The organism is Paraburkholderia sp. Ac-20340, from assembly GCF_017104965.1.
In the GTDB taxonomy this organism is placed as follows: Bacteria; Pseudomonadota; Gammaproteobacteria; order Burkholderiales; family Burkholderiaceae; genus Paraburkholderia.
In genome coordinates this window covers 1-57,671 of record NZ_JAAGPR010000004.1, presented here as the reverse complement: position 1 = coordinate 57,671, position 57,671 = coordinate 1, and the positions used below count along the sequence as shown (strand labels likewise).

Below are 57,671 nucleotides of genomic sequence, written 5' to 3'. Positions count from 1 at the left end.
GATGCCGCCTTGTTTTCGTGGGTGAGGACTTCTGCGGCACTCTCGCCGCCCAACCGGGCCTTGAATTCGGACAGATTCGCGCTTTGCCACCACGCGAGCTCACGTTCGCTCTTGAAGCGGCGTGCGCCGAGCCTGGTGCGGAGGCCCGTCGGGTAAAGCTTTGCCCAGTCGATGACGAACTGCTTCCTGTCAGGGATCGTCCGTTTGCCTTTTCGCATGGCCACGAGCCTGCGCGCGATAAGGTCGTCGACCGCGAGATTGACGGTGTTCAATGCGACCGCGGAAACTTCAGCGATCGTGCGGTAGGGCTTCTCCACGAGATCGGGCTGCGAAGCAAGCGCAAAGGACACCTGGAGGCCTTTCGGCGTGGTTGAGCGCGATGTCGTGTCCGTGTGCCTGATTTTGGGCCGATCCCGACCCGTGATCAGGATCGTCGCCTCGGGCTCGTTGAGGAAGACGTTTCCAGCGGTATCGAGGAAGGGGATATCGGCCTGGATGAGTCTTTCGGCAAGGGCCCGATTAATGTGGTGTTTGACCAGGATGACGGGCCGCCCGTCGGGAGCGGGCCGCCGATGAAGGTGGGGGTAACCGCTTGATTCCGTTCCCCGGGAAATGACGGCGGGCATGTCGAACTGTTTGTCGCGCACGGAGAAGCGAATCACTGGGTCGGCTGACTCCGCCTTCGTTTCAGTGTCCGGCAACGGCTCGGCACTGAAACGCTGCGTGACCTCCGAAAAGGCTTCGCACGCGAGGTTGAGCGCCGCCATATCGGACGCGGACAGGCGGTCGGAAGTTGCCATGAGGGAGTCCTTCTGTACGTTTTAAGACTAGTGTATGTTAAAAACGTACATGATTCAATGGGCGTACAGAAATCGCGATAGGAAGCTTCTGGAAAGGGATGTGTAGAAGTTTTCGAGTGTTTTGTACGCTGTATAGATAATGTACGTTTTAGGCGAACATGTACTTTGTAGCGTACATGGGTGGGCTGGTGACGTTCATGAATTGCTGCGGCGCGCCCAGTCTTCGTCATCGAGGACGGGGCGGTAGAGGCTGTCTACGCCTGTGTCGGCGAGTTGTGTCTCAAGCACAACGGTGTGGAGCAGAGCGAGCACGTCGTGCTGCACGGCCGCGTCATTGCGGCCGAGTCGTTGTGCGATCTCACGGATGGACAATGGACCTGCGCCAGTCATCGTCCTGATGAGGCGTGCTGCGGATTGTCCCTCACAGTCGCCAGTTCCGCGGCGTGTGATCTGCCTCGATCGTCTTCGAGGCCAGCAGGGAAGAAGTGCCGCATCTCCATTCGCGGGCACAAGCGTGGCTGATGCGTGTACGCGCTGTGTCGGGAGGCTCCAATGCGCTGCGGTTCCGGACCCCGGCGCAACTGTTGCATCGACACGCCGCGAGTGTCTACAGGAATGGAGATTCGCAGCGTAATGGCGAAATTCGTATCTCGAACATCTTGTGACGCATCTGCCCAGATCCGCGCGGGTCCTGTCGACCCCGGTCGGTCGCTCGGCGTTCTACAAAGCGGGCAATGGTTGGTTACGGCCCATTGCTACTGAAGTTCAGCAAGACGATCCCGGATATCGCGGTAACTAATCCGATCACCTTAACTGCGTTAAACGATTCGTCAAACCACACGATAGCTAAAGTAGGCGAGCGGCGATGCAATCATATGCCAAATCAGTCTTTCGCCAAGTTCGACGCTGATACGGTTCGTGGTGTGTGCGAACACGTAACCAGAATATCTGACGCGGACGATGCTTTGCTTTTTCGCTGACCGAACGCGTCCAGCAGGCTATCGATTGATATCAATTAGGATAGAGTGGGATACTCAATATGCCTTTTTGAAGCCAGATCGTGACATCGGTTAGCGTGACCTTTGCCAGCCCCTGATTCGACCGCAAAGTCAGTTGGCAATAGTTCTTGTTACCTGCAGCAGCAATATGCGCGGCGAACCCCTTCTTGGTGCCCGTAGGAGGAATGTCTGAAACGGTGAGGATGTCGGAGATGGTTACCCAGATATTCGCGCGGGTATCGGCGTACACCTTAATGCCTTTGGCATTGTAGTCGGAGCAAATCATCATGGCTAAGGTTTTTCCCCATACCGTGATGGTAGGGCACTTTACTCCCGGAACGAATTGCACCGTGTCATCTTGGTAAATTTCATGAAAATCGTGTTGCTTGCTGTATTTAAGAATTAATTTTCCATCGAAAAATACATAGCACGTATTTTTTGCTATATGTCTGAGTAAGTCGGATTTAATTGCTTTCTGTTTTGCATAAACCGTTTGCCGATCAGAATATCCAGCGATACTGTCCAGTTCTTCTGTAAGTGGATCGAGAAAGGTTCTGGATTTGTTGATTGGCGTGCGGGGATGCTGCCAGTCAAAAACCCGTTTGCTATATTTATTTTGACGTCGCGCTATTTCTTCTTGCTCCAAAGCTTTAGTGTCTTTGACGATCGAAGAAGCGACCATTGCAGGGGAATTCACGTTAGAACTGCTTGCTTCGGGAGATAACATCGAAGGCGACAGCTTGTTCATCTCCTTATGCCAGACTATCGTGCCCCCAAAGATCAAGATCTCGGGATACTTGGCGCTGAGCTCCGCTAAGCCTTGAATGATTTGATTTTTCTCATGCTCTGGATACGAAACGGCCTTGAGGCGATACTCTGAGTCGTGCTCATACAATCTGAAAAGGTATTCAGGGGCGACGAGTACCGCAGTAGGGTGAATGCCGCCCAGAGGGACACCGTTGTAGGGCGTGAGATTCGTACAAGCCTTTCTGGCATATTTGAGTTGCTCTTCAAGCTGATCCAGGTGCTTTTTCCAGCCAAGGTTGTAGCCGCGTTGAAAGCCAAAATTTTCGTGCCAATAGAATACAGGGATATCCAGCGTGGGCATGTCGCAATTCCGTCAAGGTAATTGAAAAAGGGAAAGTACGTGAAACGGCGGAACGATTTTTTTCGATTCGTACATTTGTATCTAGAATAACGACCTGTTCAAGTCGGCTTGACATCGCTTCGAGCTACGGAATGAGCACGGAAAACTGGCCCGCCTGAACAATTTTGATCAGTCCAGCCCAAGAACACATCAGCGTCGCCATTGCATCGAGGGCCGGCATCGAGCCGATCAGCACCGTAGGCGCTCCGCCGGGAATCCATGGCCCGGCTGGGACGGGCACGCATGGCATCGGCGTAAGCACACCAAGCGCTGCGGCAGTCGCCGCGATCACCGCTGGATTCGACGGACTCATGCACATCGCGAAGGGCGCGATGTTCAGAATCGGCGCATTGTCCATGATCGTGGCTGCCGGCATGCCACCTGCCATCACGCGATTCACAGGCAGCACATTGAGCACGCCAGGCGCCGCACCGAACGAGCATTGGAGCATCGCGCCCGAACAAACCTGCGGACAACTCATGAATTTCTCCCGTTGAATTGCGCCTGCATCAAGCAGTCCGATTCGATGGCTGGCCAGTGCCCGTAGCCTGGCCGTCCCACCATTGCTTCCAGCGCGACACCGGTTTGCCGTTTGCGCCAATAACGCGGCCATCGTCGCTATATCGCTCCGCGTGTTCGAGTGGTTTTCCGCTCGCATACGGCTGCCTCAGCGCAAGCTGTCCATTCGGATGAAAGCGTTGCAACAGACCCTGTAATTTGCCGTGCCGATAGTGAGCCTCTTCAAGCAGGGTGCCGTCCATGAGCCACGTCCGGCACGTGCCGTGCAACTGACCTTGTGCGTAATGCGCCTCGCGTTGCAGACGTCCATCGGGAAAGTAAAAACGTGCCTTGCCTTCCAGCTTGCCTGCTTGATGATGAACTTCCGCCGATGGCGTGCCTTCCGCATTGAAGTACGTCGCTGCGCCGTTCAGCACGCCGCGCTCGTAACGCAGGATCGCCGTGATGCGGCCTTCTGTCTCCACGCGCACGGTGCCATGCAATGCGCCGCCAAGCGTCGTGCCCGCCACGCGTGCATCGTCGCGTTCAATGGTAATCGGCTGGAGTTTTTCCATCGCGTGTCCTCAATTGAGCTTGACGATGCCGCCCTTGACGGTGAGCATCGCGCCACCGTCCACGGTCTGCTCAACGCTGCCTTTGTTCGTCAGGCTTTGTGCCTCGTTCGACAGCGTGCCGCTCGACTTGTTGGTCAGTGCAGTACCGGCCTCGTTAGTCAGTGAAGTCGCGGCCTGGTGCGTCATCGACGCATCGCTTTTCGCCGCATATGAACCGGTGCTTTGAATGGACAACGAGCCGCCCACCTTGATGGTGAGATTGCCGTCGATCGTCAGCGTCATATCGCCCGTCACGGTTTGCTTGAGCGCGCCGCCTACCGTGCGTGTTTCATCGCCGCCAGCTTTGACCGTGCGCGTGCCTTTTACGTCGATGGTTTCGCCGCCGGTCTGCACCGTCATGCTGCGATTTCCCTTTTCGATCGTGAGCGTGTCGTCGCTTTCCTGGATCGTATGGCTGCGCGCATTTTTCACGGTGCGGGTTTCGTCGTGTCCAATCGTTGCGCTCGCATCGTTTAGTACATTGACGTTGAGATTTTTTTGCGCTTGCAGGAAGACTTCTTCGCTATCTTTCTTGTCCTCGAAACGCAATTCATTGAAACCTGCGCCGCCCGGCGAGCTACTGCTTTTCAGGCCAGATTGCGTCTGATTGTCAGGCAGCGCGTAGGGCGGCAGATTCGCACCGTTATAGACGCTGCTGGTGATCAGCGGCCGGTCGGCGTCGCCGTCGATAAAGCTCACAACCACTTCGTCGCCGATGCGCGGCATGAACTGCATGCCGAATCCCTTGCTCGCCCACGGTTGCGCAACGCGAATCCAGCATGAACTCTGCTCGTCGAGCTTGCCTTCGCGATCCCAATGGAACTGAACTTTTACGCGTCCGTACTGGTCGGTCCACAATTCCTCGCCGCTTTTGCCGACGACAATGGCAGTCTGTGACGGCATGAACGGGCGGCGCGTGGTGCGTGGCGCGCGGTAATTGACCGAAGCTGGAAAGGCTTCAAAGCGGTTGCGATAGCTCGTGTGGTCGGCTTCATGCACGACGCTGGCCACAACCCATTCGATATTCGCGTCCGACGATTCATGGCCCGACAACGTAAATCGATAGCCCGGCGTGAGCGCGCGGCAGTCGCTTTCGCCGGTGAGCAGGCGCGTGCTCGCACGCAAGGCGTCCACGCGTTGTTTGGCGAGCGTCGAGGCATCGTCGCTGGTTGCGAAGCGGCCCGGATATTCGTACACGGCAAGGTCGTTCTGCACGGACTGCGCCTGCGAATACAGTTGCGCGGAAGGCGTTTGCCATGCGTAATCGCCGTGAGAAAAAGTTCCGGATGCGGTTTGCTCGACGATTTCGCAATAGAGAATCTGGCCGCTTTCGCGCCAGTTGCCAGCGTGACCCGCGAGCGGCGCGCAACTCAGTGTGGCTGCGCCAGGCAGCGTCGCAAAAGCGTCGTTGTTATCGGCAATCACGAGCGTGTGCACGCCGTCCTGATGGCGAAAAAAGTAGAACCAGCCTTCTTCTTCGCACAGGCGACTCACAAACGCGAAGTCGCTTTCACCGTATTGCACGCACCATTCGCGCGCGACGGGCGTGCCGGTGAGCGACAACGTGTAGTCCGTCATGCTGTGGCCTGCGAACACCGCCTCGATGATCTGCGAGGCTGTCTTGTTCTGGAACACGCGGTTGTTCTGCGCCAGTGTGAGCAGCCAGAGCCACGAGCGCAGCGTTAATGCAAAATGGCTCGCGTCCACGGTGGAGGGCAGTTGCGCGGCGCGCGTGCAGACTGCATCGACAAGACGCGCGTTCTCGCCCCACGCAAACTTCAACGTCGCGTGCTGACCGGGCATGCCGCCAGGCGCGGGCGGCGGCATCGCGCCCAGCGCACGTACGCTTATTTCGGCGGGCGCGCCGATGCGCTCGTCCACCGTGACCTGTGCGGCGAACAGGCCGGTGAAGGCACTGCCGCCCAGTTCGATGCGCGTATCGGTGTCGGTCAGGGTCGGTCGGTCCATGAGCAGGAAAGAGAGCGTGTTGAGGAAATCGGCGAGTGTGCGTAGGTCATTCCAGCGCCCATTGGGCCAGCGTGCCGACAAGCTCGTTCATCAGCACATTGTCGATTTCGCGTGCGCCCGAGCCACGGCAACGCGCGAGCACGGCGTCGATGATTCCGGCATCGAATGCAAACTGCTTGCCGGTTGCGTCGCGATAACGCACGCGCAACTGTTCAAGCTTCTTTTCGATGATGATGCGCACGGCCGGATCGTCGAGCGCGACGTAGGGCACGGCGGTCATGCGCGCGAGAAACGCCGGACGAAACGCGTGCAGCAACGTTTCGCGCAACTCGCGGTTGAAACTTTCGCTGGCGAGCGCGCTGGCGGGCGTCTTCAGCATCAATTCGGCGCCGACGTTGCTGGTCGCCAGAATCACGGTATTGCGGAAATCGACCACGAGACCCGTGCCATCTTCCATCACGCCTTTGTCGAATACGTTGTAGAACGCTTCGAGCACGTCGGCGTGGGCTTTTTCGATTTCGTCGAGCAGCACGACGCTGTACGGGCGGCGCCGCACGGCTTCGGTCAGGATGCCGCCTGCCGCGTGGCCCACGTAGCCGGGCGGTGCGCCGCGCAACTGCGAAACCGTGTGCGCTTCCTGATAGGCCGCGAGATCGATCACGATGAGATTGCGCTCGCCGCCATAGAGCGCGTCGGCGAGCGCATAGGCCGTTTCGGTTTTGCCCACGCCAGTCGGGCCGACCAGCAGGAACACGCCAACCGGGCGCTGCGGGTCGGCCAGGCCCGCGCGCCACGCGCGTATGCGTCGCGCGATGCGCTCGAGCGCCGCGTCCTGTCCGACGATGCGCTGCGCGAGCCGCGTTTCCAGCGTGCGAACGGCGTGCATTTCATCGGCGAGCATTTTGCCTACCGGGATGCCGGTCCAGCCGGCGATGACCGCAGCCACGGTCTTCGAATCGACGCACACCGGCACCATGGGATCGTCGTCGCGGATCGCGTCGAGGCCGCTTTCGAGGCGTGCGAGTTCGGCGGCGAGATCTTCGAGCGCATCGGCGGCAGTTTCGTCTGCGCACGCCTGCGGCGAAGCACCTTGCGCATCATGCGCGGCCAGCCGCGCGCGCACCGCGAGAATCTCGCGCACCGCAGCCGCTTCGTCATGCCAGCGGGTTTCCAGCTCGCGCACCCGCGCCGCGTTGCGCGTGTGTTCCGCTTCGAGCGCGGCGACACGCTGCGTGTGGTGCGCGCCCAGCACCATTTCGGCCCGCAGACGCAATAGCTCGTCGCGCAATGCGCGCTCGCGCTGGCGCGCGCTTTCGAGTTGCACCGGGACGTCGTGCTGCGCGAGCGCGACGCGTGCACAAGCTGTGTCGAGCACGGCGATCGCCTTGTCAGGTAGTTTGCGGTCCGAAATATATCGATGCGAGAGCTTCACCGCATCGACGATCGCAGCGTCGAGCAGCGTCACGCCGTGATGGGCCTCGAAGCGCGGCGCCAGCGCACGCAGCATGCCGATGGCAGTGGCTTCGTCGGGCGCTTCGATCTGCACGAGCTGGAACCGCCGTGCGAGTGCCGGATCGCGTTCGAAATACTTCTTGTATTCGAGCCATGTAGTCGCGGCGATCGTGCGCAATTCGCCGCGTGCGAGCGCGGGTTTGAGCAGGTTTGCCGCGTCGCTGCCGCCTTCCGCACCACCGGCGCCGATCATTGTGTGCGCTTCGTCGATAAAGAGAATCACCGGCGCGGGCGCGCGTCGTACTTCGTCGATCACGGCGCGCAGGCGGTGCTCGAACTCGCCCTTGACGCTCGCACCAGCCTGCAGCAGCGCGAGATCGAGCACGCGCAGCGTGACGCCCGCGAGCGGTGGCGGCACGTCGCCCGCCGCGATGCGCAGCGCTAGACCCTCGACGATCGCCGTCTTGCCCACGCCGGGCGCGCCCACCAGCAGCGGATTGTTCTGTCGCCGCCGCAGCAGGATATCGACGGCCAGGCGGATTTCAGCGGTGCGTCCGACAATCGGGTCGATGCGTCCCGCGCGTGCTTCGCCGGTCAGGTCGATGGTGTACTGATCGAGCACGGAGCGGGCGGGCGACGCCTGCGCGCGCGGAGTTCCGGCTGTGGACGTGTCCGGCAACGGAGCGGCGCTCGCGGGCGAGGCGGGCGTATCGGCAGCATTCGCCGGTATCCATGCGGCGAGATTGCTGCGCAACGATGCGCTGGCCACACGCAATAGCGAAGGCGCGCCTAGCGTCGTGCGTGCGCGCAGGTGATCGTTATCGAGCAGGGCGATCAGCAGCACGGCGGCACTGACATTCGGGCGTTGCAGGACCACATTGGCTTGCACGAGCGCGTCTTGCAGCCACACCAGAAGATCGGGCGAGAGCGTGGGCGTGCCTTGATTGCCGCGCGGCTGGCGGGCGAGTGCGTTGTGCAGTTCGGCAATCGGCGCTGTGCGTTCAAGCCCGAAATGCGGCAGCACGGCGGCCAGTTCGCCATTCGGCGTTTCCAGCAGCGCGGCGAGCCAGTGCTCGATCTCGACGATGAAATGCGTCTCGCGCAGGCAGTGGTGCGTTGCCCGTTCGAGTGCGTCGCGCGGCTCGCGCTCGAGGCGCGCCATCAGCGTCTTGAGATCCATCGTCAGCCCGGCGCTGCATTGGCGGAACGCGCGGCCGCTGCGGGAGCAAGGCGCGTGAGTCGCGCAGGCGCGGTGTCGCCCGCGCCCGCCCAGGCGGTCCAGCCGAGCCGCGGCGGCGCCGCGCGTGACAGGCGGGCGGGCGCGAGTTGCCCCGCCGCGAGTCGCAATTCGACGTGCACGTAAAGTTCCGCGCCGAACCAGGCATCGGCTAGCGCCTGGAATGCGCCGTGCGAGTCGCCGCCTGGCAGGAACGCTTCATACTGCGCGCGCGCAAGCGGCCCGATCGTCACGCGGATGCCGCGATGTTCGTCCCACACGCGCGTGCCCACAATCGCCCCCGCGCCCAGCGTGCGGTTGCGGCCCGCATGGCCGACCCTCGTGCGGCTCGCAGCCGGCAGGGTGCGCCAGCCGCCGACAAACGGCGTCGAGCGCGCATCGATACCGAAGTGATGGCGCAGCATGGCGTCGAAGCCCGCGAGCGAGCGCCGCTGGTTGGCGAACATGCCGGCGCGCGCAAGGACGGCGCGCAGGAGGGTGCCGCGCGCGGAGTGATTGCCAGAGTCACTGTCGTTATCGGCGGATTGAGCCTCGCCTGCTGGCGTTTCGTCGTCGCGATACCAGGCGAGCCCGGTGATCGCGCGCAACACGGGATCGGCGGCGCGCTGCGAGTGAAGCGGATACGGATCGGCGCTGCGGTACTTGCGCTGGGCGCGATAGAGCAGGGCGAGCAGACGGTGCTGGAACAGATCGAGGAAGGCGAGCGCCGAGGTGTCCTTGCGGCGCAGGCGGTCCTGTATCCACTCCTGCCAGGCGCCCGGCAGCGGGCCGTTCGGGCCGCCCAGCGCGAACGCGTTCACCTGGAGTTGCGGCAGGGAATCGGCATCAGGCGAGCAATGAGGCTCGCCAGCATCGTCGTCGAGCGCCAGCGAGCGCGGCGCGCGCGCGCGCAGCGGTCCGATCGCGCTGGCCGGGAACACGGGCGAGAGCGTGCCGCTGAGCATCAGCGCTTCGCGGCGCGGATCGAGCCCGGTGCCGAGCGGCGTCGCATCCGGGCTCAGCAGTTCGAGCAGACGTATGGCCTGTGCGAACTCGAACGCGTGCGGCTGCGCATAAAGCTGCTGCGCTAGAGTACGAGCGGGCTGCCCGTCATCGGCCGCCATAGATGGATCTCCTTGCCGTCGCGCACGAGCGCGGTCTGGACAAAACGGTTGACGCTCGCGTAGAGCGAGAAGAAGTGGGCGAGTACGCCGGAAAACAGCACAGGACTCGCACCGACGAAGCCTTCGCGTCCCAGTTCGAGCCGCACGCCCAGCCCGTTGCGCCAGCCGCGCCAACGGTCCTCGCCGACATGAGCGACCACCGGCTCGCCCGCAAGCGCGTGGATGCCCGCGATCTGCCGCTGCGCCGCCGCGCTCGCGCCGAGGTTGTGCAGCACCAGCATCTCGCGCAGCGTCTGTACGGCGTGCGGGCCTTCGACCAGCGACACATGGTTGAGCATCAACTGCGAGATCAGACGCCAGCGCGAGCTGCCGTCGAGTGTTGCCGTAATCTGCCGCGTGGGCCGATGGGCAATGCGCACGGCGGCCACCGGACCCGGCACTTCGAACGACAGCACCGCGCCCGGCTCTAACGCCTGAGCCAGTTCGCGGTTGGTGCAGAGCAGATCGGCGGTCAGCGTGCGCGCGGGTGCATCGGTAGGATCGAAACGCGTATCGACGAAGGTCAGCATCATGTCGCTGCCCGGGCGGCTTGCATGCAGGCCGCTCACGCGGCGCGCGTGCCAGTAGACGCTCGACGCGTCGCCGTGATGCGCGCCGTACCAGGGCGGCACCTCCGCGACTTCGCGTCCGCTTACGCTGCGCAGCGCGCGCACCGCGTAGATTTCCGTGCTCGCTTCGCGGTGCGCGTCTGGGCTGATGCGATGCTCGCGTTGCGTGGCGTCGGGCCGCACCGGCTCGGAGGTGCGGGCGAACAGATTGATCGCCGGCGCGCAGCCGAGTGCGAAATCTTCCGCCTGCACGGTGAGCCGACCCTCGGGCGCGACCGTGAAGCCGATTAGCAGATCGACCGTGCCGCTCTGGCTGCCCTCCAGCTTTTGCGGGGCGAACGGCAGATCGAAGAAGGCGAACTTCTCGGGAAAGGCGAAGTATTCGACCAGCAGACGGCAGGCCGGATGCGCGCCGTCTTCGCGCGGCAGCAGCGCGTGTTCTTCTTCGAAACCTAGCGGCTGCGGGCGGCCGTGCTGGCGCTGCACGCGGCCGTCGGGGTCCATTAGCCACAGCGCCTCGGTGTGGGCCGCGAGCAGATCGTAGAGCGCGGCGACGTTCACGGGCGAGCCGGCCAGGCGCACGCGCAGGCGCTCGATCGGCAGCGCGCCTGGCGCCACCGCGCCGGTTGAACGCACGCTCAGGCGCAGCGCGGATTGCAGCCGCGCGTCGCCGGTCAGCGCCTGGCTTTCCTCGGCGTCGAGCACTTGTGCATCGGCGATGGCGAGTGGCCACAGCGTGACGTCCATGGCCGTGCGCCAGTGGATCGTGTAACCGTTCGCATCGATATGCGTGAGCGGCGTCGCGCGCGGCACGGCATAACCGCTCGCGAGACTGCCCTGGGTCGCATCCGGTTCGAACTGCACGATCGTCATCGACGGCACGGGACGCGATGCATAGGGGTAAAGCTGTTCGAGCAGCCCGTCGGTGAGCGTCGAGTATTCGTCGTCGAGCGTGCGCTGGATACGCGCGGTCAGGACCGCGAAGCTTTCGATAAGGCGTTCGACGTGCGGATCGGCGCATTCGCCCGGACCGAGTTCGAGCCGGCGCGCGATCTTGGGATAGCGCGCGGCGAAACCTTCGCTCGCGCGCCGCAAATACGTCAATTCGCGCTGGTAGTAATCGAGCAGCAGCGGATCGATGGAGTCATTCATCGACGATTCCGGGCGTGTGGCTGTCGGCGTCGAAACGCACGATAAAGCGGGCGGGTTGCTGCGCGCCGTCATGCCCGCGCAGCAACCCGCCGATGCGCAGACACAGGCGCCAGGGGGCGTCGGCGTCGGGCTCGATGGTCACGCGCGGTGCGGCGAGGCGCGGCTCGAACGCGCGGATGGCCTGCGCCACATCACGTTCGAGCGTGCTGCGGTCGCCCGCGCGCGCCGCGCTCAGCGCGCTCCAGTCGGGCAGGCCGTAGTGCAGGACGTCTACGGCGTCGGGCCTGCTGCGGCCGCGCCGCGTGTTGAGCAGACGCAGCAGTTCGGCGCGCACCGAATCGCGCAGGCCCTGGGCGTCGAGCAGGCGCGCCGCCATCGCGTCCGTGCGCTCGTGCGCGTCGAATGGCGCATCGTCGGCGAGACGCTCGAACAGCGGCATCGGTGCGACAAAAGCGGGCGGGCGCAGTGGCGGCATCGGGCGGCGTGCTTATTGCGCGCGCTTACTTCGCGAGCTTGTTGGCGGCCATGTCCCACGTGGAGGCGGCGGTGCCTTCCTTCGAGCCGTCGTCCTTCTGTGTGGTCATTTCCCACTTGATTTTCGTGAAATTCAGCGAGAGCGTTTCGACCGGCTTGCCGCCCGCGCCGCCCGACACGCTCACGTTGCTGATGATCACGTTGGTCAGCGTGTAGGTGATGAACGGCATGATCTTGCCGTCGCTCTCGGCCGCGTTGCGGCCCACGATGACCGTTGCCGTGGCGATCGCCTTGCCGCCGCAGCAGTATTCGTTGAGCGTGGGCGTGGCCACGTCGATAAACTTCGTCACGGTGAATTCACCGACGTGCGGCTTGCCCGAGGTGCGCTCGGAGTTGCTTACGTCGTTGGTGACCTGCATCGCGACATTGTGGCTGTACGACATCAGCTCGATCTTGTCGGTATAGCCTTCGATCGTGCTTTCGCCTTTGATGTCGCTGCCGAGATCGAGAATGATCGAATCCATGTTTCAGGGCTCCTGAAGCGTGTGTGAGCGCGCGCGCCATATGAGGCGCGCGTCGTCGTCAATGGGGAGTGCGCAAGGCGGCGGATGCGCCGCCCGCGGATTACGCCGCGGCCGGCGGCGGCAGGCTCGCAACGAGCCGGATCGAAGCGGTCAGTTCCTCGAGCTGGAAGTGCGGGCGCAGGAACACCGTCGCGCGATACGCGCCGGGCTTGCCCGGCACTTCCGTCACGTCGATGCGCGCTTCGCGCAGCGGATATTGCGCCTTGATTTCCTGCGGCGCGTTATCGTTCACGAGGACGTAATCGGCGATCCAGGTGTTCAGGTACGCGCGCACGTTGTCGCGCGTCATGAAGCTGCCGACCTTGTCGCGCATGATCACCTTGATGTAGTGCGCGAAACGCGAAGCCGCGAGCACGTACGGCAGCATGGCCGAAATGCGCGCGTTGGCGTTGGCCTCCGCCGTGTTGTAGGTGGTCGGGCGGTTCGCCGTCTGGCCGCCGAAGAACACGGCAAGCCCTTCGTTCTTCTTGTGCACGAGCGCGATGAAACCGAGCGCGTCCAGTTCCTTTTCGCGGCGATCGGTGATCGCCACTTCGGTCGGGCACTTCATGGCCTTGTCGCCCGCGGCGGTCTGGAAGATGTGGTCGGGCAGTTTCTCCACTGCGCCGCCGCCTTCCACGCCGCGAATCGCAGCGCACCAGCTATGCTGCGCGAACGCGTTGGTGACGCGCTGGCCCAGAGCGTAGGCCGCATTGCCCCAGAGGTATCTCGCATGATCGGTGCCGTCCACGTCTTCGACGAAGTCCATGCCTTCGACGGGATTGCTGATCGGATGATAGGGGCGGCGCATCAGGATATGCGGCAGCGTGAGCGCTACATAACGCGAATCCTCGCTCTTGCGGAATTCACGCCAGCGCGCCATGTCGATGGTTTCGAACACCTTCGAGAGATCGCGCGGCACGCCCAGTTCCGTGAAGCTGGCCATGTCGAACAACTGTGCGTGCGCAGCCGAAATGAACGGCGCGTGCGCGGCTGCGGCCACCGCCGCCAGCTTTTCGAGCAGGCTGATGTCAGGCGTCTGGCGCGTGAAATAGTAATCGCCGATCAGCACGCTGAACGGATGACCGCCGAACGTGCCGTATTCCTCCTCGTAGATCTTCTTGAAGAGCGCGCTCGTATCGACATCGACCGCTTTTTCCAGATCGTTCTGCAGGTCTTTTTTCGAGGCATCGAGCAGACGCAGCTTCAAACGCGAGCTGGTTTCCGAATTCTTCACCAGATAATGCAGGCCGCGCCACGACGATTCGAGCGCCTGGAAATCGGGATGATGCAAGACCTTGTTGAGCTGCTTGCTGATCAGCTCGTCGATCAGCTTGATTTGATGGTTGATCGCCGCGACGGTGTCGCGGCTGACCGTCATTTCCTTGTCGAGCACCTGCAGCGCGAACTCGGCCAGAAGTTCGCGGGCGTGCTTCTGCTGTTCTTCGTCGTGGGCCATGCGGCCTTCGTGCACGATCTGGTCGAGCAGGGTGAGCGGTGCCGCCTGCGCCGCAGGGGCGGCAGCCTGGATATCGGACATGATGTTTTCCTTGGGACGGTGGCTCAGGCGGCCGGCTGGTCGCCGGACGGCTCCGGATTGCTCTCGGGATTCGCGCCGGGCGCGGCGTCGGGCTTCGCTTCGGGCGAGGGCAATTGCGCCACAGGTGCTTCTCCCGGATGGGCAGCGCGGATCTCAGCGAGCCCCTGCGTGTTATGCACGACGTCCTGCAGCAGTTTGTCGAGTTCGTCGTTGCCGTCGAGCTTGGTGAGCAGGTCGCGCAGGCGCAAACGGGCGTCGTACAGCTGCTTGAGCGGTGCGATCTGCTGCACGAGGGCGACCGGATCGAAATCGTCGATGTTCTTGAAATTGAGCTCGACGTTCATCTTGCTGCCGTCCGCGGCGAGCGTATTGTCGACCTGCAGCGCAAGACGCGGCGAGATCGATTTCATGACGTCGTTGAAATTGTCGCGATCGATATCGACGAAGCGGCGCTCCGTCATTTTCGGCAAGGTCTTGTTGCCCGAAAGATCGGCCATGACGCCAACCACGAGCGGCAGTTCCTTCTTTTCGATTGCATTGCCGGTTTCGACGTCGTACGTGATCTGCACACGCGGCGGACGATTGCGTTCGAACCAGTGTTGAGTGCTGTCTGACATGGTCACCTCGGCGGCTCTTTCGTTATGGTGCGTAAATGGACGCAATGAATTCGAATCGTTCTGTCATGCTAAATAAATTAAAAAGAGCACATCGCACATGAATCCCGCAACCTGATTGCGTTATTCAGGCCGCATTTTCGTGCTGCGATTCGCCGGGCCGCGCGCAAAGCCTTTCGTCATGCTGACGGATTCGGCGCGATTGAGCGGGACGCGGTAGACAGACGGACAGGAATTTAGGCGAGTAAACAAAAAAACTCAAACAGTATTTACCGCGCATAAATTGAAAGCGTTTCATAATTTTTAAACACGTTTTATTGCAAAGGCACATAAAAAAATCGCTATTGCGCGAGGCGTATTGGCGCTTGTAGACTACGCGCGGCGCACGAACCGAAACGCGTGTCTGTGCGATGCATAACGATTAGAAATACAAACGATTCAAGGATCCCGGCCTGGCCGGGTATAGGGCCGAAAGCATTTTTTCGCTCATCGATGGGGTTCGCCGAGTGAATTTCACGTTTTCCTTGCGCATGGATTCAAGCCGGGTTCGCAGCGCCTTCTGGCCGCTCGTTCTGGCGCTTTGCGCATGGCTGGCGGGATGCGGCAGCGCTTTGCCGAAAGTCGATGTCGATACGCTCGCCATCGCCGTGACGAGCGAAGCCAACATCGATACGCCGATCGCCGTCGATGCCGTACTCGTTCGTACCCCTCAGCTTCTCGATGCCTTGCTCGCCTTGCCGTCGGCCAAATGGTTCGATCAGCGCGAACAATGGCTGCGCGATCATCCAAAAGATCTCAGTGTGATTTCCTATGAAGTCGTGCCGGGGCAGCAGATTGCGCCCGCGCCATTCGCTTTCGGCGGCAAACGCGCCGCCGGCGTCGTGATCTTCGCCGGCTACCAGACGCCGGGCGCGCATCGCGTGCGCCTCGATGCCGGACCGTCGAACGCGCTGCTCGTGCTCGGCGATCAGGACCTGAGCGTCCAGCCCGCGCATTGACGGCCCTGGCCCGCCGACCACCCGCTGCCTATTCTCCACATGCACACTACGTTTCCCGATGCGGTTTGCTGGTCCGACGGCATGCCGCTATTGCCGCAACACTTCCAGATGCAGGCCCTGCACGCGGCGGGTCATGCCGCCTTGCTCGCGAGTGCGGCCCGTCCGTATTACTGGGGCGTGCTGGCGATCGCCCACGAAGCGGCCGGACTCGCGCAAGGCAAGGTGCGCATCAGTGCGCTGGAGGCGATTCTCGCGGACGGGCTCGCGATTCGTCACACGCGCAACGACCCGGTGCTGGAAATCGACGTGCGCGAGGTGTTCAAGGCGCCCGATGAAATCGTCACGATCTATCTGGCCGTGCCGCCGCTGTATCGCGGCGGCAAGCTCGACGCGGGCGCTGCGCGTTTCGCACAGCGCGAGGCGGACGATGTGCCGGATCTGTCGTCGAAGGGCGAGCCTGCATCGATTACGACGTGGTTTCCGCGCCTGCATTTGATGACCGATCTGGGCCGCCACGAAGTCGATCGTCTGCCGCTCATGCGCGTGAAGCAACAGGGCGGCGGCGTCGTGCTCGCCGACTATATGCCGCCGGGGCCGTTCGTCCTCGCGGGCTCGCTGCTCGGGCAGCGTGTGATGCGCATGCTGCGCCGCGCGCGCGACAAGTGCGTGTTCCTTGCAGGCCGTTTGCAGGCCGCGCAACGCGCAGAAGATCACGACGATGTCGCGCAGATCGAGCGGCAACTCGCGGCGATCTGGAGCCGTTTGCCGGAAGTCGAGGCGATGGCCGCGTCGGACATCGCCCATCCGCTCGAACTCTATCGGACGATTGCGGGCATGAGCGGCGCACTCGCTGCATTGCGGCCCGCGCGCGGCGTGCCCGCGTTCGCGCCGTTCGACTATCGGGATCTGCTGGTGACGTTCGACCCGCTGCTCGAATGGATCGACGAGGCGCTGTCGACGATACGCCAGGGTTATCGGGTGCGCGCGTTCAGCGAACAGGGCGGCAGCTTCTGGGCCGATCCGCCGTTCGATGGCGCGGGCACGACGGTACGCGAAGTCGTGATCGGCCTGCGCATGCCGCGCGACGCCACCGAGCACGACGCCAATCTGTGGCTCGATCAGGCGGTCGTGGCGTCGCGTCCGTATGTGCACACGCTCGCGCGCCAGCGCATGCGCGGACTTGCGCGCCGCCGTCTCGCGCGCGAGGAGCGCGCGGCCTACGCGACCGGCGACGATACCGTGCTCTACGCTGTCTCGCTCGACGACGACTGGTTCGATCGCACGCAGCCTTTATGTATTGAATTGCGCGCAGTAGTGGGGCGTGCGCCGTGGGCTGTGCAGTTGTTCATGCGCGTCGAGGAAGCCGCCGACGGCGCCGAAACGGGAGCCGGGATTGTCTGAAGCCGCCGACAGCAATATCCAGCGCTCGCCGCTTTCGCGCGCGTTCGTGGGCGCGTTCATGCAGGCGCAGACCGCTCGCTCGCGCATCGCGGCGCAGTTCGCCGTCGCGAAGCTCGATGTCGACGAAATTGCGGCCTTCGATGCAGCGAATGAAAGCGCAGATGACGCCGAAGCCATGCATGACGATGCGCAGGCCGATATCGCGAATGCGCTGCCCGCCAGCGCGCAGGGCGGCAATATCGCTGATCTGCTGGCCACGCAACTCCAGACTGTGACGCGCAAGCTCGCGCGCGATGCGATGGCATGGACAGGCGCGGCGGGCGAAGCCGACATCGCCGCCGCGCAGTTCGCGTTCGTGGCGCTGCTCGACGAACTCCTGGTGTTCTCCGACTGGCCGGGCGCGAGCGCGTGGGAAGCGCAGCCGCTCGAAGCCCGCATCTTCGGAACGCGTTCCGCGGGCGAGCGCGTGCCCGATGCCATCGAGACGCTGCTCGCCCAACGCGATCCCGGCCGCCGCGATCTCGCGAATGTCTATCTCGCGTGTCTCGAACTCGGCTTCAAGGGCAAGCTGCGCGGCGAGACGGGCGCGATGCGCCTCGATCAGCTTCGTCATGCGCTGTTCGGTTTCGCGATGCAGCGCGATCCCGATCCCGCGCGCATTGCAACGCCGCTTGACGAAGCGGCGCTGCCGCCGCGCGAACCACGCATGCTCACGCAGATGTTTCCCGACCGTGCGCGGTTTGTGCTGCTGGTGCTGGGCGGATGCGCGGCGCTGCTCGGCGCATCTCATGCGATCTGGTGGTATGAGACTGCGCCCGTGCGCGTGGCGCTCGCGCAGTTCGAGGGCGTATCGGTGGCGGAAGCGCAATCGACGGACTCGCGCGCCTCCGGCGCAGTCGCGTCAGGCGTTGCGCCGCCCGCCGGAAACAATGGAAACAGCGGCAATATCGGTCATGGCAGCGGCGCGGCACGAGGCACGGCAACGCCTGTATCGCCGATCTCGCCCGGCGGAAATCCGGCACAGCCGCTCAATACGGTATTCAGCGGCGCCGTGATGCCGTTGCGCGTCTCGGTCGAAACGCCGTTAGACCCGCAAGCGCTTGCCACAGACACGGGAGCGCAACCGTGACCACGACACTGATCGCCGTATTGCTTGCGCTGATCGCGCTGCTGGTTGTCGGCCTCGTGGTGGCGGGGATCCTGCGCTGGCGGCGCACGCGTGACGAGCGCAAGCCGCTACGAACCTTCAGCGCGGCGATGCGGGCCGCACACGCGGCGATGGGCGTGCGCGATATCTATTCGATTCCGCGTGTGCTCGCGACCGGCTCGCCGGCTGCGCTCGATGCGCTGGCACGCGGCTGGCGGCTCTCGGGCTCCGGCGAGCCCGGCTGGTTCGGGCGTATCTGGCACGACGCCGAAGGCATTCTGATTACCGAGCCCGGCAACACACTCGGCGCGGCGGCGCAACGCCAGCGCGGCAACTGGGCGCGTCTTACCCGTGCGCTGCTGCGCTCGCGCGCGGGGCGTCCGCTCGATGCGCTGCTCTGGGCGATTCCCTATGACGCGCTGCTCGACGAAAGCGGCAACCCGCACGCCGACAGCAATGCCGCGCTCGACGCGTCACGCACGCTGGTCGCCCTGCAGCGTCAGTTTGGCCAGTTGCTGCCGGTTTATATCGTCGTGACGGGTTGCGACGCGCTGCCGGGTTTCGAAGCGTTGGGCGAGCGCCTCAAGCGCGCGCGCATCGACGCGGCGCTCGGCTGGGCCTCGCCCTATGGACCGAAGCGCAGCTTCGAACGTAGCTGGATCGACGATGCGTTCGTCGCGATGCGCCGTGCGCTGGCCACAACGATTACGGAACTCGGCACGCTCGATGGCGCGCTCGATCCCGATCAATTCCTCTTGCCGCAGCGGCTCAACGCATTGCGCGAGCCGCTGCGCGAATGGATCGAACCGGCCTTGCGCGGGGCCGCCGACGGCACTGCGCCGTCGCTGCGTGGCATCTGGTGCGTGGGCGCGGTGCCGCAGACGGGCAGTGCGCCGGTTTTCACGCTCGATGTGGCGCAATCCGCGCCCAGCGTCACGCGCGGCGTGCCGGCGTTCGCCGCGTGCCTCTGGCATGACGTGCTGATGCCCGGGCAGGGACTCGTGCAGGCGATTCCGCGCGTGCTGGCGCTGCGCATGCGCCGCCATCGTTTCGCCACCTGGGGCGCGCTCGTGCTGGGCTGCTGCTGGCTTATCGGCGTGGCGGTGGCGGGTTGGCAGGTGCGCGGCGATGCACGTGCGCTGGCCAACGGCTATGACACGCTCACGACCGCCCGCGCAGCGTGGCGGGAATCGGATCACGGCGATGCGGCGGCGTCGCACACGTTAGCGAGTGTCGCCGATACCTTCGTGCGCGTGCCGCACTGGCATCTCTCGACGCCCTTCATGCCGCTCTCGTACTTCACGATGCATCGCCGACTCGAAGATGCCCAGCGTCACGTGTTGCGCGGCCTCGTCTTCACGCCGCTGCGCGAACGGCTCGTGGCGCGGCTCGGTCAGCTTGGCTGCACGACGGCCGCCGATACGGCGGCGGCGGGCGTGCGGCGTCCGCAGGATCTGCCGCTCTACGCCGCCGGCACGCAGCTTGTGACGAACACGGCGCAGATCGAGCGGCTCGTCGCGCGTTACAACACGCTCGTCGATGCGGGCTCCGGCAACGCGATCATGCTCGCGCAACTCGTGCACGAGGCAGTGGGCGTGAAGTTTTCGCCCGAGCATGTGGCCGATCGCGCGGGACTCGACGAAGCCGTGCGCGAGACCGGCGGCGAAGGCGGCGAGCTGCCGTTCGATGCGCCGCTTGCGCTGGCGGCGCGTCAGCGCGCAAGCGTGTGTTTCGAAGACACGTTCGACCGCTGGTTCGATCAGATCTATCTGGATTCGGCGCTGACGACCAACGCCGCGCAGATCCAGACGACGCTCAACGACATGAAGGCGCCGGGCGCGACGCCCACGCCCGAAGTGTTGTCGGGTCTAGCGGCGAACATCGACGTGCTCGCGGCTCAGGTCGATACCGCCGATCACGGTTGGGCCGGCGCACGCGGCCAGGAACTGGTGCCGGGCATGAGCGCCATGTTCGATACGGCGAAGCAGCTGAACCTGATCGGCGCGGCACCGGTTGCGGCGGTGCTCGGCCACGAGCAGCAGGAGCAGAGCGCGTTCGCGGCGCGCTGGCTCGCGAGCGGCAACCTGCCTGGCGTGTTGAGTTCGAATTCGGCGAACGGTCTGCAACTGGCCGCCGATCTGCTGCCGCTGCGCGACGCGCTGCGCACGCTGCTGGGACAGCCTTTTGTGGCGGAGGCAGGCGGCGCGGCGGAAATTCGCAACGTCGATAACGCCGCGCTGCAGCGCTCGCTCGCTGTGCTGCCCGCGTATCGCCAGTATGTTGCCGGGCCGCTCGCGCAGGCGCCCGAAACCTGGCGCGGCGCGCTGCTTTCGGCGGCCGGTAATGCCGCTGTACGCAGCATGGTGATGGCGCTCTCGGCGCAGACGCAATCCGGAGCGCCGCGCGATGTGTCGTTCGCGGTCGGCAACCAGGCGCCGGGCTTCGACGCGCTGCGCAAGAGCGCGCTCGACCTGATCGAAGCCTTCGATTCGCTGGGCCGCCCGGATCTCGCGCAGAGCGTGGCGCTGCGCGTGAGCGACGCCGCAATCGGCGTGCTGAAAAGCGGCGACGCGCAACTGCAGACGCTCGCGCCATTTCGCCCGGTGCGCGGCGACTTCTCCGACTGGAACGGCAACACGGGCGGCGCGACGCGGGCCTATGGCGCGGCTTCGCCCGACGAGTTGCGTGCGTATCTGAACGCGCAATCCGGCGCGATCGCGGATACGGCGGGCAGTGCGGCCGGCGCGCTCGACTGGCTCGAGAGCCAGAACCCGCCGCTCGACGCCGCCGACGCGCGGCTCGTCGCGCGCTGGAAAGCGCTGTACGCCGATCTTGCGCAATACCGCGCGAAAAGCCCGGCGAGCGCGCTGGTGGCGGTGCCCGCCATCGTCGCGAATCAGCTCGACAAGATGGACCTCAACACGTGCGGTGCAATGCTCGCGCATGTGGATGTGCCCGATGGCGCAGACATTGTCTCGGGCGCGGGCGAGCGGCTGGTGGCGTCGGCACGCGAGCGCTGCTTCCATCTGCAGATCGGCACGGGCATGACGGCCTATGACCAGTTGCGCACGTTCTTCGCGCGCAACCTGGCGGGCCGCTTCCCGTTTTCCGCCGATGCCGATGCGCCCGCCGCCGATCTGCGCCAGACGGCGGCATTCGTGGCGATGCTCGACGCCAGTCTCGCCGATGCGCAACGCGGCATGAGCGCGGCCGTCTCCACGGGGCGCGCGCCGATGGACGCGCAGCAGTTCCTCGACACGCTCGCGCACGCGAAACCGTGGCTCGATGCGCTGGTCGCGCGTGGGCCGGATGGGCGTTATACGGGTTTGCAGGTCGCGGTGGACTGGCGTGTGGATCGCGGCGAAGAGTCGGGCGCGGATCAGGTGATCGAATGGTCGCTTGCGAGCGGCGCGCAGACGCTGGGCTATCCGTCGACGGACGCTACGCCGTTGCGCTGGTCGCCTGGCACGCCAGCCGCGCTTACGCTGCGCTGGGCGAAGAATTCTTCCTGGCAGCCGATGCAGGACGGCGCGCAGCCGACCTTGACGACCGACGGGCGCGCGGCAACCTGGAGCGTGGGCGACAGCTGGGCGTTGCTGCGGCTGATGCGCCTGCATGCAGGCGGGGTGTCGAGCGCGGACGGTTCTGCTTCGCGCATGCAGTTGAGCGTACCGGTGCACGACGGCCATGGCGCGAATCAGACGGCGCGCATGTATATGCGCGTGACCTTCCTCGCCAACGGCAAGACGCCGCTCGATTTTCCTGATCTGCCGTATACGGCGCCCGGCATGCAGCCACGCGCGATGACGACAACGCGCACGACGCGCTATCCGGCGCGGCAATTCAATCTCGCTGCGGGGCAGGAATGAGTTTCTCCTTCGATATCGAAATCTTGTTGCAGCCGATTCCGGGTGACGCGCCTTGCGGCGTGTCGTTGCTGCACGACCCGGCGCTCGAGGCGATCAAGGCCGCAAGGCGGGAGGACGATCCGTCGCTACCGCAGGGCGTGTGGCAGACTGAACTCAAGATCGCGGACTGGGCTGCCGTGGAGGCACGTTGCGTTGATCTGTTGACCCGCAAAAGCAAGGATCTGATGGTGGCCGCATGGCTGGCCGAGGCCTGGCTGCGTCGGTTCGGATGGGACGCGCTGCCTGCGGGTGTCGGCTTGATAACGGCGTTGTGCGAGCGGTATTGGGACACGCTGCATCCTTTGCCCAGCGACGGAGACTGGGAGTATCGGGCCGCGCCAATCGCGTGGATCGCCGGGCAGTTTCCCGGCTTGCTCGCGGGCCGTATCGGCTTGTGCGAGGGCGGGGACATTGGCGCGATCACACTCGCGCAGTACGAAAGCGCTCAGCGTGCGGCGATCGCGCTTGCCGAACGCAAAGACGTACCGTCTGCGCGGCGCGAGGAAGCCAAGCGCGAGGCCGACGCGATGACCGCCGCCGTGTGCAAGGCCTCGCCTGAGGCGCTGCAGGTGCGGCTGCGTGCGATCGAAACGGCATTGGAGATTTCCCTTCGCTTTGACGCGTGGCTGACGTCGAGTCTCGAATGCGATGCGCCTTCGTTTCATGCGCTCGTGGACGTATCAGGCCGCGCACGACATCAGATCAGGGAGTGGTTGCAGATGCATCCAGGATGGCAGGACATGAATCGCCCGAATAACGGTATCGACAGCACTCCCGCGGCCGATCTGACGACCGCCGGCACGGTGGAGGGTCAAATACCCCAGATGGCGACTCGCCTGCAGTCACGCGAACTCGCTTATCAGCAGCTTGCGATCATCGGCGAATTTCTACTGCAGTATGAGCCGCATAGCCCCGTGCCATACATGATTCAGCGTGCGCTCGAATGGGGGGCAATGCCTTTACCGGAGCTATTGCGTCAACTGACGGAAGAGGGCCGAGGACGTGCACTGGGTGTCGCATTGGGGCTGCTGCCTCAGGAGGGTTGAGCGACGAGCCGCATCTGCCTGCTCATCCGCGTCGCGCACGATCGGCGGCAAGTTTTAAAAGCCGCTACAGAAAACAAAAAGCAGCAGCAAGCCTACACATATTCGCGAGAAAAGAGCTGATGGCAACCCGTAAAATCCCGGCGAACCCTGCAGCGGGCGGGCGAACCCGAAAGCAGAGCGTCGGGAGAGAGCTGATCACACATGCTTATACGCCGGTACGAACGTACGGACCGTGCCCTCACACTATGCCGCCCGGGCAGGTGATATGTACCGGAGGGACATCCATGACGGCTTTACTCGGCCCAGATCTTGGAGACGGGCAAAGGCGAGGTTCGCCAACCAATGCGACCAGCCTGCAGCCGTTGATGGGCTTGCTCAACGCGAACAGCGTCAAGCGATGGAAGGCTGGGCATCTTCTCAACGCCGAGTTCGGCGGCAGCGGTATCGATGATGAGAACCTCACGCCATTGACCACGGCTGCCAATAACGCACACCGGGTGTTCGAAGGGCATATCAAGCGCATGCTGCTGCTTTGCAATCAGATCGATCGGGCCTATCAGGACTATAACGATTGGTACGGCGTTCTCTATGTTGTCACGGTATCGCCGCTTCAATATGCCGTTGCCCCGGCAGCCATCGATATGCATAGCTACGCCTATTCACACATCACTTTGGACTACCGTTTTGTCAAGCTTCCGAAATTTCCGGTAGCGGGTCTGGCGGGGCCTTTTCCGTACGATGCGCCAGCACCGCCTAATATCAGCACGCCAATTTCGCTAGCACCGGCCGATCCACGCCTGATCGATCTTCAGGCGGTGGTAAGGCCGACGTTCGCGCCAAGTGTGAATATTGTCAACTGGGTGGTTGGAGCCGGAGGTATTCAGTTCAGCGTGGAAATTCATAACGAGCCTTAGGAAATCTTGTTAGCGGGATGGTGAAAGGATTTATCTTCCAGCCAGGATTTACATGACGCACGGCGAGTTGACGCCCGGTGGGACGGAGAAATACGGCTGCAGTTGCAGCAGCGCTCGCCCGTCGGCCCATAAGTGACGACTGGGGTAGTCGCGGCGCAAGCGCAGGCGCCGCAACCCGCGAGCTAGCCGCAGTCCACCGAAGATAGTGCTATTCAACAACCAGTCACCGTCGTTTGACTTGCCACTAACTCGAATAGGACGAATGGCTGACCGCTTCGCCTGAGCGCACATAAGTTCGCCTCCGTGTTCGCGATGAAGGGTGACATCTCCGAGGATCACATTGACGCGGTTTTAGCCGCATTCGACGATCCCTTCACGAACGGAGAAAAACAATGGTTAGCTCGATCGAAAACAGTCCACGGATCTCGACAGCGGCGCTACCCGGCCCGGACGCGGGGCAAGGCAGCACGTCAGTGCCGACGAGTCCACCGTCACGTCGCAACAGCGTTCAGCAAGGTGCGCTCGGCGATCTGGCATCGATCCGGGAGCGCAGAGCCAGCGTGTCGAGCAACGTCGTGCCGCCCGGCGGCGACACCACAGCCAATCCGCGCACCGTACCGCTGCCGAGCTCGAATTCAACGGACTACGAAGGATCGATCGGCGGACAGGATTCGCCGAGGCAATCGATCGAGACGCCGCCGCCGCGCCCGAACGGGAGCGCAGCCCCGCTGGAAGGCGGCCACCTCGGATCGATTGCCCCGCCCACGGGCGCGCAGACTGCGCAACCGTCGCGATTGAACCGGATCGGCGCCGCAGTTAGCCAGCAGGCGTCGCTGTTGGGCCGCGCCACGCTGCTCAACCTTCAGCAGGTCAGGGACGATCCGGTGGGCTACGGCCTCGAAATTGCCCGCAACCTTACGGCACAAGCGCACACGCTGGGCACGCGTCCATACGGCGCCAGCCACCCCATCAAAGGCTGGGGCGCCAATATCGCGAATGCCTTTACTCACGAATTGCTGGCCACGGGCGGCGCCACCGCGCTGCGTGAAGCGCTCGCGAGCGCGACCGAAGCCGTGGCGGTTTCCGCGGAGTTATCGCCGGAAGTACGGGGTCTGCTGGTAAGCCTGCTCTTTTCAGGCGCGGTGATGGCTAACGGCATGGCCATGGTGCACAAATATCATCAGGGAAGCGCCACGAAAATCACTAACGCGGGCCACGTCGCACAGATCGCGCTGCTGCTTGGCACGGCGATCACCGCAGGCGCTACTGGCCGTGGGCAAGACGGGCATGGCGCGTTCGGACTGCTCTCGACGCTGCTTCCATCGGCCGTCAAGTCGTATGCCTATCTGTCGCGCGATGTTGTGAATCTGCTCTATCCGCTCAAAGGCAACCATGACGACGACTACAAGCGGCCGGTGCGGGCGCAACTGGCCGACAGCGCGGGCTACTTCCTGAATCAGGAAGCGGTGAACGTTGCACAAGGCGCTGCGAATCTGTCGGGTGCGGGATTCGTCGATGGTCTGAGGGACCATTCGCTCAAGTTGAGTCAAGGTATCGGCGAGCTTTCGGGTTATACGCTCGCCAATGCGGGAGGCGAAGGGCTGGCCGCCATGGGCGCGCGCGCCGCGGCGGAAGTCGCCCGGCATGGCGTGACGCTCGACGCCGCGAAGGAGATCCGGGACCTTCGGCTGACCTGGGGGAAGATGGATACGTCGGTGCAGGGCGGCTGGAAGCAATATGTGGACAAGGCGGCAGGCGCGCAAACCGCGCGGTTGAGCCTGTTTCTTGCGTTGTATGCAGCCTCGGCCGTGGTGAATCATTTCCTGGAGCGTGGCGATCGCAGCAACGGCAGGGCGCCTTCGAGCAGCATTCTCAGCACGGAAAACGCCCTTGGCGCGCTGCTGATTATCGCGGGATGTCTGCCGTTCGCAATGAGCACGGCAACCCGCGAGCGCCGCCGCGAAGGCGATCTCGAGCGCGGCGCGCGGGCAGCGATACCCATGGGCAATCTCAACCGTGTAGCGGGCGGCTCGCAGCCGGAAATCGAGCGTGACCCGGAGCGTACGCCGGCGGCGTCCGGGTCCCGCTCCTGAACCGCGCAGGCGATGAAACGCTAGCGGCCGGTCGTGGCGGCGTGTCACGCGCGTGTCGGCCATACCCTGTCGAGCGCGTCCGTGTTTTTCGGCTTGACCTTGAGCGCCGCGACTTCGCGCTCGCCGCGGGCGCTTTTCGTCGTCGTCAACTGCACGCCCACGCGCAAGCCCACCGCCAGATGCCGGTCATTGGCCTGTACGGTCAACAGTTCGGTCGGTAGCCAGGCGTTGGCGCTGTGCAGCAGGTCGTCGCGTTGCCGGACCAGTTCGTCGATCTTGCCGCGTTCGTCGCCGCGGTTGCGCGACTTCAGCATGGCGATCTGGTCGTCGAGCCCATCGACGCGGCGCGCCGCTTCAGTGCGCAACCGCCGCCGCGCGATAAAGCGCAGGTTCTGCACATCGTTGGCCGCGAGAGCGGATAGATAATGGTTGATCTCATCGCGGCCCTTGCTCATTGCCGCCTTTATCTGACCCGGTTCCGGCATCGGCTGGCCGGGCTCTACACCGAACGCGAGCTGCCACGCCGGATCTTCGCTCAGGGCCTTTTTGTAATCGTTGAAACTGGAGAATTCGGTGTCGGCGGTCGATACGCGCGCCTGGAGCTTGCCGCCCTCGCGCACGAGCGTGGCCTTCGCCTGATGAAAGCCGTCGTAGAGCGGCAGTTCCAGCGACAGCGCATTCGGCGCAAACACGGAAACGCTGGCGATATCGGTGGGATCCGCGCCGGGCGCGCCGGTTTTCTCGACCTTGTCGCTGATGCTGAAGTTCGCGCCCGCCTGCATGGCTGCGCGATTGCCGCGCCCGAAACGATGCGATTCGATGCGTGTGTGACCGGTCTCGTCCTGCGCGTCGAGCGTGGCCTTGTAGACGCGGTCGTGCGAGACGCCGAGGTTGGCGTTCACGCGCGCCGATACCTTGCCCGCGCCCACTTTGACGCCAGGCCGGAAAGCGGCCGATTCGCCGTGCTGGCGCACCGATCCCGTCTGGTTGTTCCAGGAGACCGAGAAGTCGTCGTTGTTCAGAAATCTGCGCCCCAGATCGCCCCAGAGATCGTCGCCGCTGCGTCCGCGTCCGGCGTGATCGAACAGAAATGCGTTGACCTGCTTGAGCTGGTTTTTGGCTTCTTTGTCGTCGTAGGCGTCTTCGCCGGTGAGCAGGCGGCGCGCGATGCTGAGGTCGACCGTGCACTGTTCGGTATCGTCCCATGCATGCGCGGCTTCGATGTTGCCCGCCACGCGCACGGGACCGACATCGTGGCCGATCTGCATGCCGCCGCCGGCGCTCGTGTGCAGGCGCTTTTGCGTGCCGAAGCTGATCTTGTAGGCCGGCGTCGAGCGGCTGTATTCGAGCACCGCTTGCCGTCCGCGCGAAGCCTGCAGATTCAGGCGCGGCGCGATCAGCGTGAACGAGGCCGCTGTCGCGCTCACGCCGCGCGTGCTCAGTCCGACCGTGCCGCCTTCGGTCACGATTGCCTTGCCGCTGCCTTCGAGATTGGCGATGATGCGCTCGCCCATTTTTTTGTAATCGTCGCTGGTGGCGCCTTCGGGCTTGATCGCCTTGCCGAGCGCGATGCGATCGATGGCATCGAATGCATTGTCGAGGGCCGTCGAAGGCGCGCCGGAAGCGGTCGGCGCGGCATAGCGCTGACGCCAGTTCTGGAGCACCTTCGCGTTCACCACGCCCGCCTTGCCCGGCAGATATTTGCGGATCGCACGGCGCATGTCGTCGACGTTGCCGCCGCCCTGCGCGGGCGCGAGGCGCGTGCGCAATCCCTGCAGCGCCTTCATTTTGCGCGCTTCGCGAAAGCCGAGCTGCGAGAGATCGTCGGGCACTTCGATGTTGGCGAGCGCGCGCTGCGCGACGGCGTCGATTACATCGTCGGCAAGCGGCGCTTCGAATGTCGAGGCCGCGTTCTCCTCAGGCAGCTCCGCCAGCACCTGTAGCAGCGCGCGGCTGACCACGTCGGCGCAGATGCTGCTGTCCTTGACGAGCACGGCGCGGCCCGGCATGGCGTTGCGATTGCCCTGTTCGCGCAGGGCGTTCAGCTCGCGCAGCGCATCGCAGACCGCCTTGTTGAGCTTTTTCTGGTCCGAGTCCCAGGAGCCGAGCCCAGTGCCCTGAATGCCGCCTTGCATCGCCGCAAGCGGACTCTTGTTGAAACCGAACGGCCGCCCGAGCGACTTGTACCACTCGCGATTGAGGCCGCGCTGCGCGGCCACCGGCACCGCGCTGTCGCCTTCCGCGAGGTGGGCGGGGCGATCCGAGGTGGCGCGTGGGACCGTGTGATTCAGGAAGCGTTCGAGGCGGTTGCGGGTCGCGGCGAGCGGCGTGCCTGGGCCATCGGTGAAAAAGCCCTGGCGCGCGGCCAGCAGCGAGCCGAATTCGGACGTCGTGATATCGCGGGTATCCGGCGCGCTCATCAGCTTCGTGGCGGCCAGTGCGATCGAAGCGAGATGCCGTTGCGTCAACGCGGCGCCGTCATGGCGCGCGGGCTCGGAGCCGGCCAGAATGTCCCGCGCGGTTGCATCGACGTTTTGCGGACTGGCGTCGAGCGGTGCGCCATCGTTCATTCCCGCCAATAGCGCTGCCGCCTGCAGCCACGCGCGCGGCGCAAAGCGCGCCTCGCCGGTGGCGGGCCAACTTGCGCCCGCGATCTCGCGCAGGCTCTCGAAGCCGCCAGGCGTCATGGCCAGCTCCTGGGCGACGTGCCACGCACGCGCTTCGATGTGGCGTGCCTGGAGGCCGCCGGGCGCAGGCGGGACGTCGCCGGAGTCGGGCGGCACGACGCGTAGTCTGGTGCTCTCGGGCGACGGATTGAAGCGCTCGAGTTCGTCGATTGCCGCCTGGAAGTCGGGATGCAGGACAGGAGCCGCGGCCGTCTGGGGTTGCGCTTGTGGTTGTGTTTGAGGCTGCGCTTGAAGCTGCGTATGTAGCTGCGGCGCGGCCCTCGCGCCGGTGTCGAAGTGCAGGCCCGATTGCAGCCGCTCGAAGATCATTGCGGCCAGCTTGATGTTCCCGCCCGACGCCGTTTCCAGCGCGCTCAGGATGACTGGGCGACGTAACATCCGCACTTCGCGAAACTCCGAATCTGCCGCACGCACCAGTGCGCCGTCGATCTGGTTCATCAGCCTGTCGAGGCTGGTGTGATCCGCGCGGGGAAAGAAACGGATCGATGTCCCGATGCTTGCAGCGTTTTCGCCGGGCGCGTCGTGCTCCACGCGAGCGCTCGCCACGCGCGGGCCGTTGCCGCGTTGCGGGCTGAAACCCGCCAGCGCCTTGTTCATCGATTCGATCGGCACGGGCGTCTTGCGGCGGGTGGGGAATGCGATATCGGTGGCGGTGTCGTGATCGCCGACAACGGCTTCGGGGACCGTCACCGCCTTGCGCACGCCGACGGTATGCGACGGCAGCACGGGCTTGCCCTTCGTGCCGATCTTGACGAGCGAGGCGAGCGTGAGTTCGGCGGGGCGGTGCGTGGCGTGCAGGCGCGGTTTGAGTCCCGCGAGCAGTCCCGCCGGTTGAGCGGGCGCGGGGGCCGCCGCTGGCGTTGCCGCTGCCGCGGGTGCGGTTGCAGCCCCGGTAGCGGCGGGCGCCACAGACGGCTGTGCCTGCGCGGCGGACGCGTTGTATGTCGACGGGATCGTGGTGTTCATGCGAGGCTCGCGACGTTGGAAAAGACGCTGGCCACTATCGGTTTCGTCGATGACGCTCCTGTGACTCGTGCGAAGCGCGGTTGCAAAGCACGAAGCCTCGCTGAATTGCCGTCTGCCGAGAAATGACATGGGCAATAAGGCAAGCGCTTGCGGCGCTTCGCCTTTTACGCCATCGCGACGCATGTTGCGGGTCTGCGTAGGCCGCCCGTCGCTAAGGTGGGTGTGCGGCTCCAGCTTGCGAGCCGACATGCGCTCATGTTTCGCGTCTTCCAGACAGGCGCGTCGGCTGGCGCCCGTTCAAACTGTCTTTAGGAGTCGGCTATGGCTGATGGAATTTCCAGCGTTACTTCGCACACTCAAACGCATGCTCTTCCCGATTCCGCGGCACCGGCTGCGGAACCCTCGCCGCGGCGCACAACCGCACGCAGCACCGAGCACCTGGGCGGTCTGGGCGAGCTGCCCCGAGGCGGCGGCGGTCGCGCGCCGCGCATGGGCCGTCAGTCGCTCGGCCAGAACGCGATGATGGCGCAGTCGCTGGCGTCCACCAAGGCGGATAACGCAGCGAACCTGCATTTCAGCCGCCAGATGGCGCAGGAAAACATGATGATGCAAATGCAGATGGCGCAGATCAACGCGCAGCAGGAGCAGGTCAAACGCATGGCGCAGCTCGTTACCGATGGTGCGAAGAACGTCACGGCCGCCGCCAAGGGACAATAAGGTATCCTGTGCAATGCATGAGCGCCGCTTGCGGCGCTTTAAAACGGCAAAACCGCTGTGTTCGCGCAGCGGTTTTTTTATTGTGTGCCGTGATCATCGCGGCATCGACACGTCATCGTCGGCTTGAAGGGTTTGCAACTGATCGACGATGGCGGCGATGGCATGCGCATAGCGATCGCGCTCGGCGGGCGATTGCGAGTGATAGGCGCCCACGGCCTGCCATGTATTGCCGTATTTGTTCATCATGCTGTGCAGATACCACGCGGCGATATAGACGCTCGAGCAGGGCTTCATGAGGTCGCGCGCGGAAAGGCCATAGCGCGAAAGCGCCGGCAGATGAATCGAATTGATTTGCATGATGCCGTAATCGACGGTGCCGTTGCTGTTGCGGTGCAGGGCGTCGGCTCGCGCGTGCGATTCCTGCCACGCGATCGCGCGCAGCACGACCGGGCTCACGTGTTGATAGGCGGCGGCGTCGATAAAACAGTCGCTGGCGGCGAGCGTGCTCGCCGGCCACAAGGCGGCCGCGAGCATGAGTGAAAGCGTCGGTTTCATGAGGTCAGGCGCGTGAAGCGCGCGAATGGAGGCGAACGAGGCAGGCAGGGCAAGCGTCGCGGCGGCGCACGCCACCGCGACGAGAGGCATGGCGGGGCGCTTCAGCGCGCGAGCGTTTGCGAGGGCGCTTCCTGAAAGGTGCGCCGATAGCCGTTGATGAGCGTCGAGCGATGCTGCACGCCCCATTTGCGCGCGACATCCAGCACGCGCGTCGTGGGCGCGCCGTCGTCGAGCAACTCGTCGCGAATGCGCTCCATACGCTGACGGCGAATCAATTCGCTCGGCGATATGCCGAGATGAAGACGAAACGCCGCCTGCATCGCGCGCTCGGTCACGCCCACCTGCGAAGCCACTTCGCGCACCGACAAATCCTTCTGGTCGAGGTTGTCCATCAGATAGCGATACGCACGGCGATACTTCGCGGGCAGACGCGCGCTCACGTCGTCGCTGCGCGGCGGCATGTCGGAGGGAACCTGCGCCGTGCTGGAAACCACGGGCATCAGCACGTTGTCGGCGCGCACGTGCTGGATCGATGCGAGCGCGTAGCGGCCATAGAGTTGCGCGAATTCCTGGGTGCGCATTTGCTGCTGCATGATCTTCGCGCGGCAGTAGAGGAAATCCAGATACCAGCGGGTATGTTGACTGCCTTGCAGCGCCGCTGCGCCCGACACTTCGAGCATGGCTTCGGCGATACCGCTTGCCTGCGTGGCGAGCGCGGCCATGGCGATCTCCAGGCACAAACTGCGGTAATAGTCGTGCAGGCCCATGCGGCGGATCTGGTTGGCGTATTCGCGCAGCGCTTCGGCCGCGACGTGATCGCCATTCGCCAATGCATCGAGACGCTCCAGATAGTGCGCACGCGCGCCGAGCAGCGGCAGCGCGACGGACGGCGGCGAGACGGCTTCGAGCGCCACATGACGCGCGCCGGCATCGGCGTTCACGGAGCGCCAGTAGATATGGTCGGCCAGCGCTTCGCTGCAATGCAGGCGATGCTGCGCACGCATGTCGCGATAGAGCGCGGCGGCCAGCGCCGACCAGCGCTTGTCCTGGGCTGCGAGCGCGAGCGCCGAGAATCCGCTCAGGCGATCCCACGCGGCCTGCACGCAGCCGAGATGGAACAGCACGAGCGTCGTGCCCACGTGCGCATCGAGCTGCTGGAGCAGGGTGGCGGCCTTGTCTTCGCTCACGCGCTTGAAGCAGGTCAGCGCAACGCTGAACTGATTGCGGAACAGCGCTTGCCAGCCGGTGTTGCGGCACGACACCACGCGCATCATGTCGCGCGAATCGCGCGCCGCCTTGTGTGCGCGCCGATAGGTTTCCTCGGCGTCTTCGTGGCGGCCCAGCGCGAGTTCGAGATCGCCGCGCAATTGCAGCGCCGCGTAGCCCGGCTGATGAGCGGGATCGTCGAAATCGGCGAGCCGCGCTGCGTCGCGCATCGCATCGGGAAAGTTGCCGTCGAATACTTTGGCGGCGAGTCCGGCGGGCGTGCCGGCACAGGCGAGAACGGAAGAAGCGGCAAAGTAGATCGTCGAAAACATGTCGAGCTCCTGCGAATAAATGTGCGTGAAAAGCGATGACTGGCCAGGTGGCGAATGTCGTGCATCCGTGAACCGATGGTGTCATTGCGCTTTGTCGCCGACACAGTTTTGTGACGCTCTGTTACCTTTGATCCTTTTAAAAATTCGCGTCCGATCTCGCTTGATCGCGTGCTAAAGAGCATTTAAAACGTCTGTCTGAAAAGGCAGAAAAAATGCCCGAAAAGGCACTGTGGGCCGCCAGGAAAATCGGTAAAAAAAGATTGATGAGACGGTGGAATATTGCCTTTTCTGAAGTGTTATGGAGTGAGAGAGTCCATTCGCCAATTCAGAAAAATATTCACGAAGCATGAGAAAAAATCAAAAAAAACGCAATGACGCGGCGTAAAGGAGTTCTCGTAGCCGTTAGAACCATCTGAAATCACGCACACTATTTTTTAACCGATATAGTTGAGCGCCATACCAGACGCATGAGTACCAATCGCCAGGAAATGACGTTGAGTAATGTAAATGTAATGTATATGCAATAGCGATATCGCACGAGTTGCATACACTGGCGGATCGAAGGACCGGACGAGTTGCTCTTCTGAAAGCGTAATCGGCGGGTGGGCGAAGTTTGGCGCGCAAGTCCCGAGGGCGGCGGCCATTGCACGTTGCGCACGCAGCGCACGTTTCGCGCATTACGCGCAGGCAAGTGTCACACAGTGTCAATCTCTGTGGCATCCCCCGCTTGTCTTCGCGAGAATCGCCTTCGGTCGAGGTCGACGCCGCAGGTATGTGCCGCGGCAAGAGCAGCGGTAGTCAGCAACAGGAAAAAACAAACTGTATGAGAAAGCACACCGTTCGCGTGGGGATCGCGCTGTGGTTCTGGGGAACATCGCTTGCCGCATTGGCCGCAAGCGGGCAGGTGGTCGTCGACGGCGCGGGACGCGCGAGTGAAACCGTGCGCGTGGGTGGCCGCGACGTGCCGTTGCTGCGCGCGCTGGAGGAGATTGTCCCGCCGTCGTATAGCGTGAACGTGCCGAACGCCGGAGCATGGGCCGACGCGCCGGTCAGCTGGCAGGCCGGCAAACCCTTTGTCGAGGTCTTGCGCGATCTGCTGGCGGCGCGGCCCGGACTGCGCGCGCATGTCGATACCAATCTGCATCTCGTCACCGTGACGGGGCGCGACACCGAGCCGGCGGCGGCTGCGGCGTATGCACCCGTGTCCGCGCCGACGCCGGATGTCGCCGCTGCAGTGACGGTGCCGGATGCAGCGTCGAAGCCCGCATCCGTCGGCCCTGCTGCGACAACGATTGCGCCGCCGAAGCCAACGAATACCCCTGAAAACACGGTGCACCGCATGATCGCGGCGCCGCAATCCGTGTCGGCCGCACCGGCACCGGCGACTGTAGCCATGCCGATGTTGCGTGCACAACCACCTATGATGGTTGCGCAGGTGAGCGCGCCCGTGGTCACCCCAGCTCCGCAGCCGCATGTGGCGGGCGCTGTCCCGAAGCCAGTCGAGCGCGCAGTCGAGCCGCCGGTCGCCGGGCCACCAGGCCTGCCTTTGCAGGTCCATGAGGCGTCGTCGCAGCAGACCGTTGCGTCCGCATCGATCGACGCCAGCTCTCTCCCCGTAGCCCCCGCCGAACCGCAACGCGACTGGAACATGCGCGTGACGGACGGCTCGGTGCGCGCGGCGCTCGAGCGCTGGGCGCACGACGCGGGCTGGCAGTTCATCTGGGACGTGCCCACCGACTACAGCATCGACGCCACCGCCGCGATCCACGGCACGTTCGAACAGGCGCTGCACGAAGTCGCCGATGCGCTCCAGGGCGCGCCGGTGCCCATCCAGATCGTCATGTATACGGGCAACCGCGTGTTGCGCGTGATTCCGAAGGGAGCAGTCTGATGACCACGCCGACGGCCCTCCAGCGCCGCGCCGCGCGCGTCTGCGCAATCGTACTGAGTGCGGCGCTGGCCGCCTGCACCGGCCTCACCAACCGCCTGACCCACGAAGCGAACGGCGACGCCGCGCGCGCGGGTTCGCTGCTCGGCCGCTCGCAGGCCGGCCACAACCTCGAAGGCGAATCCGACGACGTAATCGTCAAACACGCGCTCTGGCTCTCGGGCACGCCGCTCAAGCTGCCCGCCAGCGACAAGCTGCCGCCAATGTTCGCCCAGGCCGCGAGCTTCGACGGCAACGTCGATTCGCTGCAGGCCTTCGCGGAGCGCATTTCGCGTCTCACGCACATTCCCGCGCGGGTGCTGCCCGGCGCGAGCGACGCGGCCGCCGCACATACGGGCGGCGCGGCGATGGCGACCGGCGCCGCCGGCGTGCCGCCGCTGCCCACCGGCCTGCTGCAAGGCCCGTCGCCGCAGAGCGCGGTGGCGCGCGTGGCCGCATCCACGGCGCAGGCCGAGGGCGCGAGCGTGCGCATCGTCTATCCGCGCGGCACGCTGCACGGCCTGCTCGATATTGCCGCGGCGCGCTTCGGCGTGTCCTGGAAGTACGAAAGCGGCGCCATCGAGTTCTTTTACACCGAGACGCGCGTCTATCAGGTGATGGCGATTCCCGGCGACTCGAAGCTCGACACGCGCGTCGTGAGCGGCGCGAGCAACAGCGGCGGCTCGAGCGGCGGTTCGATGTCCGGCGGCGGGTCGGAAGGCTCGAGCGCGAGCGGTTCGGTCGGCTCGGGCTCCACGCCCACCGTGTCCTCGGACAACTCGACCAACACCGGCATGAGCGCGCAGCTTTCCGTCTACACGGGCCTGCAGGCGGCGATCAAGGCGATGTTGTCGCCGGCCGGTTCGGTGCTCGCTTCGCCCGCGACCGGTTCGATCGCCGTGACCGACACGCCCGACATCCAGCAGCGCGTCGGCGAATTCATGGCGCAGCAAAACCGCGTGCTCGGCCGTCAGGTGCTCGTCAACGTTTCCGTGCTGTCGGTCACGCTCAGCGCCGACGACAGCTACGGTATCGACTGGAGCGCCGTCTATCAGGCGCTCGGCACCCAGTTCGGCATCTCGAACGCATTCAAGTCGGTGGTGACGGGCATGAGTCCGGCGACGTTCTCGGCTCAGGTCATCACGCCGTCGAGCCGCGCGTCCGCCACATCGGCGATGATTTCGGCGCTCTCGCAGCAAGGCACCGTGCGGCGCAAGACTTCGGCCTCGGTCACGACGCTCAACGACCAGCCCGTGCCGGTGCAGGTCGCCACGCAGCAGGGCTATCTCGCGCAGATCTCGACCACCTCGACGCTCAACGTCGGCACCCAGACGTCGCTCGTGCCCGGCACCATCACCACCGGTTTCAATCTCACGCTGCTGCCGCACATCCTCGACGACGGCACGGTGATGATGCAGTTCTACACCAATATTTCGTCGCTCCAGGATCTCTCTTCGTTCGGGCCGACCAACCAGCAGATCCAGTTGCCGACCGTCGATACGCGCAACTTCCTGCAGCGCATCGCGATGAAATCGGGGCAGACGCTCGTGATCAGCGGCTATGAGGGCGTCGCGGAACAGACGCGCCACCAGGGCGTCGGCCGTCCCGACAACTACGTGTTCGGCGGCGGCGAAAGCGCGACGCAGGCGCGCGAGATCATCGTGATCCTGATCACGCCGATCTCGGTGAACGGCGCCTGAGCGCGCCGGCGGAAGGCACGCGCAATGGCGACGCAACTGGTCCAGGTCGGGCGGCACCGCTTCATTTGCGGGCTGTTCTGGCAATCGTTGTCGCGCCGTCACGAACTGCGCGCGGAAGCGCGCGAGCTGGCGGCGCGGCTGAATTTCGACGCGATGGTGCTGCGCATCGATCGCGGTTTTGCGGGCGCGGGCTTCGCCAGCACGCGCGAAGGCGCGCCGCTGGGCGTGCCCTCGCTGGGCGCGCTGGTCTCGAAGGCCATCGCCACCGAGGGCGCTTTTTACGACGGCCGGCAGCAGAGCGCGCCGAACTGGCTCGGCGCATTCAGCCTCGCCGACGGGCGCTGGGCCTATTTCGCGGTGCGCGACGGCGCGTTCCTGCCGAACGGCGACTGGGTCGGCACGAGCGAGGAAGTGTTCGAGCGTCTGCACAGCGATTACAGCCTCGGCGGCTGGAACGTCGTGATCGGCGATCCGCGCGTGGAAGTGCAGGGCTTTCACTGCTTCTATGCGCGCAAGCTCGAAGACATGCTGCCGCGCCGCGCGGGCAAGGAGCGGGTGCCGCGCTGGACCCGCCTCGTGCCGGTCTCGCGGCGCGTGCAGTGGCGACGCGTGGCCGTGGCGGCCGCCGTCATGAGCGTGCTGGGCGGCGCGGCGTATGGCGGCTGGACGTGGCGTCAGCAGCGTCTCGAACAGGCGCGCGAGCGCGCCTTCGCAGCCGGGCGCGCGAAGCTCATGCGCGCGAACGCGGCTGCTGCGCAAGCGCCCTTGCATCCGTGGTCCGCGCAGCCCACGCCCGCCGCGTTCGTCGAAGCCTGCCTCACGCGCTTCGCGGCGCTCGCGCCGGGCGGCTGGCAACTCGACGACTACGTGTGCCGCGCGTCCAGCGTGAGCTATCGCTGGTCGCGCAACGATTCGAACGTGGCGCTGCTGCTCGCCGCGCAGCCGCGTGCGAATGTCGATTCGAGCGGCGATCACGCCTCGCTGGTCGCGCCGCTCGCGCTGCCCGCAGGCGGCGACGATCGCATCGACGGCATTCGCGGCGAGCGGCTGCGGCTGCTGTCGTCGTTTCAACTACTGGGCGTCGGACTCGCGTTCACCTTGCAGCCGCCGCCAGCCGCGCCGCGCAGCGCCACGGCGCAAGCGCTCGGGCAGGTCGGCATCGGCGGCAAGGGGCAGGACGCGCCGCCGCCGTGGCGGACCTGGCGCATTCGCGCCGATCTTGGCGATCTCTGGCCGTCGAGCGTGACGGCGTATCTCGAGCAACCCGGCGTGCGGCTCGACCAACTGACCTGGCGGGCCGGCCAATGGAGCATCGAAGGAGTGGTGTATGAGCAATGAGCGGGACATCCAGCGATCGCGTCGGACGCATCGATCGCGCCGGGCGGCGCTGGCGCTGGCCGTGACGTGCGTGAATCTGGGCGGCGCGTGGTTCGGCGCGGCCCCGGCCATGGCCGAATCGGCGACGGCGGCGCACGCCGCCACGCCAGCATCGAACATTGCGCCAGCATCGACCAACCCATCGACCAACCCATCGGCCACCGCCGCCGCGCCAGCGCTCGTCGCCGACGTGGTGCCGGGCGCCGCCGCCGTGAGCGCGGCGAACCAGCTGATGCGGCTGCAGGAAGACACCGTGGTGCTCAAGGCGCAGCTCAAGAAGCTCGACGCCCAGGCGCAGGTCGCCGAGCGCGAGGCGGCCATTGGCCGCCTCGACCGCAACGGCGCGAGCGCGGTCTACACGCTGCTCACGACCGAGAGTCTGGGCGGCGCGTCGAGCGCCACACTGCAAACCGCCGACGGCGCCGAGTTCGACGTGCTGGCTGGCGACACGCTGCCCGACGGCCAGCGCGTGCTGGCGATCCGCCCCGGCGCGGTGGACATCGGCGCGGGCCACGGCGGGCGCCGCAGCACGCTCACGGTGATGACCACGCATCGCGCGGCCACGCGTCTTGCCGCCGCAGCGAACGGCTGGAGCGGCGCGGCAAGCAACCTGCCGACGCTTCCCGCCATGCCGCCCTTGCCAGCCTCGATGAGGTGACCGCCATGAAGCCGCTCCATCAGCCGGATCAGGCCGCGCAGGCCATCGACGCGCGTGCGAGTGCGCCGGGTGTCACGTCAGGCGCTCCCTCATGTGCTCCCTCATGTGCTCCCTCAGGCGCGCCGTCGCGCGCGGGCGCGCTGCGCGCCGCCGCGCCTATCGCCATCACGCCGCAGGCCGCGCAGGCTTTGCAGGAAGCACAAGCCGCCCAGACGTTGCCGCCCGGTGCATTGGCCGTGAGCGCGCAAGGCCAGGCCGCCGCGCCGCCCTCGAACGCGCGACCGCTCTCCGATAGCGGCGAATTCGTGGCGAGCGCCGAAGAACGCAAGTTCCTCTGCCTGCTCGACGACGGCATCCTGCTGGTCGCCGAAGGCCACGACATGAACCCGTTCGTGCTCTCTTATTGCGCGCGCCTCGAGCGCCTTAACTGCCGCTACACCATGCGCCGCGCGAGTCTCGACGAGGTGCGTCTCGCTTACCTGGGCCAGCGCCGCGACGGCACCGGCGAGCGCGTCGATCACACGCAGATGCAGGTGGTCGCGAAGAACCTGATCGCGCGCGCCTGCCAGGAGCGGGCCTCGGACATTCACATCCGCGTGAACCGCTTCAGCACCGAGATCCTGTTTCGCATCCACAGCGAACTCACGCGCGTGAGCGAGCAGACGCGCGAGTACGGCGAACGCCTGCTCGCCACGCTCTATTCGGCGATGGCGAGCGTTTCCGATACGACCTACAAGCCCACCGAGCGCCAGGATGCCAGCATCGGTGAACGCGACAAGCTGCCCGAAGGCCTGTTCGGCGTGCGCATCGCCACCGCGCCCACGAGCGTCGGCAGCATGATGGTGCTGCGCCTGCTCTACAACGACGCGGGCGAATCGGTCGATCTCACCACGCTCGGCTTCACGCGCGCCCATGCCGATGCGCTCGACGCGCTCGCGCAGCAGCCGCACGGCATGAATCTGATCAGCGGCCCGACCGGCTCGGGCAAATCGACCACGCTGCAGCGTGCGCTCACGCGTCTGATCCGCGCCATGGCGGGGTCGATCCACGTCATTACGGTCGAGGATCCGGTCGAGTATCCGATCGCGGGCGCGGTACAGACGCCAGTGGTCAACGCAAGCACCGAGGACGCGCGTTCGCAGGCTTTCGCGGCCGCCATCGCCAACGCGATGCGGCTCGACCCCGACGTCATCATGATCGGCGAGGTGCGCGATCGCGCCTCCGCGCAAAACGCCTTGCGCGCCGCGATGACGGGCCACCAGGTCTGGACCACGGTGCACGCGAACAGCGCGCTTGCCATCGTCGACCGGCTGACCGATCTGGGCCTGCCGCTCGCGATGGTCACGGACGAATCGCTGGTCACGGGACTCGTCAGCCAGCGGCTCGTGAAGCAGCTGTGTCCGCATTGCTCGCGGCCGTTCGCCCAGGCGCTCGGCGAGCTCGACGCGGCTTTCGTCGCACGCGTGAAGCGCGCCACGGGGGCGCGCTTCGAATATGTGCGCACGGCCGGGCCGGGCTGCGAAGCCTGCATGGGCGGCACGGTGGGGCGCACCGTGGTGGCCGAGGTGATCCGCACCGATGCTGCGTTATGCGAACTGTTGCGTACCGGCCAGCGGCACGCGGCGCACGCGTACTGGCAGCGCGAGTTGGGCGGGCGCACGGTGGCCCAGCATGCGGTGGACAAGGTGGCGGCGGGTCTCGTCGATCCGCGCATGGCCGAGCGCGTGGTCGGCCCGCTGCCGTTCGACGACGAAGGGCGTCCGCCGATCGGCGCGGTGGGGGGCGAGCGATGGCGCCTGAACTGAACCGCCGCTGGGCGCGCCTGCAACTCACGGCGTCCGCGCGTCAGCGCGTCTATCGCAAGATCGCCACCATGCTCGCCAACGGGCTGCCGCTGCTCAAGGTGCTCGAAGAGCTGGAGCTGCGCGCCTCGCACGACGGCCGCAAGCCCAACGAGCCGATGGCGGTCGCGATGGCCGACTGGCGCCGCGTGGTGCAGAACGGCGGCATGCTGTCGGCGGCGATGCAATGGTGGACGCCGCCGACCGAACAGATGATCGTGATGGCTGGCGAGCAGTCGGGGCGGCTCGAAACCGCGCTCGCGACCGTGGGCGGCGTGGTGGCGTCGAGCCGCCGCATCCGCGCGGCGATTGTCGGCGGCATGGCGTATCCGCTCGTCATCATGGCGATGACCTTCGTGTATCTGCTGCTGTTCGGCAAGCTCGTGGTGCCGCGCTTCGCGATGATCGTGAGCCCGCAGCACTGGCACGGCGTCGCCCATTCGCTCTACACGCTGTCGCAGTTCGCGCGTTACGGCATGGTGTGGTGCATGTTCGCGCTCGTCGCGGCGGCGGCCGCGCTCGTGTGGTCGATGCCGCGCTGGGCGGGCAGTCTGCGCGTGCGGCTCGACCGCTTTCCGCCGTATTCGATCTATCGGTTGATCGTCGGTTGCGGCTTTCTGGTGGCGTTCTCGTCGCTGCAAACGGCGGGCTTCACCGTCGAGAAGTCGCTCACGCGGCTTGCGGGCAACGCGCAGCCGTGGCTGCGCCAGCGTATCGACGACATGCTGTTCGGAGTGAAGTCCGGCCTCAATGTCGGCGAAGCGATGCGCAACACGGGCTACCAGTTTCCCTCGGCGGAGATTGTCGACGACCTGTGCGTCTACGCCGAATACAAGGGCTTCGCGCAGGCGCTCAGCACGCTCGCCGACGAGTGGATGCAGGAAGGCGTCGCAGCCATCGAGGCGCAGATGCGCGTGCTCAACGGCGCGGCCATCGTCGTGCTGGCCCTCGTGCTGGCGTGGCTCATCATCGGTTTCTTCGGAATTCAGCAGGAAATTGCCGCTTTGTCCCATTCCGTCCATTGACGGTGATCTGTAATGACGCGACGCGGACGAATCGCTTCGCGTCCACCCATCAACGATAAGGAGCGCAGTATGCAGCACGAGACCACCGCCATCGTTTCCCGTCGCGCCTCCGCCTTGCGGATGCGCCGAAACCGTCGTCCCGCCGTCGCGCGAGAGATGCAGCGAGGCGCTTCGCTGCTCGAAGCGATCGCCTATCTCGGGATCGCGGCGATCGTCGTGATCGGCGCGGTCGCGCTGATGAACGGCGCGTTCAACAGCGCGAGCACCAATGAACTCGCCGAGCAGGTCAACGCGATCCAGAGCGGTGTCAAGAAGCTCTATATGGGGCAGACCAACGGTTATACCGGCATCGATAACGGCGTGCTGGCGAGCGCGGGCGTGTTCCCGAGCACGATCCCGGCTTCCACGAGCGGCACCGCGACGAATGCGTGGGGCGGCACCGTGACGGTGGCGGCCGGCGCTGCCACGGGCGGCACGGCGGGCACCTTCACGATCGTCTACACCGCGGTGCCGCAGGCCGTGTGCATCAATGCGCTCACGGCGGGCGGCAGCTGGGTTTCGGTGGGCACCGACGTGAACACAGAGAGCACCGTGCCGGTTCCGCCGTCCACCGCGACAACCGACTGCGCCAACAGCAGCAACACGATCACGTGGACTTCGTCGTGATGTTCGTTGTGATGTTCGTTGTGCACGCAACCGGTGTGAGCGCGCCATGTATCTGATCTGGGTCGTCGCCGTGCTGGCGATGCTGGCGGGCGCGCAGGCGCTGATCGCGCGCGAAACCGCGCCCGCCACGCCCGCGCCGGGCGTGATGAGCCTTGCGCAGAACATGGCCGCGTATCGGGCGGCGCTCGTGACGTATGCGCTCGCGCATCCCGACTTCGCGGGCAGCGTGCCGGACGCGGGCGTCACGCCCGATCCGCTCTGGCGCAACTATGTGGCACCGAACGCGGGCTATGCGGGCAGTGTGGTCGTCGTCTATGCGGCGAGCGCGAGTGCGAGCGCACTGCGCGTCGTGCCCGAGATCGAGGCGCTCGCGCAGGGTTCCGCGCTCGCGGGCGCGGCGCAGGGCGGCAGTATCGTGTCGCCGGGCAATCCGGCTGTGCCGTTGCCCACGGCGATCGCCGCAGCAGTGCCGCAAGGCGCGCCGGTCTGGATGGCGCAGGCCTATGAATAAGCGTATTGCCCGCCATGCGCGCGCCGCGCGTCAACGCGGCTTCACGATGATCGAGATGCTGGTGGCGCTGGCGCTCGCCGCCATCATGATCGCGGGCTTCGCGGCGATGCTCAACAACACGCTCGACGATACGCGCGCGCAGCAGGCCGCGCTCTATCAACAGCAGATGGCGCAGGCGGCCACGCAGCTCGTGCGCCAGAACTACGCGGCGCTGGCCGCCGCCGCAACCACGGCCACTCCGGTGGTGATCGGCTTGAAGAACACGCCATATGTGCTGTCGAGCTGGCTGCCCGACGGTGTGGGCGCGACCAACCCGTATGGGCAGACGCCTTGCCTGCTGGTCTACGCGAGTCCCACGACGGCGGGCGCGCTGCAGGCGCTGCTGGTGACCGAAGGCGGCACGGCGATCAGCGATGCGCAGCTCGGCTATATCGCCGCGAACTCGGGCGCGGGCGGTGGCGAGATCCAGAGCAACGGCCGGGCGCTGGGCGCATACGGCGCGTGGAGCGTCGCCGCGCCCAATCCGGGCGGCCAGTCGTGCTCGGGCACGAAAACGGGCAAGGGGCATCTGGCCAGCCTCGTCGCCTACAACGGCAGCCAGGCGCAGAACAGCGACTATCTCTATCGCGTGGCCGTACCGGGCAACCCTCAGGCCAACGCCATGCAGGTGCCGATCGTGCTCGCGCAGATGCAGACCGCCTGGCAGCAGTGCGGCACGGTGGGCGCCGTGGCCGCAGACGCGGACGGTGAGGTGCTCAACTGTCTCAAGAATGTCTGGGAGCCGCAGGCTTCGTATCACTGGCGCGGAGCCGTTCAGGAGGAAGCCGCGCTAGCCAGCGTCGCGAACCCCGTGCAGGGCGACGTGATCATGACCTCGCTCACCAATCGCGCCTACACCTTCAACGGCACCGCGTGGCAGGCGCTCGCCGTGGACGAGTCGGGCAAGCTCGAACTCGGCAATGCGCAAACGGTCGGCGCGGCTTGCGTGCCGGCTTCGGCGAGCAGCACCTCGGTGACCACGGATGCGAACGGCCGCGTGCTCAGTTGCCGCAACGGCACCTGGCAGACCCAATCGGAGATCGAGCCAGCGGATTCCGTCACCGGCTGCGAGAAGGTGCTGGTTTCGCCCGGCGCAACCGACTACGACTGCGCCGGTCCTGCGGCCGCCTACACGCACAACGCCACCAACGGCACCTACTCGTACACGGTCACGCAGGCCGTGCATCTGAGCAAACCCGGGATGATCGTGGCGTCGACCTGGGCGCATCTGAACGACGGCACTTGCACCACGCTGCAGAATCCGCCGCAGGCGCGGGCGCAGGTCTCGCAGAGCGTCGATATCACCGACTCCGGCGGCGTTTCGATCTCGCACACCGAAAGTCAGGGGCCCACGCTCGTGAACGATTCGGGCGGCATCAACAACAGCCTCACGCAGGCCGAACCAGTGGGCGACTACAACGTGGTCGTGACCACCAACTGGGCAACCTACGACGTGATCACGACGCCGTGGACCAGCAGCTTTTGCGGCGAAAGCGGCCAGACCATCCCGAATACGCCGGTGGCGGCGGGCTGGTCGATCAATACGTATTACTGAGCGGGCCGGCGCGATGAGATTTCCTGCCCGGCTCCGCTCTATGCACTCACTGTGTTCAACGCGTTCAATGCGGCACTTGCGCCTGCAACAGCTCGTGCAGTTCGAGCCGGTTGTAGGTCATGCGCAGCGCGTCGCGCGCGAGGCACTGGTTCTTCGCCACGAGGCTCGCGAGATGCTCGTTGAGCAGCCTCGACATGTTGTCTTCCTTGCGCTTCATGAATTCGCCGATGAAGGGCAGCTTGGCGGCGTCCATGATCATCGGCCCGATCTGCTGGTTGTTGTTGAACAGCAGTTCGCTGGCGAGCACGAAACTCTCGCCGTCGGCGCTCGGCACGAGACATTGGCAGACGATGCCGATCAGCGAATTGGCGAGCGTGGCCGCATAGCGCTCGCGATGCTCGGCGGGAAAGAACGAGAGCAGCCGCGTGAGCGTGGCGATGGCGCTGCCGGTGTGCATGGTGGCCAGCACGAGATGGCCCGATTCGCCGGCCTGCAAAGCGGTTTCGGCGGTTTCGGGGTCGCGCACTTCGCCCACCATGATGACGTCGGGCTTCTGGCGCAGCGCTTCGCGCAGGCCGGCGGGAAAGGTGGGCGTGTCGGTGGGCACTTCGCGCTGCGAAACGATCGACGAACGGCATTCGAGTTCGTATTCGATGGGCTGTTCGATCGTGACGATGTGACTCGTGCGATTGCGGTTGATGTAGTCGAGCATCGACGCAATCGTCGTGGTCTTGCCCGAACCCGTGGGGCCGGTCACGAGAATCAGGCCCTTGGCGCTGTCGATCATCGAGCGCACATAGGCGGGCAGGCCCAGCTTGTCGAGCGCGAGCGGCTGCAGGGGCAGGCGGCGGATCGAGATCACCAGTTTGCGCCCGCCATAGGTGCGATACAGATTGCAGCGCAGACGGCAACGCGTGAGCACGAACGGACGGTCGATCGCGCCGTGCTGGATCAGCGTTTCCCATTCGGGTTCGATGGACGCGAGCATCGGGCGCATTTCGTCGAACAGGACCGGCTCCTCGCCCACGGGCAACCAGCCGCGCGGCGTCTTGATCATGATCGGCCGGTCCTGCTCGATGTGAATGTCGGTAAAGGTTTGCGGCAGGTCGATCAGTTCGAGGATTTCGCGCGTGAGATCGCGGCGGTCGTCGTGCGGTGCAGTCATCTTCATCATCCGGCGAGCAGGAACAGTGCGGGCATTCTCACACGAAAGCCGCGTATGCGCGTGCGCATGACAGTGCGACGCTTCGCATGCGCGTCGCGCGCCGCATGCGGCGCATCGCATGATGGCGCCTGTGATTCCTTACTCGTCAGGCCAGCCAACATGAAGTGGAACGTGAGACTCAACGCCTTTGCCCTGTGTGCCGCGCTTGCGTTCGGCGCGTTCGACGCCTGCGTGCCGCGCGCCGCGTTCGCCGCGCCCGTGCAATGGAAATCCGGGACGCTCGACTATGCCGCCGAGGGTAAGGACATCAAGGACGTGCTGCGCGACGTGGGCGCGAGCCAGGGCCTGGCCGTGCGCATCGCGCCAGGCGTCACGGGCAGCGTGAGCGGCAAGTTCCATCTGCCGCCGCGCCGTTTTCTCGACATGCTCGCGGCCTCGTTCGGCTTCGTCTGGTACTACGACGGCGAGGCGCTCGACATCGTCACGGCCGCGGATCTGCAGAGCCAGCTCGTCAAGCTCGACACCGCGAGTACCGACACGCTGCGCAGCACGCTCGCGCAGATGCGCGTGGCCGACGAACGCTTTCCGGTGACCTATAACCGCGCCGAAGGCACCGCGCTCGTGAACGGGCCGCCGCGCTACGTGCAGATGGTGCAGGACATTGCCGCGCGGCTCGACAGCAACGCCTCGCGGCGCGGCGGCACGGTGGTGCGCGTGTTCCCGCTCGATCACGCGTGGGCGGCGGACCGCAGCGTGCCCATCGATGGCCAGCATGTGACGATGCAGGGCGTGGCCTCGGTGCTCAACGGCATCTATCACCCGCAGGCGCCGAAGGACGGCAATGGCAACAGCGGCGCCGCAGGCGGGCGCGATGCAGGCGCGGTCGGCGCGCAGGGCGTCACGCGCAACACGCCGATCGGCGACGTGAACGGCCAGACCTACACGAGCCCGTATGTGCCGCCGCCGATCCCGGGCGGCGGCGCGAACGGCGCGACCAGCAAGGGCATGTTCGCGGGCCTGACGGGTTCGCCGTCGCCGGCCGTGGCCGCCGCGATTGCGCCGCCACCGGGCGGCGGCGCGTCGAGCGGCGCGTCCGCGCGCACCGACGACACGTTGCCCGTGATCGTCGCCGATACGCGCACCAACGCCGTGATCGTGCGCGACAGCGCCGATCACATGTCGCAATACGACGCGTTGATTCACCGCCTCGACGTGAAGCCGCAGCTCATCGAGATCGAAGCGCACATCATCGAAGTCGACGACAACGCGCTGCAGCAGCTCGGCGTGGACTGGACCGCGCACAACAGCCATGTCGATATCCAGACCGGCACCGGTTCGAACACGCAGCTCGGCTACGACGGCACCGTGACGCAGAATTTCGGGCAGACCTCGCTGGCGGGCAGTGTGCTCGCCTCGGCGTCGCCGGTGGGCGCGTCGGTGGCGGCGGTGCTCGGCGACGCGGGCCGTTATCTGATGGCGCGCATCTCGGCGATGCAGCAGGACAACACCGCGAAGATCGACGCCAGCCCGAAGGTCGTCACGCTCAACAACATCGAAGCGGTGATGGACGACAAGCAGCAGTTCTTCGTGCCCGTGCAAGGCTATACGGCCGGCGATCTCTACAGCATCTCGACGGGCATTTCGCTGCGCGTGCTGCCGATGGTCGTGCAGGAAGACGGCAAGACGCGCATCAAGCTCGACGTGGCGATCCAGGACGGCCAGCTCACTTCGCAGACCGTGAGCAATCTGCCGGTGGTGCAGAACAGCAACATCAGCACCCAGGCCTTCATCAACGAAGGCGATGCGCTGCTGATCGCGGGCTATCGCGCCGACACCGACACCAACGGCGTGACCGGCGTGCCGGGCCTGTCGAAGATTCCGCTGATCGGCGGGCTGTTTCGCACCAACAACCGGCAGAAAAGTCATCGCGAGCGTCTCTTCCTGCTGCTGCCTCATGTGATCGAGCCAACCTGAACGGAGCCCCATGACCGACAAAGCGACGATGCTTCCCGCGCACGGCGCGCCGATGTCCGACGACACGGCGCGCCGTGCGCGTGCTGCGCTGGCAGGTTTGCCGTGCGGCGTGGTGGTGCTCGACGCGGCGGGCGCGATCGCCGAAGCGAACACGCGCGCGAGCGCGCTGCTGGCGATGGCGCTGCCCGTGGGGCTCGATTTCAGCGAGGCGCTCGGCGAGCGCTTCGCGCTGCCCGAAGTGCTGCGGCCCGCCGATTTCGAACGCGGTTTCGATTTGCGCGCGGGCGAGGCCACGCTCTGGCTGCAGGCGGGCGAGGGCGCGGGGGCCGCGCCCGGCACGCGCGGCTGCGTGATCGCGATCACCGACGTCTCGCCGTTCGCACGCCGCGTGGACGAACGCGAGACCTCGCTGCGCTTTTTGCTGCATGACCTGCGTTCGCCGCTGAATTCGATCAACGCGCTCACCCAGCTCGACGCGTTGGACCCCGACGCCTTCGAGCGGTGCGGTGGCATGGAGCAGATCACGCAGCTCGCGCATTACGTGCTGTCGCTGGGCGAGCAGTTCATCATCACTTCGGTTGCCGAACATCTGCACGCACGCGATTTCCGCCGCTTCGACCTGCGCGCGACGGTGCGTCAGATCATCGCGCAGCAGGAAGTGACGGCCGTGTATTGCGGCGTCGCGCTGCATCTGTGGCTGCCCGACAGCGCGCCCGTGTGGGTCAACGGCATGCGCAACTTCGTGGCGCGTGCGATCCAGAACGTCATCGACAACGCCGTGCGCGCCTCGCCGCGCGGCGAAGCCGTATCGGTTTCGCTGCGTCATGGCGAAGGTTGCGCCGAAGTGCTCGTGAACGATCGCGCGGGCGGCTTGCCGGGCCTCGCGCAGGAAACCCGCATCACCGATTTCGACAAGCTCGCGAAGAAGAGCGCTACCGGCTTTGGCCTGGGCCTGAAGCTCGCCGTGCAGATCATGGAACTGCACGGCGGCTCGCTCTACGCCGAGCGCAACGACACGGGCGGTACGCGCTTCGTGCTGCGTCTGCCGTGTCTGAATCCCGCGCCCGCGCGCGCCGCGCATCCGTCGCTCGCGGATGCCGACCGCGCGCGGCGCTAGCGCGCCGTGCCAGACGGCGCGCGGTCATTAACGAGGTTCGATCATGCAATTGATGGCTGGAAAACCGGTGCGCATCCTGCTGGTGGAGGACGATGTCGCGCATCACGCGCTGCTCAACGCCTGGCTCAAGGCCGAGGGCTACCAGGTGAGCGGCTTTCACCACGGCCTCGCCGCGCAGCAACATCTCAACGACGCCTGGGCCGATCTGGCGATTCTCGACTGGGACGTGCCGGGTCTTGCCGGCGACAAGCTGCTGCAGAAGATTCGCGGCCGGGCCCAATCGACCATGCCGGTGATCTTCCAGACCGTGCATGCCGACGAAAGCGATATCGTGCACATTCTCGACGCGGGCGCGGACGATTACCTCGTCAAGCCGTTCGACCGCCAGGTGCTGCTTGCGCGCGTGCGTGCGCTGCTGCGCCGCTTCGCGGCCTCGCACGTGCAAAGCCAGCGCATGATGGTGGGCGAGTGCGTGCTCGACCGGCCAGCGCGCGCGCTGGTGGCCAACGGCGCGCCGCATCGCTTCGGCACCAAGGAGTTCGATATTCTGTGGCACCTCGCCACCCACCTCGGCGCGGTGGTGCAGCGCCAGGATCTGATGAGCGTGGTGTGGGGCTGGGACTCGGGCGTGCAAAGCCGGTCCGTCGATATGTACGTGAGCCGGGTGCGTTCGAATCTGCGCGCGGCGGGCGTGGCGTGGACGGTGCAATCGGCCTACGGCACCGGCTACCGGCTGACCCTGGAAGCGCAGGCGGCGCAGCCCGAGGCCGACGCATGAGCGCGCGAACCGTGCGCCGGGCGTTGAAGGCGTCGGCGTTGAGCGCGTGGGCGGCGTTCGCCTGCGTGGCGGCGTCGAATGCGGCTAACGCCGCGAACGTCGCGAACGAGCCAGGCTGGCGCGCCGCGAATTTCGATTACACCGCCGCGCGCACGCCGCTTGCCGACGTGCTGCGCGATTTCGGCGCGGCCGGGCACGTGAACGTGCGCGTGAGCGCGGAACTCGCGGCGCGCGGCGCGCGCGTAAGCGGCCGCTTCGCGATGCCGGCCTCGCGTTTTCTCGCCACGCTGGCCGCGAGCTACGGCCTGGTGTGGTACTACGACGGCGCGCTGCTGCACGTCTCGTCGGCGGCGGCTCAAACGCGGCTGGCCATCCATCCCGACTATCTGCGCGCCGAGGCGCTCGCCAACGCGCTCACGCGTGCCGGTGTGATCGACGCGCGTTTTGCGCTCGACGTCGAAGCCGCGAGCGGCATCGTGAGCGTCTATGGGCCGCCCGATTACGTGGCGCGCGTGCGCGCCGCCGCCGCGCGGTTCGAGGCCGACGCGCGCGCCGCCGTGCCGACGAGCGTGCGCGTCTTCCGTCTGAACGTGGCGAGCGCCGCCGACCAGAGCCACGTCGTGGACGGCCGCGTCGTGAGCGTGCCCGGCGTGGCGACGCGCTTGCGCATGCGCCTGCATGGCGGCGTTGCATCGAGCGACGACGCGATCCATTTCGAGTCACCCTTGCCGATCGTGCAGGCCGACGCGCGGACCAACTCGATTCTCGTGCGCGACCGGCCCGCTCGGATCGACGCCGATGGCGCGCTGGTCGCGGATCTCGACGTGAAGCCCACGCTGTTCGCGCTGCAAATGCTGGTGGTCGAGGTGCCGCGCGAGCGGCTGGCGGCGCTGCAGGTGGATGGCGCGAGCGCGCCGAAGCCGCTCGCCCAGGCGGATGCGCGGACGCTGACGACGCAGCTCGAAGCGCTCGCGCAACACGGCGAGGCGCGCATCGAGATCGCGCGCACGGCATTGACCGTCGATGGCGCGCCCGCGTTCAGTGAGCGTCATGAAGCGCGGCTCGTATCGCTTTCAGGAAAGCCAGAACAACAGGAACCCGCCGATGCCGCGCGCTGGTGGCTCAGCGTCGCGCCGACGATGGCGGATGTGAACGCCAGGCGTATCGCGCTCGATATCGAGCTACGCGACGCCGACGGCAGTGCCGACGCCACCCCGCATCGGCACGCCGAACTCAACGCGGGCGATGCGCTCGTGATGACGGGCGCGGGCGCCGATGCGTCGACGCGCCGTGTGATCGTGCTGGTGCCGCGCGTCGCCGCTTGAGCGGCATTTCAGGCTGGTTTTTGCGGGGTTTCCATCGCTTGCGCGCGGTGGGGCGCCACTCGCGCCACGCATACCTTGCGCGTCACGTCACGCGCGCAGCCACATATATTCGCCCGAGGCGATGCCCTCGAACATTTCATCCGTCGATTCGAGAATGCTGGTGCGCCAGTAGCGGCCATGATCGGCGTAATGCGAGAGTAGTTCGGCGACGTAAACGCCGTCGACGTCGTCGCTCATTTGCAGATGCACGAGCAGCACGATGCCGCCGCTATCGGCGTCGAGACACAGTTGTGCCTCGTCTTGCGCGTAGATCAGCAGATTCGCTTCGAGCATCAGGCGGAACACCACCAGCGTGCGGCCCGCGGTGACGGCGCCGAACTGGAAGTTCAGATAGAGCGCGCCGGCGTCGGACTCGTGATGTTCGAGGCCCACGTCGAAGCCCTCGATTTCCAGCGTGCGCGTGTCGAGCACAGCCTCGGCGTCGGGCAGGCCCACGGCTTCGCAGACTTCGTAGATCAAGGCTTCGTAGCGTTCGAGACTCATGGCAGGGGGCGTGCGAAGAACAAAAGAAAGCGGGCACGAAAGCGGGAGCCTGAACTCCGCGCTTCGTGCCCGGGCCGGCGCGCGCGTGCGCGCCGTGCGAGGCAGCGAGCCTTACTGGCCCTTGGCGGCGTCCGAGATGTTCTTCGCGCCGTTGTTGCCGACCGACGCGAGCGCCGACGTTTCCTGCTGCTGCATGTTGATCTTCATCGAAGCCATCGTCATGGCGCTGTTCTGGTCGGCCATCGCCTGCATTTCGCCAACCATCGATGCGCTCGAAGCTGCTCCCGATGCTGCGCCAACTGCGGTGGATGCGGTCATGGTGAATCTCCTTGAGTAAGAAAAAAAGGTGCTGCAATCAAAGGGAAACTGCAAAAAAACTGCTTTGCTGCGATGCGCCCAGACGGGCGCGAGTCCAACGAAACTGCCTGGATGAAACCGTGAATCTGCTGCGATGAAGCCGGTGTTGCCGATCGGTCCGCGTCGTTCGACCCGCTATTCAGGCCACGCCGCGCCGCTCCTGCAGCGCGAGCACGATGCGCCGCGCCGCGAGCATGCCGCGATACAGCTTTTGCAGATCGGCGCGCGTGGCGTCGTCGGCGGCCGCCTGGGTTGCGTCGCTGACGCGGCGCGCAGTCTCCTCGAAGGCCGCGACGATGCGGGCTACGCGCGCCGCGCTGTCGGGGGCGGCGAGCGTCGCGTCGAACGCGTTGAGATCCGCCGCGATGGGAAGCAGTGCGTCGTACATGTTCGGTTCCTCGTTCAATCGTTGTGCCCGTCGGCGGGGCCGTCGAGCAGATGCTTGGTGCCGTCGGGCGTTTCGATGTAGCGCAGGCCGCCCGTGGCCACGACTTCGGTGTATTCGACATTCGCCGCCGGCAGCCGGGCTTCCTTCACGTCCACGTCGAGACGCGCCACGTTGCTGTCGAGATCGGCGCGCACGCTTGCAATGCGATCCTGGAACGCCGTCATCGACGCCACGGTGCCGCTCACGCGAAATACGCCCGCGCCCGTATAACTCACTTGTGCGCCGGTGCCGGCGAGCGACTGCTGGATCTGGTCGACGTCCTGCTGCACGACGTCGTAGTCGCGCCGCGCCGCGCCGTGAGCGAGTGCATCGATGATGCGGCGCGCCTTGGCATTGGCGTTGGCGTCATCCACGAAGCCGCGCACGCTCAGAGCGCTGCGCTCCGCCGAGGCGTGCAGGGCGTGCAGCCCCTCGCGATGCAGCGCGGCGTCGAGTTCCACGGCCAGCGCTTTTGCGTCCACATGCGCGGCCGGTTGATCGGCGGCCTCGCTGGGCTGCGAGCCTGCGAGCATCGCGCCCGTCGTCGCCAGCACGCCGATCGCGACGGTGCCGGTCAGCGCGATCGCCGCCGTGCGCCAGCTCATGCGTTTCGCCGTCTGTTCACCGTGCAAGCCGTGTACACCCTGCGTGGCCAGTGCATCGGGAACGTCGTGGGTCGTCGCCTGTGCGCGGTCCTCGTCGACCAGCTGCTGTGTTTTCCAGAGGCCTGCGAGCAAGTCCAGATCGCTGGGCCAGGGCGCGTCTTCGGCGCCGATGCAGAACACGATGTCGCCGTTGGGCACCGCCACCAGATCGGCGAGCAGAACTGTGTCGCTGTTGCCGGCGTCGAGATGCATCACGCCTTGCTCGTCGAGCGTCAGTACGAGGGTGTCGCCGGACCAGTCGCTCACGCAGACATCGGCATCGCCAGCCGCGCTCATGCGGTACACGCCGGGCGTGAGCCGCATCTGCGCACCGGCGTGAACGCCGGTCAGTACTCGCAGGATTCTGGTGCTCGTCGTGTTCATGGTCGTAGGTTTCGCTTCGGTGTGTTGTGCTTCGGTATCCGTAATAATGTCTGCTGTGGCGCGGTTTCGGCTCCCTGCTGTGCTGCTTGCTGCCGGGCTTCCTGTCTCGCTACCGTTGAAGCCAGTTTAGCGATCCATTCATGCGCCGTTTGCAGCGACGCGAACTTGACGCGGGATTTGCGAAGCATCGGCATCGGCCGTGTTCGCGGTTGCGGCTTCGTTTGCCTTCGCGCCTGCGCCGCGATGTGCAGCCATCGCATCGATCAAATGCTGACGCGTCATGGCAAGCGTCTGCTCCTCCATGCCGAATTGCACGCCGAAGCGTTGCCGCGCCAGTGTGAGATCGAGTGTGTGGCCGATCCAGCGCGCGCTCGCGGATTGCGTATTGCGGCTCGACGCGCCCGCATGGAGTGCAAGCAGACGCGCGCGATTGCGGCGCATGACCATCGGCCCGGTCGCGCCTAGCATCGCAAGCGGGGCGAGCAGGGCGGCGTTGGGTGTTTGCCCGATGAGGCGCACCAGCTCGCGCGCGAACGCGGCGGCAAGCGGCTGCGCCCGGCTTGCTGCGGAGCCGTTCGCGGTGGCGAGCGCCTGCAAGCGCTCGGGCGGTGCAACGCGGTGCGCGCGTTGCACGCCATGCAGCGCGACGCGCGTGTCCCCGCCGCCGCCGCGCACGGTCATGGCGCGCGCGTGTTCGCGCCGCTGCTGCTGGCCGTGCTGGGAGTGCTGTCGTTGATCCTGCTGACCGCCGGATTGCTGGCCGCCAGAATGCGAATGACCACCGCGCTGTTCGCGCGAGTGGCCGTCGTGCTTGTCGTCACGTCGATCGTCGTGGTCTTTTTCACGTTCCCTGTCGTGATCCCTGTCGTGCTCTTTATCGCGTTCCTTGTCGGGATCGTGCTCGGGTTTTCGCTCGAACAACGGCTCCTCGCGCGCCGTGTCCTTGCCGTGCGGCTTCGGTGCGCCAGGACGCGGACGCTGGCCCAGCGCGCGCAGCAGTTTCGCGTTGGCGGGCGAGAGCGGCTTGTGCTGGCCGACGGCGAAGCGCCGGTTATGCCAGAACGCCGCCGCCATGGCCTTGTTGTGTTGCAGCCGCACACGCATTTTCGCGCGCTGCATCATGGTGCGCGAGACGAGCCCTTGCTGCGTGTGCGCCTGGCCGTTGTGTTGTGCTTCGGCCTGCTGTTCGTGTGACGGATCGCGAGGCTCCGCTTCGTGCGCGTGCGGCGCGCCGCCAATGCGCGCGTTCATGACGGAATCGCCATCGTGACAACCGTGTTGGCGAAACGCAGGATCGCCGCCGCGCCCCATGCGCCCGCAAGCAGCACGGTGGCGATCACGGCCACCAGCTTCACGGCGTAGGAGATGCTCTGGTCCTGCATCGAGGTGATGGCCTGCACGAAGGCGATCGCGAGACCCGCGATGGCGGCCACCGCCACCACGGGCATCGAAATCGAGAGGCAAAGCAGCAGGCCTTGCGTGGTCAAGCCCACGAGCATGTCGGTTTCCATGCGTGTCTCCATGTCATCGATAGGTGAGCACCAGCCCGTGGATCAGCGTGGACCAGCCGTTCATGGCGACGAACAGCAGCAGCTTGAACGGGATCGCCACATTGGTCGGCTGCACCTGGTTCAGGCCCATCGCCATCAGCACGTTGGCGATCACCAGATCGACCACGATGAAGACGATGTAGAGCAGGAAGCCGATCTTGAACGCGTCGGTCATCTCCGTGAGCGTGAAGGCGGGCGCGAGCACGATCAGGTCGTCTTCGTGGATTTTCGCGGCCATCTCTTTGGGCCACACGGCGGCCGCCGAGCGCACGAAGAAGCGCTTTTCGCGCTCGTGCGCGTGCCGCTTGAGAAAGGCGCGAAACGGCTCCTTGCCGGCGTCGAATACGTCCATCACCAGCGCGGACGTGTCGCCGCCCGGCTGGCGCGGATTCGCCTGCATGGCCTGCATCGCCTGCATGCCGATCGGCGCCATCACATAGGCGGTGACGAGAATCGCGATGCCGTTGAGCACCATGTTCGGCGGGACCTGCTGCACGCCCAGCGCGTTGCGCAGCAGGCCGAGCACGACCACGATTTTCGCGTAGGAGGTGGCGACCATCGCCACGAACGGGACAAGGCTGATCGCCACGATGGCGATCAGCAGCCCGGTCAGATCGCTAAACTGAACCATGGCCGTTCTGCATCTGCACGAGACGCACGCCGAGATGTTCGCCCACGCTCACGAGTTCGCCGAAGCCGATGGTCTGGCCGCAGGTGACCAGCCGGATGCGCGCGTCGGCGGGCGCGGTCGGCAATTCCAGCACATAGCCGGCGCGCAAGGCGGAGAGCTGCGCGACGGGCAGCGAAACGGTGTCGATCTCGAAGCGCAACGGCAGATCGAGCTGGCCGATCTCGACGGGCGCGTCGATGGCGTCGCTCAGCGGCGCGCCGGGTTGCAGGTCGTGGTTCATGACGGGGTCCTCGTTGAGAGTGAGCGTGGTGGAATGAAGCGTGGCGCGCGCGCGGATCTGGCGCGTGCCGTAGCGGCCCCAGGCGACGCGCACGCGCGCCTCGGGCGTCGCGCCGCGCAGATGCGCCGCGAGTTCGGCGGGCAGCGCGCGCAGCACGACATCGCCCGCGCGTAGCGAATCGAGTACGGCGAGCGAAAGCGTTTTTTCGCCGATCAGCAGACGTCCCGGCACAGTGAGTTCGCTCACATGCGTCGCGAACGGCAGGCATTGCTGCGCGACCAGACGCTCGAACACGTCGAGCCAGCCGCTGTCGATATGCAGCAGCGCGGCGTCGTAGCGCTGCGCGTCATGACGCCAATGCAGCGCGCAGCCTGCGGCCAAAGCAGGCGCGGGATTCGGCGCGAGGCGTTCGAAGGCGAGCACCTCCACGCCGTCGATGCCGAACTGCGCGAGCGTGCGCGTGAGCGGCTCGAACAGCAGCGCGCACAGCGCGAGACGCAGCGCGGGTTGCACGCGCTCGTCGCCGCTCTCGGCAACGAGGCTCGCAAGCGAAGGGTGCTGAGCAAGGTCGAGCGCGAAGCGCGCTTCGTACTGAGCCCAGCGCAGTGTCGCGACGGCGGTATCGCGTGCGCTGAGCAGGTCGGCGGCCGTGCGTGCACCCGCGCGCCAGTCGCCGATGCCGGCCGTATGCGCGAGCAGCGCACGTAGACGTTCATCCACGGCGAGACGCGCGAGCCGGGCTTGCGCGGCGCCGAGCGCGGGCAGCCGGTCTGGCGCGAGCGTGACGGCGGCGCGCCCCTCGGGCGCGGTCTCGGAGTTCAGACGGGTGTGGTCCATGTGGTCGGGTCGAAAATAATGTCGATATCGATGCGCGGGGCGCGCGCCTCGCGCCGTGCGAGCGCCGCGTCGAGCCGCGTGCGCAACGTCGTGCGATGCCGATAGAGTACGGACGCCGTGTCGGCATCGGCGGTCGTGAAGCGAAGCGCGAGGCCGAATTGCGAAAGCGCGAGTTCGAGCGAGCACGCGCGCAGCACGGCGGGGTCGAGCGCGAGCCGCACTTGCCAGCTGGCCGCGAGCGACGCGCCTGCGTTCGCGCAGAGCTGCGCGGTGTGTTCGGCGAGCCAGTCGAACAGGCGGTTCGTCGTGTGGTCCTGCGCGGGCGTGTCCGTGGCGGCGTTCGTTGCGCACGCATCGGTTACGCGCGGTACGCGGCGCATCGCGGTCAGCACACGCTGTGCATCGGCGCGCGCGGATGAAGAGGCGGTGCTCGTCGCACGCGCGGCGGCGCTCTTGTCGTGGCGCGCGTCATGACGGGAACCATCGGGCGAGTCGCCGTGTTCGTGGTGTTCATCGTTCGGATCGTGTTCGCCGGTTTGCGCCTGGCGGCCCTCGTCGGGCGACGGCGCGGGTTCGTGAGGCGCGCTTTCGGCCTGCTGCGCGCCGTCGTTGTCGGGCACTTCGCTTTGTGCGTCGTCGTTCGTCCGTTGCCGCCGGTAATGCTCGAACAGCGCGGCCTCGCGCCGCAAGCGCGCGCTCGCCTGGGCGTCGGCCTCGTCCTGCGCGAGTCGATGCGCGCGGGCGTCGGCGGTTCGCATCGCGCCGTGCGTCATAGCGTGAGGCGTCCCACGGGCTGCAAGTCCACGTGCGCGCCGAGTTCCTGATACGAATACACCGGCAGCCACGCAACGCGCGACTCGATCATGCGCTTCACGTAGCGGCGGATATCCATCGACGCGACCATCGCCACGCCCTCGCGCGGCGCGTCACCGACGATTTCGATCAGCTTGTTGACGAGATGACCGATCTCATCGGGCGGCAAGGCGAGGAAGTTGCCGGTCGGCGTCTGCTTGATCGACTGGCGGATGTGCTGCTCGACCTGCATGTCCACGAGCACGACGGGTAGATCGCGCGGGCCGCCGGTCGCGCGATGGGCGATCATGCGGCCAAGATCGATGCGGATGTACTCGGTCAGCATCAACATGTCTTTTTCCTTCGGACCCCAGACGATCAGGCTTTCCGTGATGCTGCGGATATTGCGCACCGGCAGGCCTTCTTCCAGCAGTCTGCGCAGCACATCGGCCATGCGTTGCAGCGGCAGCGCCTTCTGCACTTCAGCCACGAGGCCTGGATAATCTTCGCCGAGCTGATCGAGGATCCACTGCGTTTCCTGAATGCCGAGAAAGAGGTGCGCATGCTGGCGCAGCAACGCAATCGTGCGATGCGCGATCAACGCGGCGGGTGTGTCCGGTTTTTCCTGCTTGTGCTGCTGATCTGGCTTGTTCGCCGTCGCATCGAGCGCGCGCGCGCAATCGTCGAGCGTGGCGCGCGCGTGCGGCACGATTTCCTCGAGCTGGCAGACCGGCACCCAGCTTTCCGCGAACATGGACTGGTTCATGTCATTCATTCTGGATTCCTCTCTAGTATTTAAACTGCCTCGACAACCACGGGAATATCGGCCA

General features: G+C 65.5%; 46 protein-coding genes and 1 pseudogene (1 of these 47 running past the window's edge). 21 read left to right on the top strand and 26 right to left on the bottom strand.

Annotated elements, in window-relative coordinates; all coding sequences use genetic code 11:
• The 12 genes from G3N59_RS07580 to tssB all read right to left on the bottom strand — a co-directional run.
• Window positions 1-800, bottom strand: the 5' portion of a protein-coding gene (locus tag G3N59_RS07580) for a type IV toxin-antitoxin system AbiEi family antitoxin (protein WP_205981953.1). Its footprint begins 244 nt before the window's first position; the window shows 800 of its 1,044 coding nt (coding positions 1-800); its start codon is at window positions 798-800; its stop codon lies off the left edge, out of view.
• Window positions 801-1,811: 1,011 nt separating this feature from the next.
• Window positions 1,812-2,906: a hypothetical protein gene (locus tag G3N59_RS07575; protein WP_205981952.1), complete on the bottom strand. Its 1,095-nt coding sequence runs from the start codon at window positions 2,904-2,906 to the stop codon at window positions 1,812-1,814.
• Between the two features lie 124 nt (window positions 2,907-3,030).
• Window positions 3,031-3,426 carry a DUF4280 domain-containing protein gene (locus tag G3N59_RS07570; RefSeq protein WP_205981951.1) on the bottom strand — a complete coding sequence of 132 codons (396 nt, stop codon included), beginning with the start codon at window positions 3,424-3,426 and terminating at the stop codon, window positions 3,031-3,033.
• A 28-nt stretch (window positions 3,427-3,454) separates the two neighbouring features.
• Window positions 3,455-4,018: a toxin-antitoxin system YwqK family antitoxin gene (locus tag G3N59_RS07565; protein ID WP_205981950.1), complete on the bottom strand. Its 564-nt coding sequence runs from the start codon at window positions 4,016-4,018 to the stop codon at window positions 3,455-3,457.
• A gap of 9 nt (window positions 4,019-4,027) precedes the next feature.
• Window positions 4,028-6,025, bottom strand: coding sequence for a type VI secretion system tip protein TssI/VgrG (gene tssI, locus G3N59_RS07560; protein ID WP_205981949.1), 1,998 nt, complete (start codon window positions 6,023-6,025; stop codon window positions 4,028-4,030).
• Window positions 6,026-6,071: 46 nt separating this feature from the next.
• Window positions 6,072-8,657 carry a type VI secretion system ATPase TssH gene (tssH, locus tag G3N59_RS07555; protein WP_205981948.1) on the bottom strand — a complete coding sequence of 862 codons (2,586 nt, stop codon included), beginning with the start codon at window positions 8,655-8,657 and terminating at the stop codon, window positions 6,072-6,074.
• A 2-nt stretch (window positions 8,658-8,659) separates the two neighbouring features.
• The gene (gene tssG, locus G3N59_RS07550) at window positions 8,660-9,817 is read right to left on the bottom strand and encodes a type VI secretion system baseplate subunit TssG (RefSeq protein WP_205981947.1); all 1,158 of its coding nucleotides are present in this window, start codon (window positions 9,815-9,817) and stop codon (window positions 8,660-8,662) included.
• Window positions 9,781-11,577 carry a type VI secretion system baseplate subunit TssF gene (gene tssF / locus G3N59_RS07545; RefSeq protein WP_205981946.1) on the bottom strand — a complete coding sequence of 599 codons (1,797 nt, stop codon included), beginning with the start codon at window positions 11,575-11,577 and terminating at the stop codon, window positions 9,781-9,783. The genes tssG and tssF overlap by 37 nt, the downstream gene beginning before the upstream one ends.
• Window positions 11,570-12,052 carry a type VI secretion system baseplate subunit TssE gene (gene tssE / locus G3N59_RS07540; protein ID WP_205981945.1) on the bottom strand — a complete coding sequence of 161 codons (483 nt, stop codon included), beginning with the start codon at window positions 12,050-12,052 and terminating at the stop codon, window positions 11,570-11,572. The genes tssF and tssE overlap by 8 nt, the downstream gene beginning before the upstream one ends.
• Before the next feature lie 25 nt (window positions 12,053-12,077).
• Complete coding sequence (locus G3N59_RS07535) at window positions 12,078-12,575, bottom strand: Hcp family type VI secretion system effector (protein ID WP_205981944.1); 498 nt, start codon at window positions 12,573-12,575, stop codon at window positions 12,078-12,080.
• Window positions 12,576-12,675: 100 nt separating this feature from the next.
• Window positions 12,676-14,154 (bottom strand): type VI secretion system contractile sheath large subunit, encoded by a 1,479-nt coding sequence (tssC, locus tag G3N59_RS07530; RefSeq protein ID WP_205981943.1) that lies wholly within the window; start codon window positions 14,152-14,154, stop codon window positions 12,676-12,678.
• A 23-nt stretch (window positions 14,155-14,177) separates the two neighbouring features.
• Complete coding sequence (gene tssB, locus G3N59_RS07525; protein ID WP_205981942.1) at window positions 14,178-14,771, bottom strand: type VI secretion system contractile sheath small subunit; 594 nt, start codon at window positions 14,769-14,771, stop codon at window positions 14,178-14,180.
• Between the two features lie 527 nt (window positions 14,772-15,298).
• Here tssB and G3N59_RS07520 point away from each other — a divergent pair.
• From G3N59_RS07520 to G3N59_RS07490, 7 genes are all read left to right on the top strand, one after another.
• Window positions 15,299-15,766 (top strand): hypothetical protein, encoded by a 468-nt coding sequence (locus G3N59_RS07520; RefSeq protein ID WP_205981941.1) that lies wholly within the window; start codon window positions 15,299-15,301, stop codon window positions 15,764-15,766.
• A 39-nt stretch (window positions 15,767-15,805) separates the two neighbouring features.
• Window positions 15,806-17,167: a type VI secretion system baseplate subunit TssK gene (tssK, locus tag G3N59_RS07515; protein ID WP_205981940.1), complete on the top strand. Its 1,362-nt coding sequence runs from the start codon at window positions 15,806-15,808 to the stop codon at window positions 17,165-17,167.
• The gene (locus G3N59_RS07510) at window positions 17,160-18,296 is read left to right on the top strand and encodes a DotU family type IV/VI secretion system protein (protein WP_205981939.1); all 1,137 of its coding nucleotides are present in this window, start codon (window positions 17,160-17,162) and stop codon (window positions 18,294-18,296) included. Before tssK ends, G3N59_RS07510 begins: the two co-directional genes overlap by 8 nt.
• Window positions 18,293-22,183, top strand: coding sequence for a type VI secretion system protein (locus G3N59_RS07505; protein ID WP_205981938.1), 3,891 nt, complete (start codon window positions 18,293-18,295; stop codon window positions 22,181-22,183). The genes G3N59_RS07510 and G3N59_RS07505 overlap by 4 nt, the downstream gene beginning before the upstream one ends.
• On the top strand, window positions 22,180-23,268 hold the full coding sequence (gene tssA, locus G3N59_RS07500) for a type VI secretion system protein TssA (protein ID WP_205981937.1): 1,089 nt from the start codon (window positions 22,180-22,182) through the stop codon (window positions 23,266-23,268). Before G3N59_RS07505 ends, tssA begins: the two co-directional genes overlap by 4 nt.
• A 284-nt stretch (window positions 23,269-23,552) precedes the next feature.
• On the top strand, window positions 23,553-24,182 hold the full coding sequence (locus tag G3N59_RS07495; RefSeq protein WP_205981936.1) for a hypothetical protein: 630 nt from the start codon (window positions 23,553-23,555) through the stop codon (window positions 24,180-24,182).
• 392 nt (window positions 24,183-24,574) lie between these two features.
• Entirely contained in the window at window positions 24,575-26,275 is a 1,701-nt protein-coding gene (locus G3N59_RS07490; protein ID WP_205981935.1) for a hypothetical protein, read from the top strand.
• Between the two features lie 44 nt (window positions 26,276-26,319).
• On the opposite strand, the gene G3N59_RS07485 is transcribed toward G3N59_RS07490, so the two are convergent.
• Entirely contained in the window at window positions 26,320-29,928 is a 3,609-nt protein-coding gene (locus G3N59_RS07485; RefSeq protein ID WP_205981934.1) for a hypothetical protein, read from the bottom strand.
• 321 nt (window positions 29,929-30,249) lie between these two features.
• On the opposite strand from G3N59_RS07485, the gene G3N59_RS07480 reads away from it, so the two are divergent.
• Window positions 30,250-30,645, top strand: a complete 396-nt coding sequence (locus G3N59_RS07480; RefSeq protein ID WP_205981933.1) for a hypothetical protein — start codon at window positions 30,250-30,252, stop codon at window positions 30,643-30,645.
• Between the two features lie 93 nt (window positions 30,646-30,738).
• Here G3N59_RS07480 and G3N59_RS07475 read toward each other — a convergent pair whose 3' ends face one another.
• Together G3N59_RS07475 and G3N59_RS07470 are read right to left on the bottom strand one after the other, a co-directional pair.
• On the bottom strand, window positions 30,739-31,200 hold the full coding sequence (locus G3N59_RS07475) for a lytic transglycosylase domain-containing protein (protein WP_205981932.1): 462 nt from the start codon (window positions 31,198-31,200) through the stop codon (window positions 30,739-30,741).
• Window positions 31,201-31,301: 101 nt separating this feature from the next.
• A complete protein-coding gene (locus G3N59_RS07470) occupies window positions 31,302-32,738 on the bottom strand; it encodes a helix-turn-helix transcriptional regulator (protein ID WP_205981931.1) in 1,437 nt (478 codons plus the stop codon).
• An 823-nt stretch (window positions 32,739-33,561) separates the two neighbouring features.
• Between G3N59_RS07470 and G3N59_RS07465 the strand changes: the two genes are divergently transcribed.
• The 9 genes from G3N59_RS07465 to pilV all read left to right on the top strand — a co-directional run bounded on the left by G3N59_RS07465 (window position 33,562) and on the right by pilV (window position 44,037).
• Window positions 33,562-34,629, top strand: coding sequence for a toxin co-regulated pilus biosynthesis Q family protein (locus G3N59_RS07465; RefSeq protein WP_205981930.1), 1,068 nt, complete (start codon window positions 33,562-33,564; stop codon window positions 34,627-34,629).
• Window positions 34,629-36,365, top strand: coding sequence for a PilN family type IVB pilus formation outer membrane protein (locus G3N59_RS07460; RefSeq protein WP_205981929.1), 1,737 nt, complete (start codon window positions 34,629-34,631; stop codon window positions 36,363-36,365). Before G3N59_RS07465 ends, G3N59_RS07460 begins: the two co-directional genes overlap by 1 nt.
• Window positions 36,366-36,389: 24 nt before the next feature.
• Window positions 36,390-37,703 (top strand): type 4b pilus protein PilO2, encoded by a 1,314-nt coding sequence (pilO2, locus tag G3N59_RS07455; protein ID WP_205981928.1) that lies wholly within the window; start codon window positions 36,390-36,392, stop codon window positions 37,701-37,703.
• Window positions 37,693-38,400, top strand: a complete 708-nt coding sequence (locus G3N59_RS07450) for a type IV pilus biogenesis protein PilP (RefSeq protein WP_205981927.1) — start codon at window positions 37,693-37,695, stop codon at window positions 38,398-38,400. Before pilO2 ends, G3N59_RS07450 begins: the two co-directional genes overlap by 11 nt.
• 5 nt (window positions 38,401-38,405) lie before the next feature.
• The gene (locus G3N59_RS07445) at window positions 38,406-40,205 is read left to right on the top strand and encodes an ATPase, T2SS/T4P/T4SS family (protein WP_241023254.1); all 1,800 of its coding nucleotides are present in this window, start codon (window positions 38,406-38,408) and stop codon (window positions 40,203-40,205) included.
• Window positions 40,190-41,266 (top strand): type II secretion system F family protein, encoded by a 1,077-nt coding sequence (locus G3N59_RS07440; protein WP_205981926.1) that lies wholly within the window; start codon window positions 40,190-40,192, stop codon window positions 41,264-41,266. Before G3N59_RS07445 ends, G3N59_RS07440 begins: the two co-directional genes overlap by 16 nt.
• A 69-nt stretch (window positions 41,267-41,335) precedes the next feature.
• Complete coding sequence (locus G3N59_RS07435) at window positions 41,336-41,932, top strand: type 4 pilus major pilin (RefSeq protein WP_205981925.1); 597 nt, start codon at window positions 41,336-41,338, stop codon at window positions 41,930-41,932.
• A gap of 46 nt (window positions 41,933-41,978) precedes the next feature.
• Window positions 41,979-42,443, top strand: coding sequence for a type IV pilus biogenesis protein PilM (gene pilM, locus G3N59_RS07430; RefSeq protein WP_205981924.1), 465 nt, complete (start codon window positions 41,979-41,981; stop codon window positions 42,441-42,443).
• Complete coding sequence (gene pilV, locus G3N59_RS07425) at window positions 42,436-44,037, top strand: shufflon system plasmid conjugative transfer pilus tip adhesin PilV (RefSeq protein ID WP_205981923.1); 1,602 nt, start codon at window positions 42,436-42,438, stop codon at window positions 44,035-44,037. Before pilM ends, pilV begins: the two co-directional genes overlap by 8 nt.
• Before the next feature lie 64 nt (window positions 44,038-44,101).
• Here pilV and G3N59_RS07420 read toward each other — a convergent pair whose 3' ends face one another.
• Window positions 44,102-45,202, bottom strand: coding sequence for an ATPase, T2SS/T4P/T4SS family (locus tag G3N59_RS07420; RefSeq protein WP_205981922.1), 1,101 nt, complete (start codon window positions 45,200-45,202; stop codon window positions 44,102-44,104).
• A 159-nt stretch (window positions 45,203-45,361) separates the two neighbouring features.
• On the opposite strand from G3N59_RS07420, the gene sctC reads away from it, so the two are divergent.
• The 4 genes from sctC to G3N59_RS07400 are packed head-to-tail and all read left to right on the top strand — an operon-like array spanning window position 45,362 to window position 50,396.
• Complete coding sequence (gene sctC, locus G3N59_RS07415; RefSeq protein ID WP_205981921.1) at window positions 45,362-47,176, top strand: type III secretion system outer membrane ring subunit SctC; 1,815 nt, start codon at window positions 45,362-45,364, stop codon at window positions 47,174-47,176.
• 52 nt (window positions 47,177-47,228) lie between these two features.
• Window positions 47,229-48,293 (top strand): HAMP domain-containing sensor histidine kinase, encoded by a 1,065-nt coding sequence (locus tag G3N59_RS07410; RefSeq protein WP_205982245.1) that lies wholly within the window; start codon window positions 47,229-47,231, stop codon window positions 48,291-48,293.
• A 43-nt stretch (window positions 48,294-48,336) separates the two neighbouring features.
• Window positions 48,337-49,071 carry a response regulator transcription factor gene (locus G3N59_RS07405; RefSeq protein WP_205981920.1) on the top strand — a complete coding sequence of 245 codons (735 nt, stop codon included), beginning with the start codon at window positions 48,337-48,339 and terminating at the stop codon, window positions 49,069-49,071.
• Window positions 49,068-50,396, top strand: a complete 1,329-nt coding sequence (locus G3N59_RS07400) for a secretin N-terminal domain-containing protein (protein ID WP_205981919.1) — start codon at window positions 49,068-49,070, stop codon at window positions 50,394-50,396. The genes G3N59_RS07405 and G3N59_RS07400 overlap by 4 nt, the downstream gene beginning before the upstream one ends.
• An 87-nt stretch (window positions 50,397-50,483) precedes the next feature.
• On the opposite strand, the gene G3N59_RS07395 is transcribed toward G3N59_RS07400, so the two are convergent.
• The 10 genes and pseudogenes from G3N59_RS07395 to G3N59_RS07350 form a co-directional block, all read right to left on the bottom strand.
• The gene (locus G3N59_RS07395) at window positions 50,484-50,939 is read right to left on the bottom strand and encodes a molecular chaperone Tir (protein ID WP_205981918.1); all 456 of its coding nucleotides are present in this window, start codon (window positions 50,937-50,939) and stop codon (window positions 50,484-50,486) included.
• A gap of 111 nt (window positions 50,940-51,050) precedes the next feature.
• Window positions 51,051-51,257, bottom strand: a complete 207-nt coding sequence (locus tag G3N59_RS07390; RefSeq protein WP_205981917.1) for a hypothetical protein — start codon at window positions 51,255-51,257, stop codon at window positions 51,051-51,053.
• Between the two features lie 178 nt (window positions 51,258-51,435).
• Window positions 51,436-51,684: a type III secretion system protein gene (locus G3N59_RS07385; protein ID WP_205981916.1), complete on the bottom strand. Its 249-nt coding sequence runs from the start codon at window positions 51,682-51,684 to the stop codon at window positions 51,436-51,438.
• Window positions 51,685-51,698: 14 nt separating this feature from the next.
• The gene (locus G3N59_RS07380; protein WP_205981915.1) at window positions 51,699-52,751 is read right to left on the bottom strand and encodes a secretion protein SctD; all 1,053 of its coding nucleotides are present in this window, start codon (window positions 52,749-52,751) and stop codon (window positions 51,699-51,701) included.
• Window positions 52,752-52,889: 138 nt separating this feature from the next.
• Window positions 52,890-54,002, bottom strand: coding sequence for a hypothetical protein (locus G3N59_RS07375; RefSeq protein WP_205981914.1), 1,113 nt, complete (start codon window positions 54,000-54,002; stop codon window positions 52,890-52,892).
• On the bottom strand, window positions 53,999-54,262 hold the full coding sequence (gene sctS, locus G3N59_RS07370; RefSeq protein ID WP_205981913.1) for a type III secretion system export apparatus subunit SctS: 264 nt from the start codon (window positions 54,260-54,262) through the stop codon (window positions 53,999-54,001). The genes G3N59_RS07375 and sctS overlap by 4 nt, the downstream gene beginning before the upstream one ends.
• A 13-nt stretch (window positions 54,263-54,275) precedes the next feature.
• Window positions 54,276-54,932: a type III secretion system export apparatus subunit SctR gene (sctR, locus tag G3N59_RS07365; RefSeq protein ID WP_205981912.1), complete on the bottom strand. Its 657-nt coding sequence runs from the start codon at window positions 54,930-54,932 to the stop codon at window positions 54,276-54,278.
• Window positions 54,919-56,049 (bottom strand): type III secretion system cytoplasmic ring protein SctQ, encoded by a 1,131-nt coding sequence (gene sctQ / locus G3N59_RS07360; protein ID WP_205981911.1) that lies wholly within the window; start codon window positions 56,047-56,049, stop codon window positions 54,919-54,921. Before sctQ ends, sctR begins: the two co-directional genes overlap by 14 nt.
• Window positions 56,031-56,807: a type III secretion HpaP family protein gene (locus tag G3N59_RS07355; RefSeq protein WP_205981910.1), complete on the bottom strand. Its 777-nt coding sequence runs from the start codon at window positions 56,805-56,807 to the stop codon at window positions 56,031-56,033. The genes sctQ and G3N59_RS07355 overlap by 19 nt, the downstream gene beginning before the upstream one ends.
• An 11-nt stretch (window positions 56,808-56,818) precedes the next feature.
• Window positions 56,819-57,550 (bottom strand): annotated as a pseudogene (locus G3N59_RS07350) (FHIPEP family type III secretion protein); the annotation flags it as partial.
• Between the last annotated feature and the right edge of the window lie 121 nt (window positions 57,551-57,671).

Bases quoted from the DNA above. Each gene is read 5' to 3' on its own strand.
- G3N59_RS07490 (WP_205981935.1), top strand. From the start codon at position 24,575: ATGGTTAGCTCGATCGAAAACAGTCCACGGATCTCGACAGCGGCGCTA.
- sctC (WP_205981921.1), top strand. From the start codon at position 45,362: ATGAAGTGGAACGTGAGACTCAACGCCTTTGCCCTGTGTGCCGCGCTT.
- G3N59_RS07420 (WP_205981922.1), bottom strand. From the start codon at position 45,202: ATGACTGCACCGCACGACGACCGCCGCGATCTCACGCGCGAAATCCTC.
- tssE (WP_205981945.1), bottom strand. From the start codon at position 12,052: ATGCCGCCACTGCGCCCGCCCGCTTTTGTCGCACCGATGCCGCTGTTC.
- G3N59_RS07410 (WP_205982245.1), top strand. From the start codon at position 47,229: ATGTCCGACGACACGGCGCGCCGTGCGCGTGCTGCGCTGGCAGGTTTG.
- G3N59_RS07390 (WP_205981917.1), bottom strand. From the start codon at position 51,257: ATGACCGCATCCACCGCAGTTGGCGCAGCATCGGGAGCAGCTTCGAGC.
- tssK (WP_205981940.1), top strand. From the start codon at position 15,806: ATGCACACTACGTTTCCCGATGCGGTTTGCTGGTCCGACGGCATGCCG.
- G3N59_RS07450 (WP_205981927.1), top strand. From the start codon at position 37,693: ATGAGCAATGAGCGGGACATCCAGCGATCGCGTCGGACGCATCGATCG.
- G3N59_RS07445 (WP_241023254.1), top strand. From the start codon at position 38,406: ATGAAGCCGCTCCATCAGCCGGATCAGGCCGCGCAGGCCATCGACGCG.
- sctR (WP_205981912.1), bottom strand. From the start codon at position 54,932: ATGGTTCAGTTTAGCGATCTGACCGGGCTGCTGATCGCCATCGTGGCG.
- tssG (WP_205981947.1), bottom strand. From the start codon at position 9,817: ATGGCGGCCGATGACGGGCAGCCCGCTCGTACTCTAGCGCAGCAGCTT.
- pilM (WP_205981924.1), top strand. From the start codon at position 41,979: ATGTATCTGATCTGGGTCGTCGCCGTGCTGGCGATGCTGGCGGGCGCG.
- G3N59_RS07400 (WP_205981919.1), top strand. From the start codon at position 49,068: ATGAGCGCGCGAACCGTGCGCCGGGCGTTGAAGGCGTCGGCGTTGAGC.
- G3N59_RS07380 (WP_205981915.1), bottom strand. From the start codon at position 52,751: ATGAACACGACGAGCACCAGAATCCTGCGAGTACTGACCGGCGTTCAC.
- pilV (WP_205981923.1), top strand. From the start codon at position 42,436: ATGAATAAGCGTATTGCCCGCCATGCGCGCGCCGCGCGTCAACGCGGC.
- tssF (WP_205981946.1), bottom strand. From the start codon at position 11,577: ATGAATGACTCCATCGATCCGCTGCTGCTCGATTACTACCAGCGCGAA.
- tssH (WP_205981948.1), bottom strand. From the start codon at position 8,657: ATGGATCTCAAGACGCTGATGGCGCGCCTCGAGCGCGAGCCGCGCGAC.
- G3N59_RS07565 (WP_205981950.1), bottom strand. From the start codon at position 4,018: ATGGAAAAACTCCAGCCGATTACCATTGAACGCGACGATGCACGCGTG.
- sctQ (WP_205981911.1), bottom strand. From the start codon at position 56,049: ATGGACCACACCCGTCTGAACTCCGAGACCGCGCCCGAGGGGCGCGCC.
- G3N59_RS07480 (WP_205981933.1), top strand. From the start codon at position 30,250: ATGGCTGATGGAATTTCCAGCGTTACTTCGCACACTCAAACGCATGCT.
- G3N59_RS07485 (WP_205981934.1), bottom strand. From the start codon at position 29,928: ATGAACACCACGATCCCGTCGACATACAACGCGTCCGCCGCGCAGGCA.
- G3N59_RS07385 (WP_205981916.1), bottom strand. From the start codon at position 51,684: ATGTACGACGCACTGCTTCCCATCGCGGCGGATCTCAACGCGTTCGAC.
- G3N59_RS07465 (WP_205981930.1), top strand. From the start codon at position 33,562: ATGAGAAAGCACACCGTTCGCGTGGGGATCGCGCTGTGGTTCTGGGGA.
- G3N59_RS07470 (WP_205981931.1), bottom strand. From the start codon at position 32,738: ATGTTTTCGACGATCTACTTTGCCGCTTCTTCCGTTCTCGCCTGTGCC.
- G3N59_RS07440 (WP_205981926.1), top strand. From the start codon at position 40,190: ATGGCGCCTGAACTGAACCGCCGCTGGGCGCGCCTGCAACTCACGGCG.
- tssI (WP_205981949.1), bottom strand. From the start codon at position 6,025: ATGGACCGACCGACCCTGACCGACACCGATACGCGCATCGAACTGGGC.
- G3N59_RS07355 (WP_205981910.1), bottom strand. From the start codon at position 56,807: ATGCGAACCGCCGACGCCCGCGCGCATCGACTCGCGCAGGACGAGGCC.
- G3N59_RS07570 (WP_205981951.1), bottom strand. From the start codon at position 3,426: ATGAGTTGTCCGCAGGTTTGTTCGGGCGCGATGCTCCAATGCTCGTTC.
- G3N59_RS07475 (WP_205981932.1), bottom strand. From the start codon at position 31,200: ATGAAACCGACGCTTTCACTCATGCTCGCGGCCGCCTTGTGGCCGGCG.
- tssB (WP_205981942.1), bottom strand. From the start codon at position 14,771: ATGTCAGACAGCACTCAACACTGGTTCGAACGCAATCGTCCGCCGCGT.
- G3N59_RS07460 (WP_205981929.1), top strand. From the start codon at position 34,629: ATGACCACGCCGACGGCCCTCCAGCGCCGCGCCGCGCGCGTCTGCGCA.
- sctS (WP_205981913.1), bottom strand. From the start codon at position 54,262: ATGGAAACCGACATGCTCGTGGGCTTGACCACGCAAGGCCTGCTGCTT.
- pilO2 (WP_205981928.1), top strand. From the start codon at position 36,390: ATGGCGACGCAACTGGTCCAGGTCGGGCGGCACCGCTTCATTTGCGGG.
- G3N59_RS07535 (WP_205981944.1), bottom strand. From the start codon at position 12,575: ATGGATTCGATCATTCTCGATCTCGGCAGCGACATCAAAGGCGAAAGC.
- G3N59_RS07405 (WP_205981920.1), top strand. From the start codon at position 48,337: ATGCAATTGATGGCTGGAAAACCGGTGCGCATCCTGCTGGTGGAGGAC.
- G3N59_RS07520 (WP_205981941.1), top strand. From the start codon at position 15,299: ATGGATTCAAGCCGGGTTCGCAGCGCCTTCTGGCCGCTCGTTCTGGCG.
- tssC (WP_205981943.1), bottom strand. From the start codon at position 14,154: ATGTCCGATATCCAGGCTGCCGCCCCTGCGGCGCAGGCGGCACCGCTC.
- tssA (WP_205981937.1), top strand. From the start codon at position 22,180: ATGAGTTTCTCCTTCGATATCGAAATCTTGTTGCAGCCGATTCCGGGT.
- G3N59_RS07395 (WP_205981918.1), bottom strand. From the start codon at position 50,939: ATGAGTCTCGAACGCTACGAAGCCTTGATCTACGAAGTCTGCGAAGCC.
- G3N59_RS07435 (WP_205981925.1), top strand. From the start codon at position 41,336: ATGCAGCACGAGACCACCGCCATCGTTTCCCGTCGCGCCTCCGCCTTG.
- G3N59_RS07375 (WP_205981914.1), bottom strand. From the start codon at position 54,002: ATGAACGCGCGCATTGGCGGCGCGCCGCACGCGCACGAAGCGGAGCCT.
- G3N59_RS07495 (WP_205981936.1), top strand. From the start codon at position 23,553: ATGACGGCTTTACTCGGCCCAGATCTTGGAGACGGGCAAAGGCGAGGT.
- G3N59_RS07575 (WP_205981952.1), bottom strand. From the start codon at position 2,906: ATGCCCACGCTGGATATCCCTGTATTCTATTGGCACGAAAATTTTGGC.